This is a genomic window from Janthinobacterium salmonicoloratum, from assembly GCF_051380845.1.
In the GTDB taxonomy this organism is placed as follows: Bacteria; Pseudomonadota; Gammaproteobacteria; order Burkholderiales; family Burkholderiaceae_D; genus Janthinobacterium; species Janthinobacterium lividum_F.
In genome coordinates this window covers 57,672-115,342 of the sequence record NZ_JBNYXV010000003.1, presented here as the reverse complement: position 1 = coordinate 115,342, position 57,671 = coordinate 57,672, and the positions used below count along the sequence as shown (strand labels likewise).

Annotated in this window: 45 protein-coding genes and 4 tRNA genes (2 of these 49 cut by a window edge); 29 read left to right on the top strand and 20 right to left on the bottom strand. The window is 63.6% G+C overall.

Translation table 11 applies throughout. The features are described 5' to 3' along the window. The 6 genes from ACQ4WY_RS17205 to ACQ4WY_RS17180 form a co-directional block, all read left to right on the top strand. A protein-coding gene (locus ACQ4WY_RS17205) for a bifunctional acetate--CoA ligase family protein/GNAT family N-acetyltransferase (protein ID WP_436505069.1) crosses the window boundary here: on the top strand, window positions 1-1,494 show its 3' portion. Its footprint begins 1,173 nt before the window's first position; only the last 1,494 of its 2,667 coding nucleotides appear in the window; its start codon lies off the left edge, out of view; the stop codon is at window positions 1,492-1,494. A gap of 115 nt (window positions 1,495-1,609) precedes the next feature. After that, window positions 1,610-2,251, top strand: a complete 642-nt coding sequence (locus ACQ4WY_RS17200; protein ID WP_436505068.1) for a hypothetical protein — start codon at window positions 1,610-1,612, stop codon at window positions 2,249-2,251. A 147-nt stretch (window positions 2,252-2,398) separates the two neighbouring features. Beyond that, complete coding sequence (locus tag ACQ4WY_RS17195; protein WP_436505067.1) at window positions 2,399-5,011, top strand: DUF349 domain-containing protein; 2,613 nt, start codon at window positions 2,399-2,401, stop codon at window positions 5,009-5,011. Next, a complete protein-coding gene (moaE, locus tag ACQ4WY_RS17190; protein ID WP_436505066.1) occupies window positions 5,008-5,481 on the top strand; it encodes a molybdopterin synthase catalytic subunit MoaE in 474 nt (157 codons plus the stop codon). The genes ACQ4WY_RS17195 and moaE overlap by 4 nt, the downstream gene beginning before the upstream one ends. A gap of 121 nt (window positions 5,482-5,602) precedes the next feature. Next, on the top strand, window positions 5,603-8,209 hold the full coding sequence (clpB, locus tag ACQ4WY_RS17185; protein ID WP_436505065.1) for an ATP-dependent chaperone ClpB: 2,607 nt from the start codon (window positions 5,603-5,605) through the stop codon (window positions 8,207-8,209). Between the two features lie 314 nt (window positions 8,210-8,523). Next, window positions 8,524-9,639 carry a polyamine ABC transporter substrate-binding protein gene (locus ACQ4WY_RS17180; protein WP_436505064.1) on the top strand — a complete coding sequence of 372 codons (1,116 nt, stop codon included), beginning with the start codon at window positions 8,524-8,526 and terminating at the stop codon, window positions 9,637-9,639. Window positions 9,640-9,709: 70 nt separating this feature from the next. Here the strand turns inward: ACQ4WY_RS17180 and ACQ4WY_RS17175 are convergent, their stop codons facing one another. The 3 genes from ACQ4WY_RS17175 to ppk1 form a co-directional block, all read right to left on the bottom strand. Continuing rightward, window positions 9,710-9,841, bottom strand: coding sequence for a hypothetical protein (locus ACQ4WY_RS17175; RefSeq protein ID WP_322428137.1), 132 nt, complete (start codon window positions 9,839-9,841; stop codon window positions 9,710-9,712). 166 nt (window positions 9,842-10,007) lie between these two features. Then, on the bottom strand, window positions 10,008-10,466 hold the full coding sequence (sixA, locus tag ACQ4WY_RS17170; RefSeq protein ID WP_353657959.1) for a phosphohistidine phosphatase SixA: 459 nt from the start codon (window positions 10,464-10,466) through the stop codon (window positions 10,008-10,010). Between the two features lie 26 nt (window positions 10,467-10,492). Beyond that, window positions 10,493-12,586: a polyphosphate kinase 1 gene (gene ppk1, locus ACQ4WY_RS17165; RefSeq protein WP_353657958.1), complete on the bottom strand. Its 2,094-nt coding sequence runs from the start codon at window positions 12,584-12,586 to the stop codon at window positions 10,493-10,495. A 286-nt stretch (window positions 12,587-12,872) separates the two neighbouring features. Between ppk1 and pstS the strand changes: the two genes are divergently transcribed. The 14 genes from pstS to ACQ4WY_RS17095 all read left to right on the top strand — a co-directional run bounded on the left by pstS (window position 12,873) and on the right by ACQ4WY_RS17095 (window position 27,247). Next, window positions 12,873-13,907: a phosphate ABC transporter substrate-binding protein PstS gene (gene pstS / locus ACQ4WY_RS17160; RefSeq protein ID WP_436505063.1), complete on the top strand. Its 1,035-nt coding sequence runs from the start codon at window positions 12,873-12,875 to the stop codon at window positions 13,905-13,907. Between the two features lie 214 nt (window positions 13,908-14,121). Next, the gene (gene pstC, locus ACQ4WY_RS17155) at window positions 14,122-15,093 is read left to right on the top strand and encodes a phosphate ABC transporter permease subunit PstC (RefSeq protein ID WP_326459379.1); all 972 of its coding nucleotides are present in this window, start codon (window positions 14,122-14,124) and stop codon (window positions 15,091-15,093) included. After that, window positions 15,090-15,986 carry a phosphate ABC transporter permease PstA gene (pstA, locus tag ACQ4WY_RS17150; protein WP_436505062.1) on the top strand — a complete coding sequence of 299 codons (897 nt, stop codon included), beginning with the start codon at window positions 15,090-15,092 and terminating at the stop codon, window positions 15,984-15,986. Before pstC ends, pstA begins: the two co-directional genes overlap by 4 nt. 38 nt (window positions 15,987-16,024) lie before the next feature. After that, window positions 16,025-16,807 (top strand): phosphate ABC transporter ATP-binding protein PstB, encoded by a 783-nt coding sequence (gene pstB / locus ACQ4WY_RS17145; protein WP_010396817.1) that lies wholly within the window; start codon window positions 16,025-16,027, stop codon window positions 16,805-16,807. A 49-nt stretch (window positions 16,808-16,856) separates the two neighbouring features. After that, window positions 16,857-17,567, top strand: coding sequence for a phosphate signaling complex protein PhoU (gene phoU, locus ACQ4WY_RS17140; RefSeq protein ID WP_070218051.1), 711 nt, complete (start codon window positions 16,857-16,859; stop codon window positions 17,565-17,567). A gap of 5 nt (window positions 17,568-17,572) precedes the next feature. Beyond that, window positions 17,573-18,262, top strand: coding sequence for a response regulator (locus ACQ4WY_RS17135; protein WP_034755074.1), 690 nt, complete (start codon window positions 17,573-17,575; stop codon window positions 18,260-18,262). Between the two features lie 11 nt (window positions 18,263-18,273). Further along, complete coding sequence (gene phoR / locus ACQ4WY_RS17130) at window positions 18,274-19,590, top strand: phosphate regulon sensor histidine kinase PhoR (RefSeq protein WP_436505061.1); 1,317 nt, start codon at window positions 18,274-18,276, stop codon at window positions 19,588-19,590. Window positions 19,591-19,666: 76 nt separating this feature from the next. Next, complete coding sequence (senA, locus tag ACQ4WY_RS17125; RefSeq protein ID WP_436505060.1) at window positions 19,667-20,863, top strand: selenoneine synthase SenA; 1,197 nt, start codon at window positions 19,667-19,669, stop codon at window positions 20,861-20,863. 33 nt (window positions 20,864-20,896) lie between these two features. Then, window positions 20,897-22,843, top strand: coding sequence for a UvrD-helicase domain-containing protein (locus ACQ4WY_RS17120; RefSeq protein WP_436505059.1), 1,947 nt, complete (start codon window positions 20,897-20,899; stop codon window positions 22,841-22,843). Window positions 22,844-22,937: 94 nt separating this feature from the next. Continuing rightward, window positions 22,938-23,852, top strand: coding sequence for an NAD-dependent epimerase/dehydratase family protein (locus ACQ4WY_RS17115; protein WP_436505058.1), 915 nt, complete (start codon window positions 22,938-22,940; stop codon window positions 23,850-23,852). Window positions 23,853-24,235: 383 nt separating this feature from the next. Next, window positions 24,236-24,619: a LiaF transmembrane domain-containing protein gene (locus ACQ4WY_RS17110; RefSeq protein ID WP_436505057.1), complete on the top strand. Its 384-nt coding sequence runs from the start codon at window positions 24,236-24,238 to the stop codon at window positions 24,617-24,619. Then, on the top strand, window positions 24,609-25,424 hold the full coding sequence (locus ACQ4WY_RS17105) for a LiaI-LiaF-like domain-containing protein (RefSeq protein WP_436505056.1): 816 nt from the start codon (window positions 24,609-24,611) through the stop codon (window positions 25,422-25,424). Before ACQ4WY_RS17110 ends, ACQ4WY_RS17105 begins: the two co-directional genes overlap by 11 nt. A 6-nt stretch (window positions 25,425-25,430) precedes the next feature. Further along, window positions 25,431-26,507, top strand: coding sequence for a sensor histidine kinase (locus ACQ4WY_RS17100; protein WP_353657950.1), 1,077 nt, complete (start codon window positions 25,431-25,433; stop codon window positions 26,505-26,507). A gap of 11 nt (window positions 26,508-26,518) precedes the next feature. Beyond that, window positions 26,519-27,247 carry a LytR/AlgR family response regulator transcription factor gene (locus ACQ4WY_RS17095; RefSeq protein WP_353661067.1) on the top strand — a complete coding sequence of 243 codons (729 nt, stop codon included), beginning with the start codon at window positions 26,519-26,521 and terminating at the stop codon, window positions 27,245-27,247. Here the strand turns inward: ACQ4WY_RS17095 and ACQ4WY_RS17090 are convergent. From ACQ4WY_RS17090 to ACQ4WY_RS17080, 3 genes are all read right to left on the bottom strand, one after another. Beyond that, window positions 27,236-29,500: an ATP-dependent DNA helicase gene (locus ACQ4WY_RS17090; RefSeq protein WP_436505055.1), complete on the bottom strand. Its 2,265-nt coding sequence runs from the start codon at window positions 29,498-29,500 to the stop codon at window positions 27,236-27,238. The two genes, ACQ4WY_RS17095 and ACQ4WY_RS17090, sit on opposite strands and share 12 nt — an antisense overlap. Next, on the bottom strand, window positions 29,497-31,146 hold the full coding sequence (locus tag ACQ4WY_RS17085; RefSeq protein WP_436505054.1) for a VRR-NUC domain-containing protein: 1,650 nt from the start codon (window positions 31,144-31,146) through the stop codon (window positions 29,497-29,499). The genes ACQ4WY_RS17090 and ACQ4WY_RS17085 overlap by 4 nt, the downstream gene beginning before the upstream one ends. 92 nt (window positions 31,147-31,238) lie before the next feature. Continuing rightward, window positions 31,239-31,943, bottom strand: a complete 705-nt coding sequence (locus ACQ4WY_RS17080; protein WP_436505053.1) for an SMI1/KNR4 family protein — start codon at window positions 31,941-31,943, stop codon at window positions 31,239-31,241. A gap of 160 nt (window positions 31,944-32,103) precedes the next feature. Between ACQ4WY_RS17080 and ACQ4WY_RS17075 the strand changes: the two genes are divergently transcribed. Both ACQ4WY_RS17075 and ACQ4WY_RS17070 read left to right on the top strand, forming a co-directional pair. Next, on the top strand, window positions 32,104-33,321 hold the full coding sequence (locus ACQ4WY_RS17075; RefSeq protein ID WP_436505052.1) for an MFS transporter: 1,218 nt from the start codon (window positions 32,104-32,106) through the stop codon (window positions 33,319-33,321). An 8-nt stretch (window positions 33,322-33,329) separates the two neighbouring features. Then, a complete protein-coding gene (locus ACQ4WY_RS17070; protein ID WP_436505051.1) occupies window positions 33,330-33,956 on the top strand; it encodes a helix-turn-helix transcriptional regulator in 627 nt (208 codons plus the stop codon). Between the two features lie 40 nt (window positions 33,957-33,996). Here ACQ4WY_RS17070 and phaP read toward each other — a convergent pair whose 3' ends face one another. The 4 genes from phaP to ACQ4WY_RS17050 form a co-directional block, all read right to left on the bottom strand. Further along, entirely contained in the window at window positions 33,997-34,608 is a 612-nt protein-coding gene (gene phaP / locus ACQ4WY_RS17065; RefSeq protein ID WP_353657945.1) for a TIGR01841 family phasin, read from the bottom strand. Between the two features lie 107 nt (window positions 34,609-34,715). After that, the gene (locus ACQ4WY_RS17060) at window positions 34,716-34,910 is read right to left on the bottom strand and encodes a hypothetical protein (protein WP_353657944.1); all 195 of its coding nucleotides are present in this window, start codon (window positions 34,908-34,910) and stop codon (window positions 34,716-34,718) included. Window positions 34,911-34,957: 47 nt separating this feature from the next. Next, complete coding sequence (locus ACQ4WY_RS17055; RefSeq protein WP_436505050.1) at window positions 34,958-37,210, bottom strand: ATP-binding protein; 2,253 nt, start codon at window positions 37,208-37,210, stop codon at window positions 34,958-34,960. A gap of 102 nt (window positions 37,211-37,312) precedes the next feature. After that, window positions 37,313-37,741 (bottom strand): winged helix-turn-helix transcriptional regulator, encoded by a 429-nt coding sequence (locus ACQ4WY_RS17050; protein WP_353657942.1) that lies wholly within the window; start codon window positions 37,739-37,741, stop codon window positions 37,313-37,315. A 114-nt stretch (window positions 37,742-37,855) separates the two neighbouring features. Here ACQ4WY_RS17050 and ACQ4WY_RS17045 point away from each other — a divergent pair, with 114 nt between their 5' ends. Further along, on the top strand, window positions 37,856-38,707 hold the full coding sequence (locus ACQ4WY_RS17045; RefSeq protein ID WP_436505049.1) for an SDR family oxidoreductase: 852 nt from the start codon (window positions 37,856-37,858) through the stop codon (window positions 38,705-38,707). 99 nt (window positions 38,708-38,806) lie between these two features. Here the strand turns inward: ACQ4WY_RS17045 and ACQ4WY_RS17040 are convergent. From ACQ4WY_RS17040 to ACQ4WY_RS17025, 4 genes are all read right to left on the bottom strand, one after another. Beyond that, window positions 38,807-38,891: transfer RNA gene (locus ACQ4WY_RS17040), tRNA-Leu, on the bottom strand. A 78-nt stretch (window positions 38,892-38,969) separates the two neighbouring features. Further along, window positions 38,970-39,054 (bottom strand) — tRNA-Leu (locus tag ACQ4WY_RS17035). A gap of 68 nt (window positions 39,055-39,122) precedes the next feature. Next, window positions 39,123-39,207, bottom strand: a tRNA-Leu gene (locus ACQ4WY_RS17030). 320 nt (window positions 39,208-39,527) lie between these two features. Beyond that, a tRNA-Leu gene (locus ACQ4WY_RS17025) sits at window positions 39,528-39,612 on the bottom strand. 421 nt (window positions 39,613-40,033) lie between these two features. On the opposite strand from ACQ4WY_RS17025, the gene rnr reads away from it, so the two are divergent. The 4 genes from rnr (at window position 40,034) to ACQ4WY_RS17005 (ending at window position 44,954) form a co-directional block, all read left to right on the top strand. Next, the gene (gene rnr, locus ACQ4WY_RS17020) at window positions 40,034-42,598 is read left to right on the top strand and encodes a ribonuclease R (RefSeq protein ID WP_436505048.1); all 2,565 of its coding nucleotides are present in this window, start codon (window positions 40,034-40,036) and stop codon (window positions 42,596-42,598) included. A 15-nt stretch (window positions 42,599-42,613) separates the two neighbouring features. Continuing rightward, entirely contained in the window at window positions 42,614-43,357 is a 744-nt protein-coding gene (gene rlmB, locus ACQ4WY_RS17015; RefSeq protein ID WP_034756912.1) for a 23S rRNA (guanosine(2251)-2'-O)-methyltransferase RlmB, read from the top strand. 138 nt (window positions 43,358-43,495) lie between these two features. Next, window positions 43,496-44,245, top strand: a complete 750-nt coding sequence (cysE, locus tag ACQ4WY_RS17010; RefSeq protein ID WP_436505047.1) for a serine O-acetyltransferase — start codon at window positions 43,496-43,498, stop codon at window positions 44,243-44,245. A 10-nt stretch (window positions 44,246-44,255) separates the two neighbouring features. Next, window positions 44,256-44,954: a YceH family protein gene (locus ACQ4WY_RS17005; RefSeq protein WP_436505046.1), complete on the top strand. Its 699-nt coding sequence runs from the start codon at window positions 44,256-44,258 to the stop codon at window positions 44,952-44,954. Window positions 44,955-44,970: 16 nt separating this feature from the next. Here the strand turns inward: ACQ4WY_RS17005 and ACQ4WY_RS17000 are convergent, their stop codons facing one another. Next, window positions 44,971-45,339, bottom strand: coding sequence for a tetratricopeptide repeat protein (locus ACQ4WY_RS17000; RefSeq protein ID WP_436505045.1), 369 nt, complete (start codon window positions 45,337-45,339; stop codon window positions 44,971-44,973). A gap of 7 nt (window positions 45,340-45,346) precedes the next feature. Then, a complete protein-coding gene (locus ACQ4WY_RS16995) occupies window positions 45,347-45,796 on the bottom strand; it encodes a DUF4240 domain-containing protein (RefSeq protein WP_353657936.1) in 450 nt (149 codons plus the stop codon). A 171-nt stretch (window positions 45,797-45,967) separates the two neighbouring features. On the opposite strand from ACQ4WY_RS16995, the gene ACQ4WY_RS16990 reads away from it, so the two are divergent. Together ACQ4WY_RS16990 and udk are read left to right on the top strand one after the other, a co-directional pair. Further along, on the top strand, window positions 45,968-46,471 hold the full coding sequence (locus tag ACQ4WY_RS16990) for a DUF2199 domain-containing protein (protein WP_353657935.1): 504 nt from the start codon (window positions 45,968-45,970) through the stop codon (window positions 46,469-46,471). A 59-nt stretch (window positions 46,472-46,530) separates the two neighbouring features. After that, a complete protein-coding gene (gene udk, locus ACQ4WY_RS16985) occupies window positions 46,531-47,175 on the top strand; it encodes a uridine kinase (protein ID WP_436505044.1) in 645 nt (214 codons plus the stop codon). Between the two features lie 14 nt (window positions 47,176-47,189). On the opposite strand, the gene ACQ4WY_RS16980 is transcribed toward udk, so the two are convergent. From ACQ4WY_RS16980 to ACQ4WY_RS16965, 4 genes are all read right to left on the bottom strand, one after another. Next, window positions 47,190-48,359: an HlyD family type I secretion periplasmic adaptor subunit gene (locus tag ACQ4WY_RS16980; protein ID WP_436505042.1), complete on the bottom strand. Its 1,170-nt coding sequence runs from the start codon at window positions 48,357-48,359 to the stop codon at window positions 47,190-47,192. Continuing rightward, entirely contained in the window at window positions 48,356-50,488 is a 2,133-nt protein-coding gene (locus ACQ4WY_RS16975) for an ATP-binding cassette domain-containing protein (RefSeq protein WP_436505041.1), read from the bottom strand. The genes ACQ4WY_RS16980 and ACQ4WY_RS16975 overlap by 4 nt, the downstream gene beginning before the upstream one ends. A 28-nt stretch (window positions 50,489-50,516) precedes the next feature. Next, window positions 50,517-51,785: a TolC family protein gene (locus ACQ4WY_RS16970; protein ID WP_436505039.1), complete on the bottom strand. Its 1,269-nt coding sequence runs from the start codon at window positions 51,783-51,785 to the stop codon at window positions 50,517-50,519. A 134-nt stretch (window positions 51,786-51,919) separates the two neighbouring features. Continuing rightward, a protein-coding gene (locus tag ACQ4WY_RS16965) for a hypothetical protein (protein ID WP_436505038.1) crosses the window boundary here: on the bottom strand, window positions 51,920-57,671 show its 3' portion. The gene runs 1,253 nt beyond the window's last position; only the last 5,752 of its 7,005 coding nucleotides appear in the window; its start codon lies beyond the right edge, outside the window; it ends in the stop codon at window positions 51,920-51,922.

Here is a 57,671-nt window from a genome sequence, read left to right as displayed (position 1 = left end):
ATCGCCGAAGCCGTCACGCCGCTGATCAAGGCCACCTCACGCACGGTGCTGTCGTGCCTGCTGGGCGGCACCACGGTGGCGCCTGCGCGCCAGGTCTTCAACCGGGCCGGCATTCCCACCTACGACACGCCGGAAAAGGCCGTGCATGGCTTCATGCAGATCGTGCAGTACCGGCGCAACCAGGAAACCCTGATGCAGGTGCCGGCGCAGCTGCCCATGTCGGCCACGCCGCGCCGCGCCCGGGTGCGCGAAATCGTCGCCGCCGCGCTGGCGGCCGGCCAGACGGTGCTGGGCGAATGCCGCTCAAAGGAAATCCTGGCCGCCTACGGCATCCCCGTGGCCACCACGCGCATGGCGGCCGACGTGGAAGAGGCGCTGGCCGTGGCGGCGGACATCGGCTACCCGGTGGCGCTGAAAATACACTCGCCCGACATCGCCCACAAATCCGACGTGGGCGGCGTGGCGCTCGACCTGGACACGCCCGACATCCTGCGCACGGCGGCCGCCGCCATGCTCAAGCGCGTGCGCCGCATGCGCCCCGATGCGCTGATCGACGGCTTCACGGTGCAGCAGATGGCGCGCCGGCCGCAATCGCATGAACTGATCGTCGGCGTCACCACGGATGCCGCCTTCGGCCCCGTGATATTGGTGGGGCAGGGCGGCATCGCCGTGGAAGTGACGGCCGACCATTCTATCGGCCTGCCGCCGCTGAACATGGTGCTGGCGCGCGACATGCTGGCGCGCACGCGCGTGTCGAAATTGCTGGCTGGCTACCGCAACCAGCCGCCGGCCGACATCGACGCCATCTGCTACACCCTGATCCAGGTGGCCGAACTGGTGGCCGACATCGGCGAGCTGGCCGAGCTCGACATTAACCCGCTGGTGGCCGATGCGGATGGCGTGATCGCCCTCGACGCGCGCATCCGCTTGCAGCCGGGCCAGAAGCGCGACCGCCTGGCCATCCGCCCGTACCCGCAGGAGCTGGAAGAGCAGGTGACGTGGATGGACCAGTCGATCCTGCTGCGCCCCATCCGCCCCGAGGACGCGCCGCAGCACATGGACCTGTTCCATGCGCTGGACCCGGACGACGTGCGCCTGCGCTTTTTCACTTCCATGCGCGAGCTGCCCGTGTCGCAGCTGGCGCGCCTGACGCAGATCGATTACGACCGCGCCATGGCCTTCATCGCTACGCACACGGGCCCGGACGGCAAGCCGGAAACCCTGGGCGTGGTGCGCGCCGTGGCCGACCCGGACAATATCCACGCCGATTTCGCCATCGCCGTGCGCTCGGCCCTGAAGGGCAAGGGCCTGGGACACATCCTGTTTGAAAAGCTGGTCGACTACTTCCGCAGCCGCGGCACGGAAGCGCTGGTGGGCGAGGCGATGGCGCGCAACAAGGGCATGCAGCGGCTGGTGAAAAGCTTTGGCGGCGAGGTCACGCCGTCGGAAGAGCCTGGCGTCGTCAACCTGCATATCGGCCTGCGCGCATCCTGAAAAAAGCGCAGGGGGCTCGCTGCGCGTTTGTGCAGGATCAAACCCGCCCCTGTCGGTAGTCTTTACACTTTCACTTCCAGGATGAGACATCCAGCGCATTTTCGGGAGTGAGTGCATGCTTACGGCAACATATATATTGGTTTCCCTGTCGGTGGAACAGGCCAGCATCCGCATGAGCCTGCTGGCTTTTCAAAAATACATGCATGTGCAACTGCGCCAGCAGAGCAGGCTCAGCCTGGCCCAGCTGCAGTATGCGGGCGACTGGCTGAACCAGCTGTATCAGGGCGGCTACTGGCGCAAGGTGGAGATGTATCTGATCCCCGCCATCCGCCAGGCCGCGCCGCATGCGGACGGCCTGTTGGATGAAATCAATGGCTTGAACCACGCGGCACTGGAAAGCATCAATGTCGTGCAGCAGCGCGCGGGTGCCGCCATCGACCATTCCGAATTGCAGGCCGAGCAGCTGTGCGCCGCCATCGACGCCTTTTGCGCAACCTTGCTGCAGCGGCTGGAAAAAGAAGAGCGCGAGCTGTTCGCGCTGGCGCGCAAGGTGATCGTGGGCGAAGCGTGGTTTGCCATCGCCTACCAGTTCCTTGCCCACGATGCGCGGGCCCAGGAAGCGCGCCGTGGCAAGGCGCAGGTGCTGCCCTTTGTTTTGCCCGTGCCTTTGCCAGCGCCGGGTACGCCTGACGGCGCCGTCGACACCACCGCGGACGCCGTGCCTGCCATGCCACGGCCGCGGCGCGCGCAGGCTTGAAGCGGTAGCGAGCGCCCACCCTGTCGGGCAGCGTGTGCCAGCCCAGCTTTTGATCTCCTGAACCAGGCTCCGTCCGGGGAAAAAGAATCATTTTACTCATTTGATAACTTGTTCAGTCCTGTCCGATGCAATACCCCGGGCTTTGTTATGATGGTGGTTTTGATCCACGCGAAACCCGTCATGTTCGAATTTCTCTTCAAGCGTTCTGCCAGCAAGACTGCCGCCCCCGATCCTGTCGTGGCAGAACAGGCCGCCGCCTCGGCGCAGAGCGCATCGCGCCGCGCCGAACAGGTTGCGCGTGCCCATGCCGTGGTGGGCGACGAAGCCGCCGCCTTTGAATTCATCCTGTCCAGCGAATTTGCCGATGCCCGTTTGATCGCCGCCGAACACGTCCATACCTTGCCCCTGCTGGAAAAAGTCCACCACGCCATGCGCAACACGGACCGCCGCGTTGCCAAGCTGATGCAGGGGCGCATCGACCTGATCCGTCATCAGGCTGCCGAGACGCAGCGCGCCCAGGCCAGCATCGATACGGCCCAGCGTCTGTTGAACGATGAAAAGCTGAGCCCGAATCAGGTAGCCGAGCTGGACCGCCAATGGCAAGTCATCAAGGCCACGCCCGAGCTGGAGACCGCCTTCACCGCCGCGCGCGCCGCGCTGGCCGCCCGCCTGGAAGCGCAAGTGCTGCTGCAGCGCTCCGTGATCGACGCCGTCGCCGCCGCGCGCGCGCTGGCCAGCAATGGCCAGTCCGCCGGGGAGCTGGCGCAGGCGCTGGCCAGCCTGGACGCTGAACATGCGCAGCATGCCCAATCGCCCGAGCGCGCGTCCTTGCCGAAGCATCTGGAAAGCGATTTCATCCAGGCGCGCGAGCAGGCGCAGTCCGCCTTGCAGGCCCTGCAGCAACACCAGGCCGTGTTCGACGCGCGCCAGGCCGCGCTGGCCGAATGGCAGGCGCAGGATGCCGCCACCCTGGACCCAGACACCTTGAAGCGCGCGTGGCAAGCCCTGCCGCGCCTGCCCGAGTCCAGTTTGTCCGACAGCTTGCAGCAGCAATTTGCGGCTGTGCTGGCCAGCGCGCCGGCGCCCGTGCAGGCGGCAGCGCCAGAGGCTGCACCGGCCCATGCCGAACCGGCGCCGCGCAAGCCGCGCCAGGAACACGCGCCCGTATCGAAAGAAGCGACGGAGCAGTTCGTCAAGACGCTCGACGCCATGGAAGCGGCGCTGCAGGAAGGCCTGCTGCACGTGGCGTCCGAGCACGACAAGACCTTGCGCGATAGCAAGCACGGCCGCCTGACGTCAGCGCAAGCGGATCGCCTGGCCCACGTGCGCGGGCAATTCAAGCAACTGGCCGACTGGGCGCGCTGGGGCGGCAACGTGTCGCGAGAGGAACTGGTCAAGGCGGGCGAGGAATTGCCGGCGCAGGAACTGCCGATGGCCGAACTGGCCAAAAAAGTGGGCAGTTTGCGCGAGCGCTGGAAGTCGCTCGACACCTTGTCCGGCCCGGCGCCAAAATCCTTGTGGGAGCGTTTCGACGCGGCTTGCAGCGTGGCGTATGCGCCGGCGGCCCAGCATTTCAAGCAGCTGGCCGAAGAGCGCCACGGCAATGCGGCCAAGGCCCAGGAACTGATCGCGGAAACGGCGGCCCTGGCGGCCGAAGAGAGTACCGACTGGAAACACGTTGCTTCCGCCTCGCAGCGTTTGCGCCAGGCGTGGACGCGCCTGGGCACCATCGACCGCAAGGAAAAGAAGCGCCTGGATACGGAGTTCGGCGCCGCGCTGGACGCCCTGTCGAAGCCGCTGGACACGCAGCGCCAGATCGAGACGGCGCGTCGCGAACAATTGATCGTCGAAGTGGGCTTGCTCAAACCATCCGAGCGCAATACGGTCGACATGCTGAAAGCCTTGCAGGACAAATGGCAGGAACTGGCGAAAGCCCTGCCGCTGGAGCGCCGCGCGGAACAGGCGCTGTGGCAGCGCTTCCGCGCCGCCTGCGACGATATTTTTGCCAAGCGCAAGGAAACGGCCCACGCGGCCGACCACGAGCGCCGCGAACATCTGCATGCGCGTGTAGCGCTGTGCGCCGCGCTGGAAACGGCCGTCGTGCCCGAGGGCGATGACAAGAGCCGCAGCGCCTTCATCCACCATTTGCTGCGCGACACGCGCGCCGCCTGGAATGCCACGGGCCCCGTGCCGCGCGCCAACGAAGCGAAGATCGAACAGCGCTACCAGGCGGCTGTCGCCGGCGTGCAAGCGCAAGCGGACGCCATCGCCGAGCGCGCTGGCGCGGCCCAGGCCAACGCCCTGCGCGACAAGCTGCGCCTGGTGCAGGCGCTGGAAGCCGCACTGGCTGAGGGTGACGCTGGCGCCGACGCGCAAGCGTGGAGTGAGCGCTGGAGCGCCTTGCCAGCGCTGGACGCCCAGTATGAACGCAGCCTGCAGCAGCGCTTTGCCGCCGCCCAGGCCGCGCTGGGTGAGGGCAGCGCCGCCTACGTGCAGCAATTGCAGGCCAACCAGGAGCGTTTGCTCGATGAAGTCTTGCGCCTGGAAATCGTCGCCGGCGTCGACAGCGGCGCCGAGTTTGCCCGCGAGCGTCTGAAAATGCAGGTGGAAGTGCTGCAATCGTCACTCAAATCAGGCCAGAAGCCGCTTACGCAAGTGTCGCAGCTGATGCAGCTGTGCGCGATTGCCGCCGCCACCGATGCGCGCACGGCCAGCCGCATTGAAACCCTGCTGCGCCGCATCGGAGGCCAGGCCAAATGAGCACTTCCGTCCGCGTCCAGCACGCTGATTTTGACTTGAGTGAAGAAATCGCACAATTGCGTGCAGGCAACCCCAAGGTGGGCGCCGTCGTCGGCTTCGTCGGCACGGTGCGCGACATGAACGAAGGGCTGGACGTGGCCGCCATGGAGCTCGAGCACTATCCGGGCATGACGGAAAAGTCCATTGTGGCGATCGTCGAGCAAGCGCGGCAGCGCTGGCCCCTGTCCGGCGCGCTGGTGATCCACCGTGTGGGACCCCTGCTGCCGCAGGAGCAGATCGTGCTGGTGGCGGTCTCGTCCGCCCACCGGGGCGAGGCCTTCGCTGCCTGCGAGTTCATCATCGACTACCTGAAGACGGAAGCGCCTTTCTGGAAGAAGGAAGACACGCCGGAAGGCGCGCGCTGGGTCGATGCGCGCGACAGCGACGAGACGGCGCTGGACAAATGGACGGCAAAAGCAAGCTCCATTTGAATCGGACGCGCCCCACACGGTAGCATTTGCCCAAGTGCATCGGTTTTCTGCTTTGTGTATGCTTGAAAAGTACTGCCTCACCCCAATTTGGTTAACAACTAATTAACCGGGAGCGCTTTTCATGCGACAAGACAAACTCACCACCAAATTACAGGAAGCCCTGGCCGATGCGCAAAGCTTGGCCGTGGGCAACGACAACCCCTATATCGAACCAGTCCACCTGCTGACGGCCCTGTTGAGCCAGGACGACGGCGGCGCCCGCTCGCTCTTGCAGCGGGCCGGCGTCAACGTGGGCGGCTTGAGCAAGGCCCTGGGTGCGTCCCTCGAACGCTTGCCGAAAGTCTCCGGCACGGGCGGCGACGTGCAGGTCAGCCGCGAATTCGTGGCCCTGCTGAACCTGGCCGACAAGGAATCGCAAAAGGCGGGCGACCAGTTCGTGTCCAGTGAAATGGTCTTGCTGGCCATGACGGACGACAAGTCCGACTGCGGCAAGCTGGCGCGCGAAAACGGCCTGACCCGCAAGGCCTTGGAATCGGCCATCGACGCTGTGCGCGGCGGCAACAAGGTCGATTCACAAGAGGCCGAAGGCCAGCGCGAAGCACTGAAAAAATACACCTTGGACCTGACGGAACGGGCACGCAAGGGCAAGCTCGACCCTGTGATCGGGCGCGACGATGAGATCCGCCGCACCATCCAGATCCTGCAGCGCCGCAGCAAGAACAACCCCGTGCTGATCGGCGAACCGGGCGTGGGCAAGACGGCCATCGTCGAAGGCCTGGCGCAGCGCATCGTCAATGGCGAAGTGCCGGAATCGCTGAAAGGCAAGCGCGTACTGTCGCTGGACATGGCTGCCTTGCTGGCCGGCGCGAAGTTCCGCGGCGAATTCGAGGAGCGCCTGAAATCCGTGCTGAAGGAACTGGCCATGGATGAGGGGCAAACCATCGTCTTCATCGACGAGATGCACACCATGGTGGGCGCGGGCAAGGCCGAGGGCGCGATGGATGCCGGCAATATGCTGAAACCGGCGCTGGCGCGCGGCGAGCTGCACTGCGTGGGAGCGACCACCCTCGACGAGTACCGCAAGTACATCGAGAAGGATGCCGCGCTGGAACGCCGCTTCCAAAAAGTGCTGGTCGACGAGCCGACCGTGGAAGCGACGATCGCCATCCTGCGGGGCTTGCAGGACAAATACGCGCTGCACCACAAGGTGGAAATCACGGACGCGGCCATCATCGCTGCCGCCGAGCTGTCGCACCGCTACATCACGGACCGTTTCCTGCCCGACAAGGCGATCGACCTGATCGATGAAGCGGCGGCGAAGATCAAGATCGAGATCGACTCGAAGCCGGAAGTGATGGATAAGCTGGAACGCCGTCTGATCCAGCTGAAGATCGAGCGCGAAGCCGTCAAGAAGGAAAAGGACGAGGCATCGTTGCGCCGCCTGGGCCTGATCGAGGAAGAGATCGTCAAGCTGCAGCGCGAATACAATGACTTCGAGGAAATCCTGAAGGCGGAAAAAGCCGTGGTGCAGGGCAGCACGCACATCAAGGAAGAGATCGAGCAAGTCAAGTTGCAGATGGAGCAGGCTACGCGCGAGAGCAATTGGCAGAAAGTGTCGGAGCTGCAGTACGGCAAGCTGCCGCAACTGGAAGCCCAGCTCAAGCAGGCTGACAGCGGCATCCCGAAACGCGACCCCGACCAGCCGAAGCTGCTGCGCACGGAAGTGGGCGCCGAGGAAATCGCCGAAGTGGTGTCGCGCGCGACGGGAATTCCCGTGTCGCGCATGATGCAGGGCGAACGCGACAAGCTGCTGCACATCGAAGAGAAGCTGCATGAGCGCGTCGTGGGCCAGGATGAAGCGATCACGGCCGTGGCTGACGCCATCCGCCGCTCGCGCGCCGGCTTGAGCGACCCGAACCGTCCTTATGGTTCCTTCATGTTCCTGGGACCGACGGGTGTGGGCAAGACCGAGCTGAGCAAGGCGCTGGCGACCTTCCTGTTCGATACGGAAGAATCGATGATCCGCATCGACATGAGCGAGTTCATGGAGAAGCATTCCGTGGCCCGATTGATCGGCGCGCCGCCCGGCTATGTGGGCTACGACGAGGGCGGCTACCTGACGGAAGCCGTGCGCCGCAAGCCGTACAGCGTGATCCTGCTCGACGAAGTGGAAAAGGCGCATGCTGACGTCTTCAACGTGCTGTTGCAAGTGCTCGACGATGGACGCATGACGGACGGCCAGGGCCGCACGGTAGACTTCAAGAATACCGTCATCATCATGACCTCGAACCTGGGTTCGCATAAAATCCAGGCCATGGAAAGCGATGATCCCGGTGTCGTGAAGCTGGCCGTGATGGCCGAGGTACGTTCGCACTTCCGTCCCGAGTTCGTCAACCGTATCGACGAAATCGTCGTGTTCCATGGCCTCGACGAGAAAAACATCGGCGCGATCGCGAAGATCCAGCTGAAGATTCTCGAAGAACGCCTGGCGCGCATGGACATGCAGCTGAGCTTGACGGACGCGGCCTTGCAGCAAATCGCCGAAGCGGGCTACGACCCGGTGTATGGCGCCCGTCCTTTGAAACGGGCGATCCAGCAGCAGATCGAAAATCCGCTGTCGAAGCTGATCCTGGAAGGCAAGTTTGGCCCGAAAGACGAAATCCGCATCGACGCCCAGCACGGCAACCTGGTGTTTACGGGGGCGCAAGTGGGGCTGGACAAGGTGTAATGTTGGCAGGTCAGTTCCTGCGGGATTGGAAGCTCCCCCCATCTGGGGAGCTTCCCCCGTCGGGTCTGCCCCCAGTTTCACGGCATTTGCAGTGAGGAAGATTTGCGACGTCTAACAAAACCGTAGCGAGCGGCAGTGATTTGTGGCCGAGAAGCGCAACTGTACTCTAGTACGGTGAGCATCGCAGGCCGCAAAGCGCGACGCGCAGTAGGTTTTGATAGACGTCCTCAGGCAGGGCGGTATCAGGCTAGACCTGATGCCGCCCTTCTTGCTATCATCGTCACTATTTTCTGACTAATTCCGGAGGCGGTACGATGGCAAACACATGGCAAGCAGGGCGGCGCATTGGAGTGGGATTGACCTTGGCGGCGGCCATGTTGGCCTTGCCTGCTCATGCCCAGGAAGAAAAGGTCTTGAACATCTATAACTGGTCCGACTATATCGGCGATGATACGATCAAGAATTTTGAAAAGGAAACGGGCATCAAAGTACGCTACGACGTTTTCGACAATAACGAAATCCTCAATGCGAAACTGGTGGCGGGCAAGTCCGGCTACGACATCGTCGTGCCGACGGCCCAGTGGGCGCGCCTGCAGATCGATTCAGGCCTGCTGCGCAAGCTCGACAAGAGCAAGCTGACGAACCTGGGCAACCTGGACCCCAGCCTGCAGGCAAAACTGTCGAAGATCGACCCGAACAATGATTACCTGGTCGACTGGCTGTGGGGCTACACGACGGTGGGCATCAATGTCAACAAGGTCAAGGCTGCGCTGGGCGGCATGGCCATGCCTGACAACGCCTGGGACTTGATCTTCAACCCGAAATATGCGGCGAAGCTGAAATCGTGCGGCGTGTCCTTCCTCGACTCGCCGTCGGAAGTGCTGCCGGCCGCCCTGCAATACCTGGGCAAGCCTGCATACTCGAAAGCGGCCGCCGACTACCAGGAAGCGGGCAAGGTGCTGCAGGCGATCCGTCCTTACGTGACTCTGTTCAGCTCGTCCGGCTACATCAATGACATGGCCAATGGCTCCGTCTGCGTCGCGCTGGGCTGGTCGGGCGACATCAATATCGCGCGCCAGCGCGCCATCGATGCGAAAAACGGCAATGTGATCCAGGTGCTGGTGCCGAAGACGGCCGCCCTGATGTTCGACACCATGGCCATCCCGGCCGACGCGCCCCATCCGAACAATGCGCACCTGTTCATCAACTACATCCTGCGTCCGCAAGTGCATGCCAGCCTGAGCAACAAGGTCTTCTACGCGAATCCGAATCCGGCCAGCATCAAGTATGTACGCAAGGACATCGGCGAGAACAAGGCCATCTTCCTGTCGGACGCCGACAAGCAGCGCATGGCCGCACCGGAAGCGACCACGGCCGATATCCGCCGATTGATGACGCGCATCTATACGAAGTTCAAAACGGGAGTGTAAATACAAGGATGGCGCGAGGGACGGGCCTGTAGGCCGTCGCTGGCGCCATGCGATATTGCCGAAGTGAGCACTACTCGTGGTAGCGGTCCATCAGCTTGTGGTGACTGCCGCGCATTTCTTCGATCAGTTCAAAGGCGACGAAGCCGATGATAGCGGCGAAGATGGCGATGAAGAGAAAAACGAGGAAGGTTAACATGATCATTCAGCCGCCGTTGGACGGCTGTCCGCTGGGTTGCTCAATGTGTCAGAGCAGCGCTCCAACACGTAGTTGATGCAATTAAACTCTAGCAGATCGGCAGCGCTTTGCAAGGCTGCCGAGTTGTAATTCCTGCCAGTATTTGTCCCAGCGCACTTTTTGCGCATTTCCCTTATTTCACCACAAGGTCGTGCGCCATCACCGCCTTGAGATAAACGCTGATCGGGTCGCCTGGCTCGCGTTGCGAGAACCACCAGGCGCTGGCCTTGCGCATTTCCCATTCCTGCTCCTCTCCCGTCAGCAGCAGGGCGGCTGCCTGGCCCAGGGTGGGTTGGTGGCCGACGATGAGCACGGTTTCCTTGCCGCCGGGCCAGTTGGCCGCCTTCAGGATATCTTCCGCTTCGGCGCCGGGCGCCAGTTCCGGCATCAGCTTGAACTTGCGGCCCAGCGCTTCCGCCGTTTGCAGGGTGCGCAGGGCGGGACTGACGAGGATGCGGCAGTTTTCCGGTAGTTGCGACGCCAGCCATTCCCCCATGCGGCGCGCCTGTCTCTGACCTTTGACGGTCAGGGCGCGTTCGAGGTCGGGGACGCCCGGTTCGGCTTCTGCGTGTCGCCACAAGATGAGATCCATGCTGTGCTCCTGTGTGAAGAAATTGCCTATTCGCCGACCTCCGCGCCCGGCGTACCCAGTGTGTGCATCAAATACTGCTGGGCGCTGAATGGCGTTTGCTTGCCGCGTGGCTTGCGGCGCGCGTAGTGGCCCGTCGGCTCCAGTTCCCATGCATTTGTATTATCCTTCAAATACGGATTCAGGCCCTCGGCGATCACGCGCCGCTTCAGCGCCCGGTCCAGTACGGGGAAGGCCACTTCCACGCGGCGGAACAGGTTGCGGCTCATCCAGTCGGCGCTGGCCAGGTAGACGTCGTGCGCCAGGTCGTTGCGGAAGTAGTAGATGCGGCTGTGTTCGAGGAAGCGGCCGATCACGGAGCGCACCTTGATGTTTTCCGACAAGCCAGGCACGCCCGGTTTCAAGGTGCAGGCACCGCGCACGATCAGGTCGATCTTCACGCCATCGGTGGAGGCCGCATACAGGGCGCGGATCACGGATTCGTCCACCAGCGCGTTGACTTTCACGATGATGCGCCCGCGCCGGCCCGAGCGGGCGATCTTCGCCTCGTTGCGGATTGCCTTGATGATTTCGCTTTGCAGGCCGAACGGCGCCAGCCACAAATGGTTCAGGTTGTGCGGCTTGGTCAGGCTGGTCAGGTGGATGAAGACTTCATTGACTTCCACGGCCAAGTCCTGGTTGGCCGTCAGCAAGCCGAAGTCCGTGTACAGCTTGGTGGTGGTGGGATGATAGTTGCCAGTGCCCAGGTGGGCATAGAAGCGCAGGGCGCCTTCTTCACGGCGGATGACGAGCGCCACCTTGGCATGGGTTTTCAGTCCCACGACGCCATACACGACTTGCGCGCCCGCCTGTTCCAGCTTGTCGGCCCAGTTGATATTGGCTTCTTCGTCGAAGCGCGCCATCAATTCCACGATGACGGTTACTTCCTTGCCCATCTTCGCCGCCGTAATGAGCGACTCCATCAGGTCCGAGTTCATGCCCGTGCGGTAAATCGTCTGCTTGATCGCCACGACGGCGGGATCGTAGGCGGCGCTGCGGATGAAGTCGATCACCGTCTGGAACGACTGATAGGGATGGTGCAGCAGGATGTCGTGCTTGTTCAGCGCGGTAAAGATGTCGTTGCCGATGGCTTTATGGGCCAGACCGGGGAAAAACGGCGGGAAGCGTAGTTCAGGCTGCTTGACGTGGTCGATCATTTCCGACAAGCGCACCAGGTTCACGGGGCCGTTGACGCGGTAGAGGCGGCTTTGATCCAGGCTGAACTGGTCGAGCAGGAATTGCGACAATTCTGGCGGGCAATTGCGCGCCACTTCCAGGCGCACCGAGGTACCGAACTGGCGCCCCACCAGTTCGCCCTTCAAGGCCTGGCGCAGATTCTTGACTTCATCTTCGTCCACCCACAGGTCGCTGTCGCGCGTGACGCGGAATTGCGAATAGGCGATCACCTCGCGCCCGGCGAACAGGTCCGAAATGTGCGCATGGATGACGGAGGACAATAAACAGAAGGACACGCCATCACCGGAAATCTCGTCCGGCAGCTTGATGACGCGCGGCAAAACGCGGGGCGCCTTGACGATGGCGATCGCCGTGCCGCGGCCGAACGCATCCTTGCCGCTCAGCGAGACGATGAAATTGAGGCTTTTATTCACCACTTGCGGGAAGGGGTGGGCCGGGTCGAGGCCGATCGGCGTGAGCAGGGGACGCACTTCGCGGTCGAAGTATTGCTTGACCCACGCGCGCTGCGCCTCGTTGCGGTCGCTGTCGCGCAGCAAATGCACGCCCGCTTCGCGCAGGGCCGGCAAGACGTCGTTATTTAATATCTCGTACTGGCGTTCCACCAGCGCATGGCATTCCTTGCCGATGCGCTCCAGGTTGGCCGCCAGGGCAGGGTGGCCGGCCAGCGTCCCGCCGATGCTGCCGGCCGCCAGCAGGCTGGCCACGCGCACCTCGAAGAACTCATCCATGTTACTGCTGACGATGCACAGGTAGCGCAGGCGCTCGAGCAGCGGAATGTTCGGGTCTTCCGCCTGCGCCATCACGCGCCGGTTGAAAGTCAGTTGCGACAGCTCGCGGTCAAGCAGGATGCCCGATTTGGTCACTTCCGTGTGCAGTTCAGGTTTCATATTCTTTTGTCTTTGCAGATAGTTAATTCTAGCCGTATTTCATCATGTATGACGCGTTGTGAGTGTAATCATGAAATATGACGTAAGCGTGACATAAGCTGTCATAAAGCGTCGTCCGCCCTGTCATTTTTCACGCCGAAAAGAGCAATCCTCGGGGCGTAGCCAATTATTTCAGGAATTTTTACCCATGTCATAAAGCTGTCATATTCACTTGCTAGACTGCGCAGCATTCAACCGGGACTTTGAGCCCTAACAACCCTGAGGACTTGATATGCAAATGAAGCAAATGTTCAAATTTATCGTCGTGGGTGCTTCGGCAGCGATGGCATTTTCTTCCGCTTCCGTCATGGCGGCAGATATGACAGGTGCTGGTGCAACCTTCCCGTACCCGATCTACGCCAAATGGGCTGAAACTTACAAAGCCAACACCGGCAACGGCCTGAACTACCAGTCCGTCGGTTCCGGCGCAGGCATCAAGCAAATCAAGGCCAAGACTGTTGAATTCGGCGCCTCTGACATGCCTTTGAAGGCAGAAGAGCTGGAAGAAGCGGGCCTGATGCAGTTTCCGGCCATCATGGGCGGCGTGGTCACCATCGTCAATCTGGACGGCGTGAAACCAGGCCAGCTGAAGATGACGGGCAAGGTCGTTGCCGACATCTACCTGGGCAAGATCACCAAGTGGAGCGCTCCTGAGATCGCCGCACTGAACAGTGGCGTCAAGCTGCCGGACACGGAAATCACCGTGGTGCATCGCGCCGACGGTTCGGGCACGTCCTTCCTGTTCACCGACTTCCTGTCGAAAACCAACCCGGAATTCAAATCGAAAATCGGTGCTGGCTCGGCTGTGAAATGGGCCGTGGGCGTGGGTGGCAAGGGTAACGAAGGCGTCGCCGCCAACGTACAGCGTATCAAAGGTTCGATCGGCTACGTCGAGTGGGCTTATGCCAAGAAAAACAATATGTCGCACACCCAGCTGCAAAACAAGGACGGCAACTTCCTGCAGCCTGATGATGAAAACTTCAAGGCAGCAGCCGCTTCGGCACCGTGGACGCAAACCCCAGGCTTCGGCGTGGTCCTGACCGACCAGGCTGGCAAGAACAGCTGGCCTATCACCGGCGTGTCGTTCATCCTGATGCACAAAGTCCAGGCTGACGCAGGCAAGGCAAAAGAAGTCCTGAAATTCTTCGACTGGGCCTACAAAAACGGCGGCGCCGCTGCCGTTGAACTGGACTACGTGCCGATGCCGGCATCGGTCATCAAACTGGTGCAAGAGTCGTGGAAAGCCAACCTGAAAGATGCTTCCGGCAAATCGATCTACTAATCGCATAGCCTGAGTCACTCATCCTTGTCCCCGCCAGCAGCACGGCGGGGCAGGGAGTTAGCCAGGACCGTCCGCAAGCCCTTGCAGACGGTCCTGGCTAAAAAAGCAAGATAAAACAAGAGTTCAAAACAGCAATACCGGCAGTACCACCCACATCTGGCACAATATGAGCGCACAATCTACCTCCTCCACGATCCCCATGCCAGGCGGCACCATGACCGATTCCATCAGTCACGCGCAAATGCTTTCCACCATGCGCAAGCAGCGCTTCCAGGATTTTCTGTTCCACAAGGTGACGATGCTGTTCGCCCTGTCGGTGCTGATCGTCCTGGTCGGCATCATCATTTCGCTGATCATGGAATCGATACCGGCCTTCAAGACCTTTGGCCTGCATTTCATCGTGTCGGCGGAATGGGACCCCGTCAATGACCAGTACGGCGCCCTGATTCCCATCATCGGCACCCTGGTGACATCCGTTATCGCCTTGCTGATCGCCTTTCCCGTCAGCTTCGGCATCGCGCTGTTCCTCACGGAAATCTGCCCGGCCTGGCTGCGCCGCCCGCTGGGCACGGCTGTCGAGCTGCTGGCCGGTGTGCCATCGATCATCTACGGCATCTGGGGCCTGTTCGTGTTTGCCCCTCTGTTTGCCGACCATGTCCAGCCCCTGCTGAAAGCCACCCTGGGCAACGTGCCCGTCATCGGCCAGCTGTTCAGCGGCCCCATGATGGGCATCGGCTTGCTGACGGCCGGCCTGGTGCTGGCCATCATGATCATCCCCTTCATCGCTTCCGTCATGCGCGACGTGTTCGAGATCGTCCCCGCCGTGCTGAAGGAATCCGCATACGGCCTGGGCTGCACGCGCTGGGAAGTCGTGCGCAAGATTGTCTTGCCATACACCAAGACCGGCGTCGTCGGCGGCGTCATGCTGGGCCTGGGCCGCGCGCTGGGCGAGACCATGGCCGTGACCTTCGTCATCGGTAACGCGAATAAACTGTCGTGGTCGCTGTTTGCCGCCGGCAACAGCATCACTTCCTTGCTGGCCAATGAATTCGGTGAGGCGCAATCGGCGCTGCACGTGTCCTCGCTGTTCTCGCTGGCCCTGATCCTGTTTGTCATCACCTTTATCGTCTTATCCGCCGCCAAGCTGATGCTGGCTGGCATGTCCCGCAAGGAAGGCACGAAATGAGCCAGCTCAGCCAAGTTAGCACCCAAGAAGCTCCGGCCAAGCCGGCCATGAACCCCGTCTACCGCAAGCGCTTGTTGATGCACCGCATCGGCATCGCCCTGTCGGTGGCCGCCATGGCCCTGGGCCTGGCCGTGCTCGTGTGGATCCTGTTCACCCTGGTGATCAAGGGTTTCGGCGCCCTGTCCGTGGACCTGTTCACGCAAACGACGCCGGCTCCCGGCAGCGAAGGTGGCGGCCTGATCAATGCCATCGTCGGTAGTGCCCTGATGGTGGGCCTGGCGACTGTCGTCAGCACCCCGATCGGTATTCTGGCCGGCATCTACCTGGCCGAATACGGCGAAGAAAACAAGCTGGCGCAAGTGACGCGCTTCGTCACGGACATCATGCTGTCGGCGCCATCGATTGTCATCGGCCTGTTCGTGTATGCGCTGTACGTGGCGCACGTCAAACACTTCTCCGGTTACGCGGGCGCCATCGCGCTGTCTCTGATCGCCGTGCCGGTGGTAGTGCGCACGACGGACAATATGCTGCGCCTGGTGCCGAACAGCCTGCTGGAAGCCGCGTTTGCCCTCGGTGCGCCGCGCTGGAAAGTTGCTACCCTGGTGCGTTTGCGCGCCGTCAAGGCCGGCGTCATCACCGGTGTGCTGCTGGCCTTGGCCCGTATCGCCGGCGAAACGGCGCCGCTGCTGTTCACGGCCCTGAATAACCAGTTCCAAAGCTTCAACATGAATGCGCCGATGGCCAACTTGCCGTCCGTCATCGCATCGTTTGCGATGAGCCCGTACGACAACTGGCGCTCGCTGGCCTGGGGCGGCGCACTGCTGATCACCTTCAGCGTGCTGGCCCTGAATATCCTGTCGCGCACCGTGTTCAGCCAAAAAGTCCCTAATTAAACAGATACCGAGCGAAGCGAACCCATATGAATACGCAAATGAATCCAGCACAAGACCTGGCACCAAAGAAAAAAACCATCGAGATTTCTGGCCTGAACTTTTTTTACGGCAAAACGCAAAGTTTGCATAACGTCAACCTGGACATCCACGAGAAAAAGGTTACGGCCTTCATCGGCCCGTCCGGTTGCGGCAAGTCAACCTTGCTGCGCACCCTGAACCGCATGTACGACCTGTATCCGGGCCAGCGCGCGGAAGGTTCGATTCTGTACCGCGGCCGCAACGTGCTCGACGCGGACCAGGACGTCAACATGCTGCGCGCCAAGGTTGGCATGGTGTTCCAGAAGCCGACGCCGTTCCCCATGTCCGTCTACGACAACATCGCCTTCGGCGTTCGCCTGTATGAAGACCTGTCGAAAGGCGAAATGGACGAGCGCGTCGAGTGGGCCCTGAAAAAGGCCGCACTGTGGGGCGAGGTCAAGGACAAGCTGTCGAAGAGCGGCCTGTCGCTGTCGGGCGGCCAGCAGCAGCGTCTGTGCATCGCGCGCGGCGTGGCCGTGAAGCCGGACGTCTTGCTGCTCGATGAGCCGACCTCGGCGCTGGACCCGATCTCGACGTCGAAAGTGGAAGAGCTGATCAGCGAACTGAAACAGGATTACACGATCGCCATCGTGACGCACAATATGCAACAGGCGGCGCGTTGCTCCGACTACACGGCCTATATGTACCTGGGCGAGCTGGTGGAATTCGGCGAAACGGACCAGATCTTCATGAATCCGGCACGCAAGGAAACGCAGGATTACATCACGGGCCGCTTCGGCTGATCCACCCGCATAGCTATATATACAAGACAACTGAATACGGAGAGACGGCATGATAGGCGAACATTCATCCAAGCAATACGACAACGAACTCGAAGCGATCCGCTCGAAAGTGCTCCTGATGGGCGGCATCGTTGAAACCCAGTTCCTCGACGCGATGACGTGCTTTCGCATCGGCAATCCGGAACGCGCCGACCGCGTGATGCGCGAAGATGACGTCGTCAACCAGCTGGAAGTGTCGCTGGACGACGCCTGCAGCCATTTGATCGTGCGCCGCCAGCCGGCCGCCAACGACTTGCGCACCATCATGGCCACCATCAAGGTAATTACCGACCTCGAGCGCGTCGGCGACGAAGCGACCAAAATCGCCCGCGTGGCGAAGAATCTGCACAAGCGCGGCAATGCCGTCGTCAACCATTACGAGATGGTGCGCGGCATTGCCAACACGGCCACCGACATGCTGCACGACGCCCTGGACGCATTCGCGCGCAACGATGGCAAGCAGGCCTTACAATTAATTGCACAAGATGCCATCATCGACCATGAGTTTCGGTCTATCATGCGCAACTTGATAACCTTTATGATGGAAGACCCGCGCACGATTTCGGCGGCGCTCGATACCCTGTGGGTGGCCAAGGCCATCGAACGGATCGGCGACCATGCGAAAAACATCGCCGAATACGTGATTTACGTGGTTGAAGGCAAGGACATCCGCCACACCAAGGTGGCTGCTCCCGCCATTTCCGAGGAGCTCCCTGAGTAAGCTTTATGGCATCTGATAAAACCACGGTATTGATTGTTGAAGATGAGCCGGCCATCGTTGAACTGGTCACCTATTCGCTGCGCGAATCCGGCTGGAATTGCTGTTCCGTACAAAACGTTGCCGATGCCTGGGAATTCATCCAGCACCGCACGCCGCATCTGATTCTGCTGGACTGGATGTTGCCGGACCAGACGGGCTTGCGCCTGCTGTCGCGCATCCGCGCCGACCGCAATTTCGCCGCCATCCCCGTCATCATGCTCACCGCCAAGAGCATGGAAGAAGACAAGCTGGCCGGCCTGAACAGCGGGGCCGACGATTACGTCACCAAGCCGTTCTCGCCGCGCGAGCTGCTGGCGCGCGCCAAAGCTCTCCTGCGACGCAAGAGTCCGGAACACGCGCAGGCGCCCATGCGCGCCGGCAACGTGGCCTTGGACCCCGTCAGCTGCACCGTGATGATGGATGAACAGAAGATCGATATCGGCCATGCCGAATACAAGCTGCTGAAATTCCTGCTGGCCCATCCGGAGCGCGTTTTTTCGCGCAGCCAGCTGCTCGACAAGGTGTGGGGCGACCATGTGGTGATCGAGGAACGCACGGTCGATGTCCACGTATTGCGCTTGCGCAAAGCCTTGAAAGAGGCGGAAAGCCTGATCAAGACGGTGCGCAGCGTCGGCTACATGTTGTCTGAAAAGTAAAGCTTGCCTCTATGAATCCGAAATTGCTGTTCTGGGTACCGGCCGCCTTGCGCATGGTGCTGGCGCTGCTGGGCGTGGCTGTCGTCTGGTATCTGTTTGGCGCCACGTATGCGCTGGGCATCGCCTTCGTGCTGATGGCCATGATGGTGTTCGTGCAGCTGTCGTATCTGTTCCAGCTGAGTAATTGGCTGGACAATCCGCAAAGCGCCAAGCTGCCCGACGGCTGGGGCGCCTGGACCAGCATCTTCGCGCGCCTGTACCGCATGCGCCGCGACGACGAGAAAAACCAGGCCGAGCTGACGGAATGGCTGGCGCGTTTCCGCCAGGCCATGCATCTGCTGCCCGACGGCGTCGTCATCATGGACGACGTGCTGTTCCTCGAATGGTGCAACCCGGCCGCCGAGAAACACCTGGGCCTGACGCACGAGCGCGACAAGGGCATGCGCGTGACTAACCTGATCCGCAGCCCCGAGTTCATGGATTACATCATCCTGGGTCGCTACGACCAGCCGCTGACGATCACCTTCCGCAACCGCAAGCTGATCGTGCAGATCATTCCATTTGAAAACCGCCGCCAGATCCTCGTCACGCACGATGTGACGGAGACGGAACGCATCGAAATGATGCGCCGCGACTTCATCGCCAACGCCTCGCACGAACTGCGCACGCCGCTGACCGTCATCGTGGGCTTCCTGGAAATCGCTTCCGCCGAGCTGGACCTGGACGCCGCCACGCGCGCCGCCCACCTCAAGCTGATGACGGAGCAGGGCCACCGCATGCAGCATCTGATCGAGGACATGCTGACCCTGTCGCGCCTGGAATCGGTCGACTACCCGTTGCGCCCCGAGCCCGTGGACATCAAAAAGCTCATGCAGCAAGTCTTGCGCGACGCCAAGGGTTTGTCGGCCGGCAAGCATGAAGTGATCATGGAATGCAACGGTCCCGACGTGTTGGGCAGCTATGACGAGTTGTATAGCGCGTTTGGCAACCTGGCGTCGAACGCTGTACGCTACACGCCGGCCGGCGGCACCATCACCTTGCGCTGGCAGGATGGTCCGGCCGGACCGCAATTCATCGCGCAAGATACGGGCATCGGCATCAGCCAGGAACATATCTCGCGCCTGACGGAACGTTTCTACCGCGTCGACAAGAGCCGTTCGCGCGAAACCCAGGGCACGGGCCTGGGCCTGGCCATCGTCAAGCACGTGTTGCTGCGCCACGGCGGAACTTTGGCCATCCAGTCCGTGGCCGACAAGGGCAGCAGCTTCATCGTCAGCATGCCCAAATCCGTCGTCACGCCGTTGCAGGGCGAACTGCTGGTCAAGTAGGCCGGGAAGGGGGAGCGTGTCTCCCTGTTTCCCGTGCGACTAGTGCAATGTTGGCATAAGTCGTTACAATCAGGCCATGACTTTAATCAACGCCTCTTTTCGCCACGCCGGCGCGCAGCAACTGGCCCAGTCGCTGCAGGCCGCGCGCCAGGATACTCTTTCCCTGTTCGACTGTTACATCACTGCCGGCCTGGACGTGGTGGCTGGCTTGCCCCGTCATCCGCGCCTGAATCCGCCCTTATGGCAACTCGCGCATATCGCCTGGTTTGCCGAGTGGTTCATCCTGCGCGAAGCCGCTTCCAGCCATCCGGCCGACGCCATTTATAACTCCCTGCTGACGCGCGGCGACGATCTGTTCGACGCCAACATGGTGGAGCATCGCGCGCGCTGGAAGCTGGAACTGCCAAGTCCGGGCGCCGTGAAAACGTATTGCCACGAAGTACTCGACAGGGTGTTGGATAAACTGTCGCGCGAAGCCAATGTCGACAGCGCCCTGGCGCCATACCGGCTGGCGCTGGCGCATGAAGACTTGTGTGGCGAAGAAATGCTGGCCGGCTTGCAATGGCTGGGCCTGGAAGCACCGGAGTCCCTGGCTGCCAGCCCGGCCTTGCCGCCAGGCGCGGGGGAGATCGCTTTTCCAGGCGGCTCCATCGAACTAGGCTCGCCGCGCGGGGCCGGTTTTGCCTTCGACAATGAATCGCCGCCCCATGCCTGCTACGTGCCGCCGTTCCGCATGGACGCCGTACCCGTCTCGAACGCCCAGTTTGCCGATTTTGTCGCCGACGGCGGCTACCAGAACCGCCAGTTCTGGAGCGCGGCCGGCAGCGCCTGGCTGATGCAGCAGGAGCGCTCGTCGCCCCTGTACTGGCTGCGTGAAGCAACGCAGTGGCGCACCATGCGTTTCGGCCAGCGCACGACCTTGCCGCCGAATGAAGCCGTGCGGCACATCAATCTGTATGAAGCGCAAGCGTACTGCGCCTGGGCGGGGCGCCGCCTGGCGACTGAGGCGGAATGGGAGTATGCTGCGCTGTCCGGCCACCCGCGCTTTCACTGGGGCCAGGTATGGGAGTGGACGGCGACGCCGTTCGAGCCGCATCCGGGCTTTGCGGTGGACGCCTGGCGCGAATATTCGGCGCCGTATTTCATGCAGCACCAGGTGCTGCGCGGCGCCGCCTTCGCAACGCCGCCGCGCCTGCATTCGGCGCGCATGCGCGCTTTCCACGCGCCCGAACGCGGCGACATCTTTGCCGGCTTGCGCACCTGCGCCTGGTAGCGCGCCGAGAACAGACATTATTTCAGGATACCCTTGAGTACAGATAACGCCCCGCAGTTCATTCCCAAACGCATCACACCCACGCCGGAGCAGGTGGCCATCCAGACGGCGCAAAAGAAAGTGGTGCTGATCGACGCCAATGCCGGCGCGGCCAAGACGACGACCCTGGCCCTGCGCCTGGCCGAGGCGCTGCACCGTGGGCGCGCGCCCGAGCGCATGCTGGCCCTCGTGTTCACCGAGGCGGCGCGCGTGGCCCTGCGCCAGCGCCTGCTGGAAGTGGGCGTGCCGCTCGGTGTCGTCAAGCGCCTGAGCATCGACACCTTCGACGCTTTCGCCGCCAAGGTGCTGCTGCAGCTGGAAAACATGCAGGTGGCGTTCATGCGCAGCGATGAAGAGCTGCGTCCCGTGGCCTGGGAAGCACTGGAAGTCGTGTCGGAAAAATACGCCCACCGTTACCCGCTGGAAATCAACACGACCAACGGGGCGATTGCCGAGTTTTTGAAACTGCAATTGCGCACCAAGGCGCGCCTGGATTTCCAAAATCCTGACTTCGAGAGCAATTCCCTGGATGACAACCTTGAGCTGCTGGGCATGTCGCGCACGCATTATCTGTGGCTGCGCGAATATGAAGGCTTGCGCGGCGCCGACACGGGCGATATCCAGTTCCGCGCACCCTTCGACGCCACCTACGACCTGGTGCGCATGCTCGATGGCGACGAGCCGCTGCGCCAGCAGTTGCCCGCCTTCCAGATCATCGTCGCCGATGAATTGCACGATTTGAACGAGGCGTCGTTCCGCCTGCTGACCATGCTGATACGCCGCGGCAACGCGTTCTTTTGCGGCGCCGGCGACAAGGATCAAGTCATCTATACGTGGTCGGGCGCCGACCACCGCTTCCTGCGCCAGCGCTTCGAGCAGGAGTTTCCCGCCTTGCAGCGATTGCCGCTGACGGCGTCCTACCGCTACGGCCCGCAGCTGGCGCAGGCCGTGGGCGTGCTGAAAAACAAGGCCAGCGTCTCGGCCCTGTCGCGCGCCACCCATATCGACGTGCTCGAGTACGACCATGCGCAGCCGCAGGCGTGCAGCGCCCAGCTGATCGCCGCCCTCGAACACGCGCATGCGGGCACGACGGCCATCCTGTTGCGCGACCGCGACCAGGCCATCCGCGTGGAAACGGCGCTGTTCCAGAGCGGTATCGCGTATGGCCTGGTGGACATGAACAGCTATCTGCTGAGCCTGGAAGTGTTGATGCTGCGCGGCATGGTCGCCATCGCCCGCAAGGATTTGCATGCGATCAAGAGCGGCCCGCGCCGTGGCGAGATCCTCGAAGCCCTGGTGGCCTTCGCGGAAATCCCGTTTACGCGCGCTGAGCTCCAGCAAGCCAAGGCCGACGTGGCCAACTACCCGGACTTGTTGGAAGGCTTTTTGACGAACCAGCTGGCCAAGTCGCACAACCAGGACAAGGCGGCGCTGACCCTTGCCGCCGTCGACTACCTGCGCGCGCTGCCCGCCGACGCCCTGGCGGGAGATGCCCTGCAGCACGTCTTCGGCCTGATGCAGCTGGAACAGACGGCGCGCCGCATCTATGTCGACCCGGCGCAGGCGCGGGTCGTGGCCCGTTCCCTGCACGGCTTTATCGCCGTGTGCCGCGAAGCGGGCGTGGCGCTCGGTGGTTTTGCCGGCTGGCTGGGCGAGATGGAAGAGGCCGTGACGGTCTCGACCGGCAAGGCCAGGCTGGTGATCGCCTGCATCGACCAGATCAAGGGTCTCGAGTACAACCACGTGATTTTGCCCTACCTGGCTGTCGATGAATTCCCGCGCAGCAAGACCGACCCGCTGGAAGAAGAAAACCGTTTCTATGTGGCCGCCACCCGCGCGCGCGACAGGCTCACCTTGCTCACGCCGCAAGATGCCGCCTACCGGAGCCGTTACATTGCCGCCCTGCAGCTTAAACAGAAGATTGTTGCGCCAAAGTCATAGATCTTTTGCTGTGTGGCCACTTTTTGCGAAAGACGAAAGCGGGCATACTGGGCTGGTGTGATTGACAGCAATCTAACCAGACGGGAGTAACGGCATGAAGGTTTTCTTGACAGGCGCAGCAGGTTTCATCGGTAGTTCCATCGCGGCGGGCCTCGTGCGCGCCGGCCATCAGGTGACGGGCCTGGTGCGCAAACCGGAGCAGGTGGCCGAGCTGGCCACGATTGGCGTGCAAGGTGTCGTCGGCACCTTGAACGACCGCGAATTGCTCGTCGAGCAGGCGAAGGCGGCCGATGCCGTCATCAATGCGGCCAGCAGCGACCACCGCGGCGCCGTCGAAGCGATCCTCGAAGCGCTGGCCGGCACGCACAAAGTGTTCCTGCACACGAGCGGCTCGTCCATCGTGGGCGACGCCTCGGGCGGCGAGGGCACGGAACAGATTTACTACGAAGACAAGTTGCCGGCGCCCACGGCCGACAAGGCGGCCCGGGTCGCCATCGATGACCTGGTCCTGGCCGGCGCAAGCCAGGGCATACGCGCCAGCGTGTTGTGCAACACCCTGATCTATGGCCACGGCGCCTTGCCGCGCGACAGCGTGCAATTGCCCCGTTTGCTGAAACAGGCACGCAAGAGCGGCATCGTGCGCCACGTGGGGCCGGGCCGCAACATCTGGTCCAATGTGCATATCGACGACGTCGTCAGCCTGTATTTGCTGGCGCTGGAAAAATCGCCGGCCGGCACGTTTTACTTTGTCGAGTCGGGCGAAGCGGCCTTCCGCGACATGACGGCCGCCATCGCCAAGGCACTGGACCTGGGGCCCGCGCAGGATTGGCCGCTGCCCGAGGCGATCGCCGAATGGGGCTACGAGATGGCTTCCTACGGTCTCGGTTCCAACAGCCGCGTGCGCGGCGAACGGGCGCGCAAGTTGCTGGGCTGGCAGCCGCAGGGCCCATCCGTGCTGGCATGGATCAAGAACGACATGCTCAATGCGCCGCACGCCATCGCCGTTTGATGTAGCTCAGCAAAACCTCATCAGTGTGCGCTAGCGAACGGTGCTGTATGGCGATCGGGAGTATGATGGCTTCGCTTGGTTGAGACGCACTGCCGTGAAGTTGGCGGCATGTTCGATCTTCCAGCAGGTCAGCCGGTCGCCTCAAGGATCGGCACCAGATTTCCGCTGCCGACGCGTTTGCGCCATGCGGCAGCGCACTGCAACTCCAGGTCGCGGTGTGTACTGCGAACCCCTTCAAGGCCGGCCCTAGCCGGTCTTTTTTTTTGCCTGTCATTCCCGCCGCTGCGCCATTCACCGCCACCTGTCCGCCATTCGCCGAAGCGGTGTTTTCGTGCGCCCGAATTGCGCGTATCTTTACGATCAACCAACTTCAAGGGGTGACCGTGAAACCTGAACCAGCTTATTGCCGCCGTACCCAGCTGCTGTGGGGCGTGCTGCTGATCGCCATCGGCGCCGTCATCCTGCTGGACCGGCTCGATGTGATCTATCTCCACGATTACTATTCACTATGGCATTATTGGCCGCTGATACTGGTCGTCTTCGGCCTGAACAAGCTGCTCACGCCCGTGTCCGCCAAGCAGATACTGAGCGGCCTGTGGCTGATCTTTTTTGCCGCCTGGTGGTATGTGTCGTACGAAGAGCTGTGGAACTTGAATTTTTACAATAGCTGGCCCGCCTTGCTGATCGCCTGGGGCATGGGCCTCGTGCTGCAACCATTGTTGAACAAACATTTTATTGCCTACCGGGAGTCCGAGCATGAAAAATAGACCGCCGCTGCACTCGCCATCGCAGATCGTGCTGGGCGTTATCGTCATCGGCCTGGGGCTGCTGTTCCTGCTCGATAACCTCGGTTTCATCAATGTGCGCTACACCTTCCGTTTCTGGCCCACGGCGCTGATCGTGTTTGGCCTGCTGAAACTGTCGCAAAGCCGCAGCGCGAACGGCTATTTACTGGGTGGCATGCTGGTGCTGCTGGGCGTGGCCTGGACCCTCAAGCACATGGGCATCTTCTACCTGAACTGGGACTTGCTGTGGCCCTTGCTGATCATCGGCCTGGGCGTGGCTGTGGTGTCGAAGTCCCTGCCCGGCGCACAGCAGCGCCAGCAGCGCCGGCGCTTTGCGGCGCAGCAGGATGGCACGGCAGCGTCTGATTCGTTCGGCCAGGCCAGGAATGGCGCCGTGTCGCTGGACAAGGACGCCGCCGATGCCACTGCAGCGCCCGGCGCCGGCGGGCAGGCGGACGATGACAGCATCATCGAAGTGACGGCCATCCTCGGCGGCTATGTGCGGCGCGTGTCGTCGCAGCGCTTCAAGGGCGGCGATATCAATGTCATCATGGCTGGCTGCGAAATCGACTTGCGCCAGGCGTCGATCGAAGGCGAAGCCGTGCTCAACGTATTTGCCCTGTGCGGCGGTGTCACCATCAAGATTCCGCCCGACTGGAGCGTCGTGCTGCAGGGCACGCCCATCCTCGGCGGCTTCGAAGAAAAGACCATCGTGCCGCCGAACCAGGCCAAGCGCCTGTACGTGACGGGCTACGCCATCATGGGCGGCCTGGAAATCCGCAACTAGGCGCGCATGTCCGGGTCCTTGTCGAAGCGGCGCGGCGCCGTGGTGGTGTTCCTGGTCTGCATCGCGCTGGGCCTGGCCCTGGCCTTCATCCTGGCCAGGGTGGCCCACGCGTCCTGGCTCAATGCGATCCTGCTGGTGGTGCCGGCCACGCTCGTGTATGCGATCGGTTCGGGCTTCTCCGCGTTCTACCTGTGCCGCGCCTATCCCTTGCACGCCCGCCATCCGCTCGCCATCGCCGGGGTGATGGGTGTGGCGGCCCTGTTCGCGGGCTTGCTGTGGGCCACCCTGTTGCAATTTTTGAACAGCGTCAGCCTGTTGACGGAGCTGCGCTGGCTGGGCGTGAACCTGACGCAATCGTTGCTGGCCCTGTTCTTCGGCCTGGGCGTACTGCTGTATTGCCTGGCTGCCGCCGTGCATTATCTGTTGCTGGAATTCGTGCGCGCCAGGATGGCCGAACAGCGGGGACTGGAAGCGCAACTGACGGCGCAGGAAGCGCAATTGCGCATGCTGCGCACGCAGATCGATCCGCATTTCCTGTTCAACAGCCTGAACTCCATCAGTGCCTTGACGTCTATCAATGCGGCGGGTGCGCGCCAGATGACGGTGCAGCTGGCCAGTTTCTTTCGCCAGAGCCTGAGCCTGGAAGCGCACAAGCACATCACCGTGCAAGAGGAGCTGGTGCTGATCCGCCATTTTCTCGCCATCGAGCAAGTGCGTTTTGGCGAACGCCTGCAAGTGGTGGAGAGCATCGACGTTGCCGCGCTGGCGTGTTTGCTGCCGCCCATGCTGATACAGCCGCTGGTGGAAAATGCCGTCAAGCATGGTATCTGCGGCTTGACGGAGGGCGGCCTGATCGCCATCGAGGCCCGGCGCGCAGGCAGCCTGTTGCAGATTGCCGTGCGCAATCCGGTGGATGCGGATCAAAGGCCAGAGCGCGGCAATGGCGTGGGCCTGGAGAATGTGCGCCAGCGCCTGGCCGGCGCCTATGGTCACGAGGCCAGCGTGCACTGGGGCCGGCGCGGCGGCCATTTCGAGGTGATGATTTCCATGCCGGCGCAGACCGGCGACACGGAGGAAGCATGAGGCAGGCAAGAATGCGGGTCGTCATCGTCGATGATGAATTGCTGGCACGCAGCGTGTTGCGCGAATACCTGGCGCGGCATGACGATATCGAGATCGTGGCCGAGTGCGCCAATGGCTTCGAAGCCGTCAAGGCCATCGCGGATCTGGAGCCGGAACTGGTGTTCCTCGACATCCAGATGCCGCGCCTGGACGGTTTTGAAGTGGCGGAACTGATCGGCGCGAAGACAAAGCTGATCTTTGTCACGGCCTACGACCAGTACGCCTTGAAAGCGTTCGAATGCCATGCCCTGGACTATCTGCTGAAGCCGTTCAGCGAACAGCGCTTCGAGCAGGCGCTGGCCCATGCGCGCGCCAACCGCAGCGCGCCCGAGACTGTGCTGACGGTGGCACGCGAGGCGGCCACGCGCACCGCGCACCTGGACCGTGTGCTGATACGCGACGGCGCCAAGGTCCACGTGATTGCCAGCGCGCGCATCGACTACATCGAGGCGCAGGACGATTACATCAGCATCCGTTCCGAGGGCAAGTCCTACCTGAAAAGCCAGACCTTGGCGGAGCTGGAAACCCAGCTCGATCCCGCCAAGTTCCTGCGCGTGCACAGGTCGTATCTGCTCAATATCGACGGCATCCGCCGCATCGAGGCGGCCACGAAAGACAGCCACGTGGCCATCCTGCGCGACGATACGAGGATTCCCGTCAGCAAGGCGGGCTACCAGAAGCTCAAGATATTAGTTGGCTAGCTGCACATCCCACCAGGTGGGCAAGAGCTGGCGGATTTCCGGCCGGGAAAAACGGTCGTCGATCAGGTACACGACGCCCTTGTCCGACTGGGTGCGGATGACCCTGCCGGCCGCCTGCACCACCTTTTGCATGCCCGGATACAGATACGTGTAGTCGTAGCCGGCGCCGAAGATGTCGCCCATGCGCTGGCGGATCTGCTCGTTGACGGGATTGATCTGCGGCAAACCGAGGGTGGCGATGAAGGCGCCGATCAGGCGCGCGCCGGGCAAGTCGATGCCTTCGCCGAAGGCGCCGCCCAGCACGGCAAAGCCGATGCCGCGCGTGTCCAGGCCGAAACGGCCCAAAAATTGCGCGCGGGCAGTATCGTCCATGCGGCGCGGCTGCTGCCAGAGGGGCACATCGGGATAGTGCTGGGCAAACAGGGTGGCCGTCTTTTCCATGTAATCAAAACTGCTGAAGAAGGCCAGGTAGTTGCCTGGCGTTTCCGCATACTGGCGCGCCATCAGCTGGGCGATGGGCAGCAGCGAAGCGGCGCGGTGCTGGTAGCGCGTGGAAATGCTGTCGGCCACGCGCACGGATAGCTGTTCCGCCTGGAACGGCGATTCCACGTCGACCCAGGCTGTATTGGCCGGCATGCCCAGGGTGTCGCTGTAGTAATTCCACGGACTCAGGGTGGCGGAAAACAGGGCCGTGCTGTGGCTGGCCGCGAAACGTTCCTTGAGAAACGGTGCGGGCACGATGTTGCGGATGCACACGGTGGAGCCAGCAGTGGATCCCGTATTTGTCTTGCTGACGTCGAATAGCGAATGCTCGCCAAAACTCTCTGCCAGGCGGTTGATCAGCAGCACGTCGAAATAAAAGCGCTGCAAGTCCTCATCCAGCGCCCCTGCGTGCTCGGCCAGGTAATCGCCGATGGCCGTGGCCACGCCTTGCAGGGCGCCAAAGAATTTGTCCGGCAAGGCGGGATGCACGTGGTATTCGCCGTCCTGTTCCTTCAACAGGGCCGTCCACTGGCGCGAGAGGCGATCCAGCGGCTTCTTCAGTCCCTCGGGCGCGAACTTGCGCAGCATTTTCAAGTTGATCTGCTCCAGCTGGGCCGAATACATGCTGCGCGCGCGTGACACCATATTGTGCGCCTCGTCGACCAGCACGTTGACTTTCCAGTCGTGGGCCAATGTCATGCCGTACAGCATGGCGCTGAGGTCGAAGTAGTAATTGTAGTCGCCGATGACGACATCGCTCCAGCGCGCCAGCTCCATGCCCAGGTAGTACGGGCAAATACCCTGCTGTAAGGCGATGGCGCGCACGGCTTCCTTGTCGAGGATCAAGCCGCTGGCCAGCGCCACCTCGCGCGCCAGCGGCAAGCGGTCGTAAAAACCCTTGGCCAACGGGCACGATTCGCCGTGACAGGCTTTGTCAGGATGCTCGCAGGCGCTGCTCTTGGCGCTCAGTTCCAGCACGCGCAGGGGCAGCAGGGGCGCGCTGTCCTTCAGGATGGCGCAGGCGTCGAGCGCCATTTGCCGGCCCGGCACCTTGGCGGCGAGAAAAAACAGTTTATCCAGGCCATGCGCGGCCGTGGCTTTCAACATGGGAAACAGGCTGCCCACCGTCTTGCCGATGCCCGTGGGCGCCTGCGCCAGCAAGCCGCAGCCACGGCTGCTGGCCTTGTACATGGCCTCGGCCAGCTGGCGTTGGCCCGGGCGAAAATCCGCATGGGGAAAGGCCATGCTGGTGAGCTGCGCGTCGCGGCTGGCCCGGTGCGCCATTTCCTGCTCGGCCCAGTCGAGGAACAGCGCGCAATGCTGTTCGAAGAAAATGCGCAGCGCCTCGGCCGTGCATTCCTCATGCATGAGCGTTTCCTTCTGGCTGGCAATATCGAAATACACGAGCGCCACGCGCAGCATGGGCAAGTTCAGCTGCTGGCACAGCAGATGGCCGTAAATGCGCGCCTGCGTCCAGTGCAGCTGGCGGTGGTTGGCGGGCATGGCGTCCAGGTCGCCCCGGTACGTCTTGATTTCTTCCAGCTGGCGCCGCGCGGGGTCGTAACCATCGGCGCGGCCCCGCACGTGCAGGGGGCCGAAGTCGCCGGACAGGCTGATTTCGCGCTGGTAATCGTCATCGCGCCGGCCCGTGACGGTGGCGTGGCCGGCCATGCCTTCCTGTGCCGTGGGCGAGGGCGTAAAACGCAAGTCCAGGTCGCCTACCTTGGCCGTGAATTCGCACAGGGCGCGCACGGCGATCGTGTACTTCATGCTGCCTCCCATTGCAGGTAGCACACGCTGACGGGCATGGCGTGCTCGGCGCAATAGGCGATCCAGCGCAGCTGGTTGTCTTGCAGGCGGTCGCCCGGACCCTTGACTTCGATCATGCGGTAGCGCTGTTCGGCCGGCCAGAACTGGATCAGGTCGGGCAAGCCGCTGCGGTTGCTTTTGATATCGAGCAAGATGCGTTCAAACGCCTTCTTCAGGTGCGCGGCCGGGATGCAGGCCAGTGCCAAGTCCAGCAAGCCATCGTCCAGCACGTCCCAGCTGACGAAGGGCGAGACGATGCCGTGCTTGGCGGCATGCGTGGCGCGGATGGCTGCGTGGTAGCCGCCGTCGTCCAGTTGCGCCAGGCAAGTGGCGAAATCGCTGCTGCGGCGCTGGTAAAAATCGGCGCTGTGCAAGTCGGCCGGGCCACGGTGGAACGGGTGGAAGAAGGCGCCTGGCATGGCTTTGAAGATGGCGGGCCAGCACAGCAGGCCGAACAGCGAGTTGATCAGGGTGTTTTCCACGTAATACACGGGCGCGTCATCCTGCATCAGATGTTGCTGCACCACCCCTTCCACGTAGCACGCTTGTTCAGGATACGGCAGCAGCAGGTCGATGCGCTCCACGGCCGAGGCTGCATTGGCCGCCTGCTTCGCATGGCCCAGCTTGCGCCGCAAACGGGGCGCCATGCGCAGCAGCAATTGCTGTTCCGCTTCGCTTTCCGGCGCGGCCAGGGCGATCGCCAGCCTGTCATAGGCCGCTTGCGGCTGTTCATCTTTTTCCAGTACGCGGATGGCGCGGCCCCGGGCACCCGGATAGCGGCAATCGGCGTAGGCGCGGTAGGCGGCCGGCCAGTCCTGGCATTTCTCCAGGTGCTGGGCGATCTGGAAGCGCAGCTTGTCGCGCCGGCTGGCCAGCCAGGTATTGTCCTCGGGCAAGGGCAGCGCCGCCAGTTCCTGCAGCACTTCGTCCGCCGGTGCGCTGTCGTTGTAGCGTTCGCGGCACTGGTGCAGCACTTCATAGTGCTCGATATCCTGGCGCGTGCGAAAACCGCGCGATTGCGGCGAGAATTCCACTTTTTCGTATTGGTACACACCGAGGTCGGACAGCACGAATTCCGACCAGTCCTGGTGATAATTGCCAAAGTAAATCAGGCGCAGGCGGTCGCACAGGGGCTGCAAGCCGATGCGGTACAGCACGTCGGTGCAGGCCGGATGCCATGCAGAGAACGGTTTCGCTTCCGCATGCAGTTCGCGCAAGGCATCGAGCTGCTCGGCCTTGCGCGCCGCTTTCAGGGGCGCGGCGAGGTGGAAAGCCTGGGCGATTTCTGCTTTCAGCAGCAAGTCGAACAGCTCATCAAGCGCAATGACGGGATCGGCTACCACCCAGCCCGTGGCCAGCAAGGGCAGGGCGGTCGCGCGCGTGTCGCCGATTTCCGGGTAATTGAGCTTGCTGGCGCGAAACAGGCAGCCCTTGCGCATGACGAGGCGCACGAACAGGGCGCGCGAAGGCTGCGGCAGTACGCCGAAGTCGGCGATGAACCGCGTTTCTTCAGCACTCAGCAGATCGGCGTAACGCGTGCCGATCCAGGTCAGCACATCCTGGAAATTATCCAGATAGTACAGGGGATTTTCCAGGACTCTCAACATGGGGGGCAATAGGGCAAGATACAAGGCGATCGGTTTTACTGTGTTTATATACAGTTTAAACCTTCAGCCGCCGCTTGCCCAGCGAATTATGTTCAGCCAGCCGTGCTGTAGGCAAAACAGCTGTCGAACTTTTCGTAGGGAATCATTCCTTCGCGCAGGCTGGCCAGCTCGATATCGGTCAGCAAGCCCCGGTGCGCTTCTTTTCTGCCCTTCGGCAGCAGCACGTCGTAATCGATGATGTCCCTGGACAGCAGCGTTTGCAGGATCTGCGCCTGTTCCGACGAGAGGTAGCGCGCATGCGTGCCCAGGGTTTTTGCCAGTTGATCCCTGAACTCCTCGTCGCTGACCTCGTTGTACGTATCCTGGTCGGCCATGCTGTTCAACAACATGTGGAACAGGAAGTCGTGCAGGTTTTTCGCCAGATACTGGGCTTCATTCTGGTCATGCCACAGCAGCACGATGGGCATCTCGCCATCGTGCTGGCCGGATACGAAAAAGCAGTAGTGATCGCCGGCGCCCGTTTGCGCGAACGGGATGAACCGGAAGGCGGGATCGATTTTCCGATAGTCGTCCGCGTCCAGCAGCGTATCCACGGCGTCGGCAACGGCCTCGATATTGAGCAATTCGAAATCGTCCGCGTGCAGCAGCAGGGTGGGCCGGTCTGTCAAGGTGGGATAGACCAGCTTGTACCAGTCGGGGCCATATTCACCCACGTCGAGCATGCCGTCGCGCTCCAGCTGGCGGTACAGTGCGGGATAGGTGAAGTCGTATTGGTGTTCAATTTCTGACAGTGTCATGTTTGCCCTGTTAAAGGTGATTCATGGGGCCATGATAGCCGAGGCGGTGGCGTGCACGGTTCGCGTCACGGTGGCAACGCCTGGCATAGTTAATAAACATTTTTGTTTACTTATGTAGCATGGTCACGTAGTCTTGCCAGACAATACCCATCGAGCCCGCATGAAAAATATCATCCTGATTTCCGCCGCCTGTTTGCTGGCGTTGCTGTCGACCATAGGCGCCTCCCTGCCATACCCGATCCTGCCGCCCCTGTTCGCGGCCGAAGCGCCGAATGCCTTCAACAATTTCCTCGGCTTGCCATCCAAACTGTTGTTCGGCCTGGCGCTGACCATCAACCCGCTGGGTTTGCTGATCGGCTCGGCCGTGCTGGGTCCCCTGTCCGATCGCTATGGCCGTCGCCCCTTGCTGATGCGCACGGCCGTGGGCGCCGCCATCGGCCACGCCATCACGGCATGGGCCCTGGTGATCCAGTCCTATCCGCTGTTCATCGTCGCCCGTTTCATCACGGGTTTGCTGGAAGGTAACGGCGCCGTAGCGCGCGCCATGCTGGCCGACCAGCTGACGGGGCCGCTGCGCCTGCGCGCCATGTCCTGGCTGAACGGTGCGTTTTATCTGGGCTGGCTGGTGGGCCCGATCCTGGCAGGCGCGACCCTGCATTGGGGCGTGACGGTGCCGTTCTGGATCGCCGCCGCCGCCCTGATGCTCGTCGCCGTGCTGGTGGCCGTCGGTTTGCCGCGCGAAACGCCCTCGCTATTGACGACGTCGTGGTGGCAAGTGGCGCGCGACCGCCATTCGCTCAATTTGCTGCGCCATGAGGAGCTGCGTACCCTGTTCATCGTGCAGCTGGCGCTGACCTGCGGCGTGGCCAGCTTTTACGAGTTTTATCCGCTGTGGCTGGTCGAAACGGCCGCTTACCATGCGCAGGAAATTGCCTGGGTAAATGTGGGCCTGTGCGGCACGATGACGGTCACGTCCTTGCTGGCGGGCGGTCCCAGCCGACACGCGCCGCTGCTGCGCGCCAGCTGGTATGCGTGCGGCGTGGCGTTGGCCGTAGGGATCTTGGCGCTGGGCAATATCTGGGTGGGCATCGCCGCCATCGTGCTGTTCGGCATTCCGAATGCAATGTACAACACGGTGATCCAGGGCTGGTGCGCCGAACGCTTCAGCGCGCACGGGCAGGGCGCCGTGATGGGCTTGCTGGCCACCACCTTTTGCATTGCCAACATCGTCGTCGCCCTCAGCGGCTCCGTGCTGACCCTGATCGACACGCGGCTGATTCTCGTGGCGGGGGCCTTGTCCGCCGCCTGGGCCGCGTGGCGCATGGCCGCCTGGCGCCGCCAGCTGGACGGAGCCGTTGACGCGAAAGCCGTGGCATGAGCGCAAGCATGAATACGTCGGAGCAGACCCTGTTCCTGCTGAAGATGCGCGGGCCGCAGACGGCGCAGCAACTGGCGGCCTTGCTCGCTATCACATCCATGGGTGCGCGGCGGCAGCTCGAAGCGGCGCTGGAGCGTGGCCTGGTGGCTTTCGAGGACGTGGCCGACAAGGTGGGACGTCCGTCGCGGCGCTGGGCGCTGACGCAGCAGGGTCACGCGCGCTTTCCCGACCGCCATGCGGACCTGACCCTGGAATTGATAGCGCAAGTCAAAACCCTGTTCGGCGACGAAGGGCTCGATAAACTGATCGGCGCGCGCGAACGCAGCAGCGAAGCAGCGTACCGCCGGCTGGTCGACTTGCGGCTTGCGCTGGCGCAACGAGTGGACAGCCTGGCGCGGGTGCGCGATGGCGAGGGCTATATGGCCCATGCCGAGCCGCAGGACGATGGCAGTGTCTTGCTGGTGGAAAACCATTGTCCGATTTGCGCTGCCGCCACGGCGTGCCAGAATTTTTGCCGCTCGGAGCTGGCCATCTTTCAACGGGTATTGGGGGACGATTGCACGGTGGAACGCAGTGAATATCTGCTGGAGGGGGGGAGGCGCTGCGTGTACCGGATCGTGCCTATCGGAACCTGAGGAATCAGGCCCCGATAGTTGTCACTTACTTCCTGCCAATTTACTTCTTGGCAGCCTTCGGCTTGGCAGCAGGCGCCGCCTTTTCAGCTGCAGCTTGTGCGCCGGCCGTAGCCTTTTCCGTGGCCTGCGCCACTTGCGCGCTGGCCTTGGCGATCTGCTCTTCCACCGTTTTGACGGCCTGTTTCGTGGCCTTGGTGACTTCTTCGTAGCCGAGGAAGGCGTTGTCGATGGCGGCCTTGACGATGGCCACGGCGTTTTCCGAACCCGGTGGCACGTTTTTCGTGACGTCGTAGATCAGGGCGCTCAGATTGCTTTTCGCTTCGGCCACGTGGGCTTCGGCGGCCGTGGTGAATTCCGTGTGGATTTCCTTGATGATGTCGTCGAGTTGTTGTTTATACGCTTTTGCGCCTGCCACGCCCGGCTGCAGCTGGGCGGCGGCTGCGGCCATGGCGGCCTTCGGATCTTTGGCCTGGCTGATTTCCTTGCTGGCGGCAAGGCCATCTTCGATGCCGGACCTGGCGGTGGCCATATTCAGCGCCAGCACCTGTTCCACGCCTTGCACGGCCTTGGAGGTGAGGGTGTTGAAGGTCATCAGCTGGAATTCAAACAGGGCCTTGGTGGCCGATGCGAATTGTTCGGGATTCGTAAACATGTGGTCTCCTCGGTTTGAATAGATACGTTCTTATCGTTCCATACTCTTTCGACGCCGCATTGCCATCGCTTGCTTTCAAGCCGGTGCCCCGTGTGGTCATAGCCTCATTATTTAACAAGCGCCGGTTTTTCGCAACGGCTATCTTTGTAGGGCCCCGAGGCCAGTTCCCAACCAAATCCCAGGGTCGATTGGGCGCACGACAGGGTGCCGTCGATTTTGCTGCGCCACTGGTACCAGGGGGCAGGTCCAGCCATTGCGCAGGCGCAAACTGCCAGCAGGGCCGTGGCGATCAGGTATTTCATAGGTGCTCCGAAAGAAAAGCCTGCCGGCATTGTAGCGCGCCTGCCATTCAGGGGGCGGGCGATTGCGGCGCCGTAGCGGGCAGTTGCAGGGTGAAGGTGGTGCCGCTGGTGGCGCCCGTGCTGCTGGTGGCGTCGATATGGCCGCCCAGCACGCCCGTGACGATGTTGTGCGCCACATGCAGGCCCAGGCCCGAACCGCCCGAACCGAGCTTGGTCGTGAAGAAGGGGTCGTAGACGTGCGCCAGGTCGTCGGCGGCGATGCCCACGCCCGTATCGCTGATGGACACGGTGATCGTTTTCCCATCGTCGCTGCCGCGCGCCGTGATGGCGATATTGCCGCCGCTGCGGCCCTCGAAGGCATGGCGCAGGCAATTTTCCAGCAGGTTGCTCAGCACCTGGCCCAGCGGACCCGGATAGCTGTCCATGGCCAGGTCATCCGGCACGTCCTGCGTCAGGCTCAGGCCGGCGGCCTTGAGCGGCGTGGACAGGGGCAGCATCAGCTCGGCGACAAACTGGCGCAGCAGGAAGTGGCGGCGCTGCGAGCTGGCGCGGTCGACGGCGATCTGCTTGAAGCTCGAAACCAGGTCGGCGGCGCGCTGCAGGTTGCGCAGCATGATGGCGTCGGCCTCGCTGGCCTGGGTCAGGTAGGCGCCCAGCTCCGAGCGGCGCAAGCCATCGAGGAAGCTGGCCTGGATTTCGCGCGTGCGCTCGGCCATGGTGGTGGCCACCACCAGGCCGTTGCCGATCGGCGTATTGAGTTCGTGCGCGATGCCGGCCACCAGCGCGCCCAGCGCGGCCAGCTTGTCGCGGCGCACCAGTTCTTCCTGCGTGATGGACAGGTTCTCCAGCGCGGCGGCCAGTTCGAGGTTTGTTTGTTCCGAATGTTCCTTGGCCTGCGTCAGGGCCGCCGTGCGTTCGGCCACCAGCTCTTCCAGGTGGGCGCGGTGGCGCTGCAGTTCGCGTTCGTGGCGCATGCGGCCGATGGCGATGCCGGCCAGGTCGGTCGCCGTGTCGATCAGTTCCAGGTCGCGCGCATCGGGCTTGCGTACTTCGCGGTAGTACATGGCGAAGGAGCCGAGCACGGCGCCATCCTGGCCGAAGATGGGGCGCGACCAGCAGGCGCGCAAGCCGAACGGCGCCGCCAGCTCGCGGTAGGGCGCCCACAGCGGGTCGTGCATGATGTCGCTGACCTCCACCGGTTCGCGCAGGAACATGGCCGTGCCGCAAGACCCCACGCCGGGACCGATGGCCACGCCTTCGAGCAGGGCCATGTATTCGGGCGGCAGGCTGGGACCGGCCGCGCTGTGCATGTGGATGCCGTCATCGTCGAGCAGCATGATGGAGCAGAGCACGCCGCGCGACTGGCCTTCGATCAGCAGCAGCAGCTGGTTCAGGGTGGGGATCAGGGGCGCGCCCTTGGCGACCATTTCCAGCAGGGCGCTCTGGCCCGCGCGCATCGCTTCGGCGAGGTTGCGTTCGGTCAAGTCGATGATGCGCGCATGCACGAGCTGGCGGCCCGGCACGGACAGGCGCATCAGCCGGATTTCGCAGGCGATCGGGTGGCTGTCGCGGTGGCAGCAGCTGGCGCGGAAGACGACGATCTTGCCTTGCAAGGTATCGCGGATCATTTCTTCCAGCAGTTGCGGCGAGGCGCGGCCATCGCTCTGATGCTGGGGAAACAGCGGCTCCATGCCACCTTGCAGCAGTTCGGCCAGCGGCATGTCGAACAATTCTTCGGCCAGGTGGTTGGCATCGATCAGCAGGCGGTTATCGATATCGAACAGCAGCACGGCGTCGGGCGAACCGGCCAGGATGGAATGGTAATTGACTTCCAGCGTTTGCGGGTGCAAGGGGCGCGGCGGCGCGGCGGGAGTGGCGAAGGGGCGGGCGGCGGGCGTCTCGGCCTTGTGCAGCGCCAGTTCCATGAGGATTTTTTCCGCCACGTCGCGCGCATTGAAGGGCATCTTGATGTAGTCGCTGGCACCGGCGCCCACGCTGCGGCCCTGTTCCTCGGCGCTGGGGGTGGCCGACATCAGCAGCAGCGGCACGCCGTGGCGTCCGCCCGCATTGCGCAGGCGCATGCAGGTGGCGCCAATATTCGTGCCCGCCAGCGCCGCATCGAGCAGGATCAGGTCCGTGCCGCCGGCCGCCAGTTCCACGCCTTCGTCGATATCGCCCGCCAGTCCCGTGCCCAGGTTATGCCGGTCCAGCACATACAGCAGCTCGCGCACATCGTTAGGCGAATTGCTGACCAGTAGCACCTTGGCCCGGTCGGCGATGGAAGAAATCAACTGATTCATGGTATCGCGCCCTCAAGCGTTTCATGGGCCTAGTATTACATCAAGGCAAGTAGGAGTAAACGATAATTCTTGATAACCAAAAGCAAGGATCGCAGCACTCATTCACGCGGCGTTTTGCGCTGCGGGTGCCATTGCCAGTTCGGCGCGCGCCTGTTCGATGCGCGGGTAATTATCCTCGATCCAGTCGACCAGCACGGCCAGGCGTTCGGCCGCCTCGCGTCCCAGTGGCGTGAGGCTGTATTCCACCTTGGGCGGTATCACCAGATACGCCTGGCGCAGCACGAAACCGTCGCCCGCCAGTGCTTCCAGGGTTTGCGCCAGCATTTTTTCGCTGACGCCGCCCACTTCCCGGCGCAGTTCGCTGAAGCGCCGCGTGCCGCTCAGCAGCAATACCAGCACCAGCACGGCCCAGCGGCTGGTCAGGTGGCTGAGCACGGCGCGCGACGGGCAGGCGGCTGCCAGCAGGTGCGCTCCCTGGTTTTGCCGGGCGAGGGCGGCGCGCAGGCTGGTGCCGGGAGTGTCTGTGGACATGATAGTTGGCCTTCAATTTTAGTGTAATTCATACTTACCAAAAGGTACGTACTTACAATAAGTAAGTAATAGTCCTATTATAGGGTCTTACCACCCACCCTCCAAGGAGAAATCATGATCGTCATCACCGGCGCCACAGGCAATCTGGGCCAGCACGTCATCGCCAACCTGCTCAAATCCGTCCCCGTAGCGAACATCATCGCCGCCGTGCGCAACCCGGCCAAGGCCGCCGACCTGGCTGCCCAGGGCGTGCAAGTGCGCCAGGCCGATTACAACGACGGCGCCAGCCTCGATGCGGCTTTCAAAGGCGCAACGAAGATCTTGCTGATTTCGTCGAGCGAAGTGGGTCAGCGCGCGCAGCAGCACCAGAACGTCATCGACGCCGCCAAGCGTGCCGGCGTATCCCTGCTGGCCTACACCAGCGTCTTGCACGCCGACACGTCGCCGCTGGGCCTGGCCGCCGAGCACGTGATCACGGAAGCGGCCATTCGCGCAGCCAAAGTGCCATACACTTTTCTGCGCAACGGCTGGTACCAGGAAAACCATACGGAACACCTGGCGCCCGTACTCGAGCACGGCGTTGTGCTGGGTGCGGCGCAAAACGGGCGCTTCTCGTCGGCCGCGCGCGCCGATTACGCTGCCGCTGCTGCTGCCGTGCTGACGGCGGCCCAGCCGCAAGCCATCTATGAACTCGCTGGCGACCAGGGCTTTACCCTGGCCGAGTACGCGGCCGAAGTGGCGCGCCAGTCGGGCAAGGCGATTGCGTATAAAGACTTGCCGCAAGCGGACTTCAAGGCGGCGCTGGTGAGCGTGGGCGTGCCGGAAGGCTTTGCCGATCTGCTGGCCGATTCCGATGCGGGCGCGGCCAAGGGCGGACTGGAAGACAATGGCAAGCAATTGAGCGCGCTGATTGGCCGTCCGACGACGACCCTGGCCAATGCCGTCAAGGCGGCGCTGGGCAAATAAGGGAGGGGGGGGGCCGTAAGCGGGGAGGCCGCGCGGCATCCGGAAATGAAAAAAGCCGCAAACTCGTGAAAGTTTGCGGCTTTTTTGCGAATTAGGTAATGGTGCCCACGAAGGGACTCGAACCCCTACACCCGAAGGCACATGGACCTGAACCATGCGCGTCTACCAATTCCGCCACGTGGGCACTGATGCTGCTTGCTGCTTATGACTGCTGTATCTCACTACCGTACTGCGGACTACAACGAAAACAACTCGTTGCTGGTGGTGCCCACGAAGGGACTCGAACCCCTACACCCGAAGGCACATGGACCTGAACCATGCGCGTCTACCAATTCCGCCACGTGGGCATTGTGCTGCTTGTTACTGCTATCTGCTACTTTACTGCGGATCACAACAATCGACAACTTGTTGCTGGTGGTGCCCACGAAGGGACTCGAACCCCTACACCCGAAGGCACATGGACCTGAACCATGCGCGTCTACCAATTCCGCCACGTGGGCATTGTTACTGCTTGCTGCTTGTCGCTGCGTGTTCTGCAGCGAGGACAAAATCATAAGGGCTGGCGCGCATTCGGTCAATCAACATTTTGCACTTTTCTTCAAGAAACATGTTTTTTCGCCGGAAAAGGGCTGTTCCCTATGAGAAAAGCTTAAATCTGCCTGTTTTTTCAGCGTTTTCCGCAGGTTGCTGTCCGTGGGTGTGCCGTGCTGTCTGCTTGCCGCAGTCCGGCCGACTGGCCGAAGGGAGGGGGATTTTCGTCGCGGAAATGAAAAAAGCCGCAAACTCGTGAAAGTTTGCGGCCTTTTTGCGAATTAGGTAATGGTGCCCACGAAGGGACTCGAACCCCTACACCCGAAGGCACATGGACCTGAACCATGCGCGTCTACCAATTCCGCCACGTGGGCACTGATGCTGCTATTACTTACTTTTAATGCTTACTACTTTGCTGCTCGAGTACTTGTTGAAAAATAACTTCACAACAATTCTGCTATTATAGCGACTTGAAGAGTTTTGCGCCAGATGAGCTTTCGCTCCATACTGCACATCAACCCTGTACCGCTTTCCTGCAACTGCATTCCTTTGAGGGTTTGTCGCTGCAAGAGACCAGGATTATAGAGCAATATTTGCCGAAGTCAAATGCATTGCGCAGCTTTTCTCCTTTTTTTCATCGGCGGGGTACTTGTTCGGTTTCCGCTACGCTGTCCGTTAGGCAAATCAAGGCGTCCTCCGGTACACTACTGGACATCACCGTGTCAATATTGACGGTGATGTCATCGGTCTTTGTCTTCCGTTTGATCACTGTCAATAACAACTATAGAAATACTTTTGAGCCAAAATACCCACACCATCCCCAGCCGGGAGGACATTCTCGGCATATTCCGCAGCGTCAACGCGCCTCTCGACCCGCAGTCTCTCGGGAAAACGCTGCAAGTGCATGCCGATTCCATGGATGTCCTGGTCCGTCGCCTGAAGGCGATGGAGCGCGACGGCCAGCTGAAGTCTGACGCCAGCGGTATTTTCAGCCTGGCCGACCAGAGCGCGCTTGTCGCCGGTCGCGTCACCAGCCACCGCGATGGCTTCGGCTTTGTCATTCCCGACGACGCCAGCGCCGACCTGTTTCTGCCTGAGAAAGAAATGCAGAAAGTACTGCATGGCGACAAGGTCATGGCCCGCATTGTCGGCACGGACCGCCGCGGCCGCCCTGAAGGCACGATCGTGGAAGTCACTTACCGCGCCAATAGCCACGTCATCGGCCGCCTGATCCAGGAAAACGGCACCTGGGTCGTGGCGCCGGAAGACCAGCGCATCGGCCAGGACATCCTGGTGACCGGTTCGGTGGGCAAGGCGAAGGCTGGCCAGATCGTCAGCGTCGAGCTGACCGAGCAACCGATGCGCTTCAAGCAGCCTGTCGGCAAGATCGTCGAAGTGCTCGGTGCGCTCGATGATCCCGGCATGGAAATTGAAATTGCTGTGCGCAAATTCAACGTGCCGCACATCTTTTCCGCCGCCGCCCTGAAACAGGCAGAAAAACTGCCGTTCGAAGTGCGCGACGCCGACCTGAAAGACCGTGTCGACCTGCGCGATGTGCCGCTCGTTACCATCGACGGCGAAGACGCGCGCGATTTCGACGATGCCGTGTATTGCGAACCCGTCAAGATCGGCCGCGCCAACTGCTTCCGCCTGATCGTGGCGATCGCCGACGTCAGCCATTACGTGAAACCGAACGACGCGCTCGATATCGACGCGTTGGAGCGCAGCACGTCTGTGTATTTCCCGCGCCGCGTGATCCCGATGCTGCCGGAAAAACTGTCGAATGGCCTGTGCTCGCTGAACCCGGCCGTCGACCGTTTGACCCTCGTCTGCGACGCCGTCGTCAGCGACAAGGGCGAACTCAAGGCTTACCAGTTCTACCCGGCCGTAATCCATTCGGCCGCGCGTCTCACGTATGACGAAGTCGCTGCCGTGCTGGGCAACACCAAAGGACCCGAGGCGGCACGCCGCGCGGACATCCTGCCGCACCTGCAGAATCTGGAAGCCGTCTACCGCGCCTTGCTGAAAGCACGCACGGAGCGGGGCGCCATCGATTTCGAGACGACGGAAACTTATATCGTCTGCAATACGGCTGGCAAGATCGAAAAGATCATTCCCCGCACGCGCAATGAAGCGCACAAGATCATCGAAGAGTGCATGCTGGCGGCCAACGTCTGCGCGGCCGATTTGTTGCTGCGTAACAAGCATCCAGGCACCTACCGCATTCACGCCAGCCCGACCAAGGAAAAGCTCACGCAAGTGCGCACCTTCCTCAAGCAAGTCGGCCTGAACCTGACGGGCGGCGACACGCCGTCGGCATCCGATTATCAGACTCTGATGCAGCAGATCAAGGCGCGTCCTGATGCGGCCCTGCTGCAAACGATGCTGCTGCGTTCGATGCAGCAAGCCGTCTACAGCCCGGACAATATCGGCCACTTCGGCCTGGCCTACGAGGCGTATGCCCACTTCACCAGCCCGATCCGCCGCTATCCCGACTTGCTGACGCACCGCGCCATCAAGGCCATCTTGCAAGGCAAGAAATACGAGCCGAAGCTGTCCGATAAGGTCGTGTTGAACACGAACGTGTCGAACGCTACGCGCAAGCAGCAGGCGAGGGACAAGGCCGACGGCAAGCCGAAGAAGACGGACCTGACGATCTGGGACGCGCTGGGCGTGCATTGCTCGGCCAACGAGCGCCGCGCCGACGAAGCGTCGCGCGACGTGGAAGCCTGGCTGAAGTGCTACTTCATGCAAGATAAACTGGGCGAGGAATTCACCGGCACCATCACGGGCGTGACTACGTTCGGCGTGTTCGTGCAGCTCGACACCCTGTTTGTCGAAGGCCTGGTGCACGTCACCGAGCTGGGCACCGATTACTTCCAGTACGACGATGCGCGCCATGAATTGCGCGGCGAACGCACGGGAAAACGTTATCAATTGACCGACCGTCTGACGGTGCAAGTGGCGCGTGTCGACCTGGAAACGCGCAAGATCGACCTGCGTCTGGTCACCGATGCGGAACTGGCGGGCGAAGAAGCGCCAGCCAAGACGAACGGCGGCGGCAAGCGCAAGGGCGAAAAGAAATCCATGGTCAAGCCCGGTCCTGCGACCGAGCAGCGCCATGAGATCAAAGCCAGCGTTAACACCGGCGGCAAGGCTGGCGGCAAGTCTGGCAATGGTTCTGGCGGCCGCTCCAACGGCGCCAAGCCTGCAGCCAAGGCTGCCCTGAAGGAAGCCCCCAAGGCGGCAGCTCCCAAGGCCGCCGCGCCGAAGCGCAGCAAGAAACCAGCCACGGCACCCGCCACGGCGGCACCACGTGCAGCAAAAACTGTATCAAAAACAAGCAAAAGCAAGCGTTAAAAGAAGCGATAACACATGAAGAATAAAATGATTTTCGGCTTCCACGCCGTCACCTCGCGTTTGCGTCATGAAGCGTCGTCCGTGGAAGAAATTTTCGTCGATGCCAGCCGCGTCGACGGCCGCATGAAGGACATGATCGCCGCCGCCAAGGCGGCCAACGTGCGCGTCATGCCCGTCGACTCGTCGCGCCTGGATAAGATCGTCGGCACGCGCCGCCACCAGGGCGTGATCGCCTTCGCCTCGCAATTGTCGCTGGCGCGCAATCTCGATGAGCTGCTGGACGCCATCGACGGCCCGCCGCTGCTGTTGATTCTTGACGGCATCACGGATCCGCACAACCTGGGCGCATGCCTGCGCGTGGCCGACGGCGTCGGCGCACATGCCGTCATCGTGCCGAAGGACCGCGCCGTGGGCTTGAACGCCACGGCCGCCAAGGTTGCCAGCGGTGCCGCCGAAACCGTCCCGTACATCACCGTGACGAATCTGGCGCGCACCATGCGTGAACTCAAGGAACGCGGCATCTGGCTGATCGGCACCTCGGACGACGGCGAAAAAGGCTTGTACGAAGCTGATTTCACGGGCCCGACGGCCCTCGTCATGGGTTCCGAAGGCGAAGGCATGCGCCGTTTGACGCGCGACACCTGCGACATCCTCGTCAGCATCCCGATGTTCGGCTCCGTCGAGAGTCTGAACGTGTCGGTCGCTTCCGGCGTGTGTCTGTACGAAGCCCGCCGCCAGCGGATTGCTTTAGAAGCTTAAGAACGTCCTGAACGTTTTGTAGCGCTTCTTTGAGCCGCCGCCCTTGAGGCGGCGGTTGTTTATCTGCCTCTCCGGCAGCACGCCGCCGAATACGCTACCATTTGCGTCTTGTCTCTTACCTATTCAGAAATCCGTCTTATGTTCCATCACCTGCGCGAAGATATCAACAGCATCATTGAACGTGACCCCGCCGCCCGCAATGGCTGGGAGGTGCTGACCTGTTATCCTGGCCTGCACGCCATCGTCATGCATGGCTGGGCGCACTGGTGCTGGAGGCGGCACATGAAGTGGGTAGGGCGCTTCATTTCATATATCGCCCGCATCATCACGGGCATCGAGATCCATCCGGGCGCGGTCATCGGCCGGCGTGTCTTCATCGACCACGGCTTCGGCGTGGTGATCGGCGAGACGGCCGTCGTTGGCGACGACTGCACCATTTACCAGGGCGTGACCCTGGGCGGCACCTCGCTGCACAGCGGCAGCAAGCGCCATCCGACCCTGGAACGCGGCGTCATTGTCGGCGCCGGCGCCCAGGTGCTGGGTAGTTTCACGGTGGGCGAGTATGCCAAGGTGGGCTCGAACGCCGTGCTGCTCAAACCCGTGCCATCGGGCGCCACGGCGGTCGGCAACCCCGCGCACATCGTGCAAAAGGATGTCAGCGCCCTGCGCGAGGGCAGCACGGCCCACCTGTTCGCCGCGTATGGCGTGACGCCGAACGGCGACGACCCGCTGTCGAAAGCCCTGCAAGGCCTGATCACGCATGCCGTGGCACAGGAACAGCGCATCGAAACCATCCTCGCCACCCTGAAAGCGGCGGGCATCTGCTGCCAGGGCGTGCCCGAGTGTGATAAATTCGATTCCGAGAAAATGAACAAGCTGGTTGATTAAGGATATAGGCATGAACACTGATGTGACGGCAGGCGAAAAAAGCACTGACAATCCGAATCTGCTCGACCCCTTCGAGATCCGCGTGCTGGCCGTGCTGGCCGAAAAGGAAGCGCTGACGCCGGACAGCTACCCGCTGTCGCTCAACGCGCTGACCAACGGCTGTAACCAGTTGTCCAGCCGCGACCCCGTCATGGCCCTGTCGGAAGAAACCGTCTACGACGTGCTGCAGCGCCTGATGCAGCGCAAGTTCGTCAACGGCATCACGCAGGCCGGCGCCCGCGTCGCCAAGTACGAACACCGCATGCGCATCAAGTGGTCGCTGGAACAGGACAAGCTGGCCATCCTGACGATATTGATGCTGCGCGGCTTGCAGACGGCCGGCGAAATCCGCAGCCGCAGCGGGCGTGTGCATGAATTCAAGTCGGTGGCGGAAGTGGAATCCGGCCTGCAGTTCCTGATCGACAAATATCCGCCGCTGGTGGCCAAGCTGGCTGTCGCCCCCGGCGCCAAGGAGCCGCGCTACGGTCACTTGCTGGGCGGTGAGGAAGCGCTGGCGCAGATCGAGACGGCAGCCGGTTTTGCGGGCGCCGTCAGCGCGCCGCAGCAGGGCAGCCGCGTGGCCCAGCTGGAACAGGAAGTGCTGCAATTGCGCAGCGACTTCGATGGCCTGGCGGCGCAGTTCGAGGCATTCCGCAAGCAGTTCGAATAGTTTTCCGGGCAAGCGCCTATAGGGCCTGCGGGTCGAAATAGGCGGTCCAGGTCAGTCTGGAAGCGGCAAGGCCCTGCGCCTTGCCAAATTGCGCCATGGCCTTGCGGGGTTTTGCCAGTCCCGCCAGGGCCACCCCAAGGTTGTAATGGGTATGGCAGTCCGGCGAGCCCAGCTTGAGCGCCGTTTCCAGTACGTTGACGGCTTCCCTGTACTTACCCTGGTCACACAGCACGGCGCCCAGGCAAGTGAGCAGGGCGGTGTCTTGCTGGGCCGCTTGCAAGGCGCTGCACAACACGGCTTCAGCTGCCGCCATGTGCACATCCCATTGCCCGGCATCACCTTCGGCCAGCTTGATATGCGCCTTGCTTGCGGCGATGGCGTCCATTGCCGCCTTAGCCAGGCCAGGCAGCGGAATTGCTTCCGGTTTCATAATCGACGCTGGCGGTAAAATCCCAGTCATCGGTGTCACGCCCTGTCTTCTCGGACCAGGCCTCGGGAGCGACGCTCAACAGTTCTTCCAGGCAGTCGTCCGTTTGATCGGGCATCAGTGTGGGGTTGGCCAGAACGCTGTCATAGGTGACCTTGCCCGAGCCGACAACGAAACAGCGCGCATACAGGAAACCGTCGTCCGACTTTCCTGATGCACCGGCATGGTCCGCGAACACCTTGCCATCGAGCTTGTACAGTGCCTGAGCCAGGCACTCCTCGAAGCCCTTGATGTCCTTGACCGGCAATTCGGCGAGCGCTTCGGTCAATGGTTCCACTGCGGCATCGGCGTCACCGTCTTCCAAGGCCTCACGGTCGATCTGCTCTATCAGCTGCCAAAATTTTTCTTCGTTCATTGTTAATTCCTGGTAAGAGGTTAAGCATGCAATGCCGGTGGCGCGATTCACCCCGTCTGCGCATCTTGAGATTGTTTAGAATATCATCTTGCTCGAATACCAAGCGCACCGTTTCCTAAGTAACTCTTTGCATTCAACACCACAAACAATTCGAATAGGCGGCCTTCACGCATGAGTTTTTCCTTCCTGTGCCGCTCCTGCGGCGAGACCCACACGGGCATGCCCAGCTTCGGCGCCGATGCGCCGTGGCTGTATGAGCAGATGGCGCCCGCCGAGCGCGAAGCGCGCTGCCAGCTCGACAGCGACGCCTGCATCGTCGACGAAGCACACTGCTTCGTGCGCGCCACCATCGACATCCCCGTGCATGGCTCGGATGAGCCGTTCAGCTGGGGCGTGTGGGTGTCACTGAGCGGCGAGAGCTTCGACTCCTGGGATGCCTGCTTCAATGACGCGCAGCGGGCGCACATCGGTCCCTTCTTCGGCTGGCTCAGCACGCAACTGCCCGTGTACCCGGATACCCTGAACCTGAAAACCCGCGTCCATCTGCGCGACGATGGCGTGCGCCCGTCCATCGAGCTGGAGCCGACGGAGCATCCGCTGGCCATCGAACAGCGCGACGGCATCACGGCAGAGCGGGTGGCCGAGCTGTATGCGCGGCTGATGCATGGCGCGTGACAGGCCCGGCTTTTCAGCCGCTCCCTGTCAGTCCGGTCGCGTTTCCGGTATCATTCGGCATGAATAATATTTCCTTCCAACCGTTTGTTATTGGTGTCGCTGGCGGAAGCGGCAGTGGCAAGTCAACCGTATCACAGCAGGTGCTGGCGTCCTTTGGCGCCGACATGGTCTCGGTCGTGATGCAGGACGACTACTACTGCGACCAAACCCATCTCTCCCCTGAAGTTCGCCGCCAGCAGAATTACGACCATCCGCAGGCGTTCGAGTGGCCATTGCTGGTGCAGCATATCCAGGCCTTGAGCAATGGCGAGGCGATCGAGATGCCGGAGTACGATTTCACGCTGCACAATCGCTCCAACAGGACCATTCCGGTCAAGCCGGCCCCGGTGATCGTGATCGAAGGCCTGTTTGCCTTGTATGACGAAGACTTGCGCAACATGATGTCGCTGAAGATCTTTGTCGATACGGCCTCCGACGTGCGCTTCATCCGCCGCATGCAACGCGATATCACCGAACGCGGTCGCTCGGTCGAAAGCGTCATCGAGCAGTATCTGGAAACAGTACGCCCGATGCACAAGCAATTCATCGAGCCCACCAAGCGCAATGCCGATGTCATTTTGCCGCATGGCGCCAATGGGCCCGCGGTCGACATGATTACCGCCAAGGTGGCGAGCGTCATTGGTCAATTGAAGCCGGCCGGCTGACGTAGCCCGCTGCGTCAGCGCTCCCCCATCGACTCTGAAAACGTCTTGGTGATCGGTTTCGTCAGGTAGCGCAAGACCGTCTTGCGTCCCGTGTTGATTTCCACGGTGGCCGTCATGCCCGGCTGGATCAAGATCGGCTCGCCATTCTTGCCCATCAGATTGCGCCCGCTGGTCTTGATCTGCACGCGGTAGTACGGCTGCTCGTTGCCCTTGTTGTCTTCATTTAAAGTGTCCGCGCTGATGTAGCTGACGGTGCCGCGCAAACGCCCGTAGATGCCGTAGTCATAGGCGTCGAGTTTCACGGCCGTGGGCAGGCCGGGCTTGATGAAGGCGATGTCGGCCGGTTTGACTTTTGCCTCGATGATCAGGTCATCGTCCGTGGGCACGATTTGCAGGATTTCCTCGCCCGGCTTGGCCACGCCGCCCAGAGTGGTGAGGCGCACATTGCGCACGATGCCGTCGGTTGGCGCGTAAATGTCCGTCGAGCCCAGCTGTTCCTTGCGCTGCGTCACCGTCTGCAGCACGCCGGCCAGGTCTTCCTGGGCTTTCACCAGGTCCGTCTGGCTGTCTTGCAGGTATTTGTTGCGCCGGTTGGTGATCTGTGCCTGGATGTCGACCACCTGGCGCCGCAGTTTCAGCACCTCGGCGCGGCTGACATCCCCCGTTTCCAGCAGCGGCAAATTCATTTCCAGCTCTTCCTTGATCAGCTTCATGGCGCTTTCCAGCGAGCTCACTTCCGCTTGCACGGCGCCCTGGCGCTTGCTGAACAGGGCTAGCTGGTTGGCGCGAAATTCCGGGAACGCCTGCAGTTCGGACGGGAACTTCGGCGCGCCGCCAAACACTTCCGCCTGCAGGCGCGCCACGGCCGCCTTCAGCCCGGCCGCCTTGGCCGTGCTTTCCAGGTAGCTCGTCTCGGCCCGCGTGCGGTCGAAGCGCGCCAGCAGTTCGCCCTTTTTCACCACGCTGCCTTCATGCACGCGCAGCTCGGCCAGCACGCCGCCATCGGCCACCTGGATGATCTGGTTGCGCGAACTGGCGATCACCTGGCCGTTGGCGCGCGTGACCTGGTCCAGCTCGGCCCACGAAGCCCAGGCGATGACACAAGCCAGCGCCAGCGTGCAGCTCCAGATCAGCCGCCGGCCCCGTTTGGCCTCTTCCCGCGTCTCGACCTTGGCCAGCTTCATGCGACGGCTCCTTGCGCCACCGGCGCAGTTGCGGGACTGGGTACGGCCTGCGGCTTGCCCGACAGCTTGGCCAGGACAAAGTCGCGCGGGCCGTCGAGCAGCACTCGTCCCGCCTGCAGCACCACCAGGCGGTCGAGCAGGGGCAAGAGGGCGTTCTTGTGCGTGGTGGCGACCATGGTCACGCCTTCGGCCGCCAGTTCGCCCAATAGCCCGACGATGCGCGCTTCCGTTTTCGCATCCATGGCGCCCGTCGGTTCATCGAGCAGCCAGATGCGCGGCTTGGCCAGCAGCAGGCGCGTGACGGCGATCAATTGCCGCTGGCCGCCCGACACGCCGCGTCCGCCTTCGGTGATGCCCAGCGCCAGTCCGCGTGGCTGGCCCAGTATCAGCTCGATCAGGCCCGTGCGCCTGGCCGCCGCCAGGATCGCTTCCTCGCCCGGGTCGGCCAGTCCCAATAACAGGTTGTCGCGCAGGGTGCCGCTGAAGAGGCGCGTTTCCTGAGGCAGGTAGCCGACCATTTCGCGCACCACGGCCGGCGCCAGCAGGGCCATGTCGACGTCGCCCAGGTAGGCTTTCCCCTCGGCCGGCTGGTACAGGCCCGAGGCCAGTTTCAGCAGAGTGCTCTTGCCCGAACCGATGGCGCCCACCAGGCCGACTCTTTCACCGGGGCGGATGGCCAGGCTTTCCGCTTCCAGCGCCACCTTTTGCGCGCCGCCATACGTAAAGCGGATGCGTTCGAAGCGCAGTCCCGTATCGAGGCTGCGCGGCGTCAGCGCGAACTGCGCGTTGTCCGCTTCGTTGGGCAGGCTGATGACCTGTTCCAGGCCGTCGATCGAGGCGCGCGCATGCGCCCACTGCACCATCACGGCGGGCAGCTGCACGATGGGCATCAGGGCGCGGTTGCTGATGATGGTGCAAGCCATCAGGGCGCCCATGGTCATCTGGTTTTCCGCCACGAACCACGCACCCATGGAGATCAGCGCCACGTTGGTCAGTTGCTGGAAGGCGGCCGTGATGTTTTGCGACAGGGCCGCATAGTCGCGGATATTCTGCTCCGCGTGGCTGCTCTCGGCCACCAGTTCGGCCCAGCGCGCCTGCATCATCCATTCGGCGCTGCTGCCCTTGAGCGTTTCGACGCCATCGACGGCTTCCACCAGCAAGCCGGCCTTGCGGTTGCTGGCGTTGAGATTCTTGCGCGTGTGATTCTCGATGGCGCGCTGGAACATCAGGCCGCACACGAGGGCCAGCGGCAGGGCCACCAGCGGCACGACCACCAGCCAACCGCCGATGATGGTGATCATGGCGAGAAAAATCAGGGCGAAGGGCACGTCCGTCAGCACGAACAGCGACGTCGACGTGAGCACGCCGCGCACCATTTCAAAACCCTTCACTTGCGCCGCCAGGGTGCCGACGGAAGCGGGGCGGACCTCCATGCGGATGCCGAGCATGCGCTGGAAAAACCATTCGGACAATTCATGGTCGACGTCATTGCACGAGTGGTCGACGATGCGGCTGCGCACCTGCTTGAGGATGAATTCCAGGCCGATCGACAGCGCCACGCCCACCACCAGCACCCACAGGGTGCTGAAGCTCTGGTTCGGGATCACGCGGTCGTACACCTGCATGGAGAACAGCGAGGTGGCCATGGTCAGCAGGGTCACCAGCGCGGTGGCCAGCACGGCGTCGACAAACACGCTTTTCTTCAGCCACAGGGCGTTGCGCACCAGGCCCAGGGCGCCGGGGCGGGCGCTGCTTTTTTCGCTGCGGCGCGGCAGGCCCACGCAAGCCAGGCCGGCCAGCGAGGCCAGTTGCAAGGCGCGCCCATCGACGCCTTCGCCACGCCAGGCGCCGTCGGCGCCGCGCGATTGCAGCAAGCCCCAGCCCGTGCTGGCGCTGTAGACGGCGAACGGCAGCTCGCCCGGCGTCGGCTCGTGCAGCGGGCGTGCCGCGCCTTCCAGCCCGGCCGCCTGCCAGATGGTGGTCAGGACCATGGCGGGGGCACCGCTGTCGTCGACGTCGTCGAGCTGGCGTTGCAAGTCGGCCAGGCGCGCGGCGGGTACGTGCTGGCCTGCCAGGCGGGCGGCGCGTTCGATGAGTGTCAGCAAGCCATGTTTGAGGGAGGTATCCACGCTGTCTCCTGTGTGCATCATGTCGGTGTCAATGCGGGCGCGCCATGCCTGCCGGCGCCGTGCGCCCGGCCAGGGTGCCCGTTTGCGCTGCCAGGCGCAGGCTGGCGGCAATCGCTTGCGCGCGCGTGTCTTCCAGCGAAAACTGCGCCTGGGTCGCTTCGCGCACGGCGTTGAGCACGTCGTTCCAGCTCTTGCGGCCGATCACGTACTGGCGCGCGTAGGATTCGAATACCTGCGTCGAGGTGGTGCTGGCCTCGCCCGCATTGCCCAGGCGCTGGCGGCTCGCTTCGGCCTCGTTCCAGTCCAGCGTGAAACGTTCGCGCACCTCGCGTTCGGCCACGTCGTGCGCGGCGCGCGCGCCTTCGCGCCGGGCCACGGCGGCATCCACGCCAGCCTTGGCCGACAGGCCGGCGCCCGGCTGCGCCTGCAGCACCAGCATGGCGCGCGTACGGTTGTCGGCATTGATGCCGCCCGTCGGTTTTTCCATGCGCAGCACGACTTTCGGCATGTAGGCCGAGCGCTGCAGGGTGATCTCGGAATCGGCTGCCTGCGCCTCGAAATCGAGGCGGTGCAGGGTGGGGGAGTAATCGATGGCCTGGCGCATGACCCGTTCCAGGCTGGCGTCGGGCAGCGGTTCGCCCACGCCGATGCCCGTGGCGCTGACGAGGCGCACGGGTTTGCCGGCCAGTTGCGACAGCTGTGCCAGCGCGTTTTCCAGCGCCTGGCGCGCATTCGACACGTCGTTGGCAGTCTGGTAGGCGCGCGACTCGGCCAGGCGCTGGTCCGTCTGCGAACTGACCGACTGCACCACGCGGCGCTTGATCATGTCCAGCAGGCGCTGGTGCTCGGCCAGGCCTGCCTCCGCCGAGCGCACGCGCGCCGTCTGGCGCAGCGCTTCCGTGTAGGCGGCGATCACGCGCAGGGAGAGGGTCAGGCGTTCTTCCTCGATGGCGGCGCCGGCCGCGTCGACCCGGCTGCCGGCGGCATCGATGCCGGCGTCGATGCGTCCGCCGCTCCACAGCGGCTGCTCGATGCGCACCACGCCGCCCGTTTCCTGCGAACCGGTGGGTACTTCGGCCGACAGGCTGGGAAAGCGCTGCCATTGCGCGCCATCGAGTTCGGCGCGCGCGGCTGCCTGCGCCGAACGCTTGCCCTGGACGGCGGGATGGCTTTGCAGCGCCTGCTGCAAGACCTGGTCGAAGCTCCAGGCGGTGGCGCCCTGGGCGCCGGCGTAAGAGGATGCCGATGCCATGGCCACGGCCGCCAGCAAGGCCGCGATGCGTGGCAGTGAAGACAATGCTGGGAAACCGCGTAATCTCATCCCGTATTTTTCCGGCCCGAGGCCTGACGCATTTCAAGGTGTGGCGGGAGCGCGCTGCTTTGCGCTCCCGCTGCCGTGCCAGGCGCGGCGCCTGGCGTGGGTGCCCTGCCTCAGACGACGAAGTTGGCCGCCGTCAGTTGCGTGATGTTCACCCCGCTCAGCAGCACCAGCGCCGTGTCGATGGCGTTGGCGTTGCTCAGGTCACTCGAGTGATACACCGTCACGGCGCCGCTGTTTTGCGCATCGGCGATGACGATGTAGCCCTGGCCCGACAAGACGCTGTTGTCGGCCGCGATGGCGCTGGCCGCCGCGCCTATCGACACGGACGTGCCGTCGAAGATGAACAGGTTGTTGTTGCTGAAGTCCGTGCTCAGATTGACGCCCACCGCCACGGACGCCGTCAGGTGGGCGATGGCCGACATGTCGATCACGTCGCCGCCGGCGGCCGGCAGGCCGGTGCTGAAGTCGGCCACCGTCAGCGGGTTGTGCAGGGCATTCTGGCTCAGCACGAAGAGTTGGCTCGCGTCCGTCAGGTCGGCCAGCGCCTGGGCCGCCGCCGCTGCCGCGGCATCGGCATTCGCCGCCACCGTCAGCGAGCCTGCGTCCGTCAGGTCTGCCTGCGCCTGCGCTTGCAGGGCGGCCGCCGCCGCCGCATCGGCTGCCAGGTGCAGGGCGCTGGCGTCCGTCAGGGCGGCCGTTTGCGCCGCCGCCAGCGCCGCCGCCGCCGCCGCATCGGCGGCCTGCGTGAGCGCTACGGCATCGGTCTGGTCGGCGATGGCTTGCACGGCGGCGGCGTGGGCCGCATCCGCATTCGCCACGACGGCCAGGGCGCTGGCGTCGGTCTGCGCGGCGATGGCGTTCGCTTGCGCCAGGGCTGCGTCGGCAGCCTGCGCGTCGGCATGGGCCTGGGCTGCCGCCGCGTCGTCCGCATACGCGGCATTCGCATTGGCATGCGCTTGCGCCGCAGCCGCTGCGGCGCTGGCGGCGGCGGCATCGTCGGCTTGCGCCGCTTGCAGGGCCAGCAGGGAAGCGGCTGCCTGTGCCTGTGCCAGTGGTGCCGCCGCATCGGCGGCATGGGCGGCCAGCGCGGCGGCCGCCGCGTTGTTGGCGTTGAGGGTGGCAGCTGCAGCCGCCGCATCGTCGGCCTGGGCCGCTTGGGTCAGGGCCAGCGAGGCGGCGGCCTGGGCGGCAGCTGCCGCTGCGGCGTCATCGTCGTTCTGTGCTGCCGTAGCGGCCGCCAAGGCAGTGGCCGCCGTTGCCGCCGTGCTGACCGCGAGGGCATCAGCGGCGATGGCTGCCGTGTGCGCTGCGGTGGCGGCAGCGGCATTCGCCGCTGCCTGATTGGCGGCCGTGTCGTCGGCTTGTGCTGCCTGTGCGGCGAGCAGTGCGGATGCCGCTGCTGCGGCGCTGGCGGTGGCTGCGGCATCGGCTGCCGCAGCGGCCGTGGCAGCCGCTTGCGCCAGCGCTGCGGTTGCGGCAGCGTCTGCGGCGGCCTGGTCGTCGGCGACGGCGGCGTTGTGGGCAGCCTGGGCGTTGGCGGCGTTGGCCGCTGCCAGTGCGGCTGCCGCGTCATCGGCCTGCGCCGCCTGCGTGGCTGCCAGGGTAATGGCTGCCGCGACGGCCGCTGCCGCTGCCGCTGCATCGGCGTCATGCGCGTTTTGCGCCGCCAGCTGGGCGGCTGCTGCCGCAGCGGCGGTGGCAGCGACGTCGGCGTCGGCGGCCAGGGCTGCATTCAGCGCCAGTTGCGCATTGGCGGCGGCAGTGGCGGCCGCTGCCGCGGTGGCGTCGTCCGCCTGGGCATTGAGGGTGGCGGCCAGCGAGATTGCCGCTTGCGCTGCCGTCGCTGCCGCGGCGGCATCGGCATTTTGCGCCGCGACCGCCGCCGCATGCGCCGCAATCGCATTCGCGGCAGCGGTGGCCGCCGCCGCATCGTCGGCCTGGGCCGCCGCCAGTGCCGCATGGGCCGCCGCCGCATTGGCATTGGCCTGGGCCGCATCATCGGCCGCACCCTGGGCGGTGAGGAGGAGGTTCAGTTTCAGCGTCCTGTCATTGTCGGCATCCGAGGCGTTGACATCAGCCGTCACGGCGGCGTTCAGGTTGGCGATGGCCGCGTTGAGCGCGGCATGGGCGTTGAGGGCCGCCGTGTCGGCCAGTTGCGCCGCCAGGGTGGCGGCCGCCGAGAGGGCTGCTGTATGCGCGGCATTGGCGGCGGCATCGTCGGCGGCCAGCGCCGCACTGGCGGCGTTCAGTGCGTTGTTGGCCGCCGTTGCGAGCGCGGCCAGGGCTACATCGGCCGCCAGCGCGGCATCGGCAAGTACCTGGGCCGCTGCTGCAGCGGCCGCCGTGCTGGCCGCGGTGGCGTCGGCGCCCAAGGCGGCATTGGTGGCGGCGAGCGAAGCGCTGGCCGTCAATATCGCCGCGTTGAGTGTTGCCGTGGCCGCGTTCAGGGCCGCTTGCGCATTGCTGGCCGCCGTGCTGGCTGCCGCGGCAGCACCGTCGTCGGCCAGGGCCTGGTTCAGTGCGGCCAGCGCGTTCGCTGCCGCCGTCGCGGTCGTGCCGACGGCGAGATCGGCAGCTTGCGCGGCCTGCGTGGCTGCCAGCGAGATGGATGCCGTCAGGGCGGCAGCGGCGGCGGCGATATCGTCCGCTTGCGCGTGCTGCGTGGCGGCGGCCGAGATGGCTGCCACGGCGGCGGCTGCCGCGGCAGCCGTGTCGGCGGCGGTAGCGGCGACGGCGGCGGCCGTGGCGTTGGTGGAGTTCAGTACAGCCGCGGCCGCTGCCGCATCGTCGGCCAGGGCCGCGTTCAGGGCGGCCAGCGCGTTGGCGGCGATGGTGGCAGCGCTGGCGGCTGCATTGTCTGCCAGTTGCGCCGCTTGCGCGGCCGCTTGCGAGACGTTGGCGACAGTGGCGGCTGTCGCAGCCGCCAGATCGTCGGCGATGGCGGTAGCGGTGGCCGCGCTCGCCGTCACGGCGGCGGCGGCCGTGGCGGCCGCATTCGCGTCCGCTTGCAGGGCGGCATTCAGGGCGGCCAGGGCGTTGGCCGCCGTCGCGGCCGTCGCGGCGGCTGCGGTGTCGGCCGCCTGCGCCGCCTGGGCCGCTGCCAGCGAGGTGGCAGCCACGCCGGCGGCGGTGGCCGCGAGCGTGTCGTCCAGTTGCGCCGCCGTGGCTGCTGCTTGGGAAGTCAGGGCCAGGGTGGCGGCGGCAGTGGCGGCATTGTCGGCCGCGAGCGCATTGTTCAGGGCTGTCAGGGACGCTGCGGCCGTCGCTGCTGTCGAGGCGGCCGTCGCGTCATCGGCTTGCGCCGCCAGCGCTGCGGTGCGAGACAAGCCCGCCGTGGTGGCGGCAACGGTGGCTGCCAGCGCTGCCACCAGGTCCAATGGGTGCGCGGTCGAATAGGCGGCCAGGGCGGTGGCATTCGCGGCGTCGTTGTTGGCGATGGTGGTCAGGGCGGCGGCATCCGTCAAGGCTGCCTTGGTGGCCGCCACGGTGGCGGCCGTGACGTCGAGCGTATGGGCTGTGCCCAGCAGGACGGCATCGGTGAGGCCAGCGACGGTGGCGGCGGCCGTAGCGGCGGTGGCATTCACGGTCGCTACCAGGCCCAGGGCGACGGCGTCCGTCAGGTTGGCCGTGGTTTGTGCGGCGGTGGCGGCCGCCGCATCGACGGTGGCCGTCAAGCCCAGCGCGACAGCGTCGGTCAGCGCGGCGGTGGCCGCTGCCGTGTTGGCGGCAGCTGTGGCGGCCGTTGAAACGGTGCCCAGGGCCACGGCATCGGTCAGGTTGGCGACGGCGGCAGCGGCGCTGGCGGCCGTGTTGGCGGCCGTCGAGACGAGGCCCAGCGCCACCGCATCGGTCAGGTTGGCCGTCGTTTGCAGGGCCGCAGCGGCAGCCGCATCGGCCGTGGCGACCAGGCCCAAGGCCGTGGCGTCCGTCAGCGCGGCGGTGGCGGCTGCCGTATTGGCGGCCGTGGTGGCGGCCGCCGAGACGGTGCCCAGAGCCACGGCGTCGGTCAGGTTGGCAACATTCGTCGCCGTATTGGCAGCCGCGGCGGCGACCGTGGCGAGCAGGCCCAGGGCAGCGGCATCCGTCAGGTTGGCCGTTGCCTGCAAGGCGCTGGCGGCGGTCGCGTCGGCCGTGGAAATGAGTCCCAGTGCAGTGGCATCCGTCAGCGCCGCCAGGCTGGCGGCAGAGGTAGCGACCAGCGCATCGGCGTTCGAGATGAGGCTCAGCGCGATGGCATCGGTCTGGCCAGCGGTCGTGACGGCCGCGGCCGCAGCGGCATCGGCGACCGACGAGGCCAGGCCCAGGGCTACGGCATCGGTCTGGTTGGCAACAAATTGTGCCGTGGTCAGGGCGTTTTGCGCCAGCGTATTGGCGGTGGTCAAGGTGGTGACAGCAGTCTGGGCGGCAAGTTCAGCGGCGGCGTCAGTGGTGGAGACGATGCCCAGCACACCGGCATCGGTCAGTGCGGCCGTGGCGGCGGCAGACGCTGCTGCGGCCTGTGCTGCGGCAGCTGCGCTGACGGCCGAGATATCGATCCCGCCCAGCAGGGCGGCCGATTCCGCCGCCGAGACGGCCGCGGCGGCCGCGGTGATGAGCGCTCCGGCGTTGGTCAGGTTGGCGGTGACTTGCAAGCCGGCCGCCAGCACGGCATCGGCAGTAGAGGTGACGGCAAGGGCGACGGCATCCGTCAGGCCGGCATCGGCATCGGCGCCATCGGCACCGAGCTGCAAGGCATTGACGGTGGCCGTCAGGTCGATGACGCTGGTCTGGCCCGCCGTGACGTTGGCGGCCAGGGCGGCGAGGTTGGCGAGATTGAACGCATTCAGGGCAACATTGACGTCCAGCAGGGACGCTTGCGCATTGGCGGCGGCCGCATCGGCATCGGCCTGGTCGGCGGCTTGCTGCAAGGCCACGACATCGGTCTGGTCGGCAACTGTTTGTGCATTGGCCGCATCGCTGGCGGCGGCTGCATCGGCAGCGGCGAGGGCGGCCGCGTCCGTCTGGTTGGCCGTCGTTTGCGCCGCCAGCGCGGCGGCGGCATCGGCGTCGGAAATCACTTGCAGGGCGGCGGCGTCCGTCAATGCCGCTTGCGTGGCGGCGCTGGCGGCTGTACTGGCCGCTGCATCGGCCGTGATTTGCAGGGCGGCAGCGTCGCTCAGGTTGGCGGTGATGACGGCATTCGCTGCCACGGTGGCGGCAAGGGCTGCTGCTGCGTCGAGTGCGGCGGCATCGGTATTGGCGGCCAAGGCGGCAGCCGCCGCTGCCGCGGCGTCGGCATCGGAAATCAGGGCCAGCGCAGCCGCGTCGGTCAGGCCGGCCTGGAGTTGTGCGGCGTCCGACGCCAGGGTGGCGGCGTCGGCGATCAGACCCAGGGTGGGCGCATCCGTCATGTTCGCTTGCGTCTGGGCATTGGCGGCGTTTGTCGCGGCCGCGTCGGCGGCCGCTTGCAGGGCGACGGCGTCAGTGGCGTTGGCGATCGAGGCGTCCCAGGCGGCGACGCCGGCAGCGGCGTCCGCTGCCATGGTCAGCGTCACGGCGTCGGTGAGTCCTGCTTGCGTGGCGGCTGCCACGGCGGCATTCGCTGCTGCCGTGGCGGCAATGCCCAGCGCTGCGGCGTCGCTGGCATTGGCGTTGCTTGCCGCATTCGCTGCCGCGGTGGCGGCCGCATTCGAGGCGGCGGTCAGGGCGGCGGCATCGGTGGCGGCGGCCACGGTGGCGGCCGCGGCGGCGGCGGACGCATCGGCATTGGAGACGAGCGCGAGGGCGGCGGCGTCCGTCAGGCTGGCCTGGATGCCTGCCGCGACGGCGGCATTGGCGGCAGCCGTTGCCGCCAGATCCAGCGCGGCGGCGTCCGTGGCATTG

What these genes read in the sequence shown, in the direction of transcription:
- ACQ4WY_RS17200 (WP_436505068.1), top strand. Translation starts at nt 1,610, where the DNA reads ATGCTTACGGCAACATATATATTGGTTTCCCTGTCGGTGGAACAGGCC.
- ACQ4WY_RS17195 (WP_436505067.1), top strand. Translation starts at nt 2,399, where the DNA reads ATGATGGTGGTTTTGATCCACGCGAAACCCGTCATGTTCGAATTTCTC.
- moaE (WP_436505066.1), top strand. Translation starts at nt 5,008, where the DNA reads ATGAGCACTTCCGTCCGCGTCCAGCACGCTGATTTTGACTTGAGTGAA.
- clpB (WP_436505065.1), top strand. Translation starts at nt 5,603, where the DNA reads ATGCGACAAGACAAACTCACCACCAAATTACAGGAAGCCCTGGCCGAT.
- ACQ4WY_RS17180 (WP_436505064.1), top strand. Translation starts at nt 8,524, where the DNA reads ATGGCAAACACATGGCAAGCAGGGCGGCGCATTGGAGTGGGATTGACC.
- ACQ4WY_RS17175 (WP_322428137.1), bottom strand. Translation starts at nt 9,841, where the DNA reads ATGATCATGTTAACCTTCCTCGTTTTTCTCTTCATCGCCATCTTCGCC.
- sixA (WP_353657959.1), bottom strand. Translation starts at nt 10,466, where the DNA reads ATGGATCTCATCTTGTGGCGACACGCAGAAGCCGAACCGGGCGTCCCC.
- ppk1 (WP_353657958.1), bottom strand. Translation starts at nt 12,586, where the DNA reads ATGAAACCTGAACTGCACACGGAAGTGACCAAATCGGGCATCCTGCTT.
- pstS (WP_436505063.1), top strand. Translation starts at nt 12,873, where the DNA reads ATGTTCAAATTTATCGTCGTGGGTGCTTCGGCAGCGATGGCATTTTCT.
- pstC (WP_326459379.1), top strand. Translation starts at nt 14,122, where the DNA reads ATGACCGATTCCATCAGTCACGCGCAAATGCTTTCCACCATGCGCAAG.
- pstA (WP_436505062.1), top strand. Translation starts at nt 15,090, where the DNA reads ATGAGCCAGCTCAGCCAAGTTAGCACCCAAGAAGCTCCGGCCAAGCCG.
- pstB (WP_010396817.1), top strand. Translation starts at nt 16,025, where the DNA reads ATGAATCCAGCACAAGACCTGGCACCAAAGAAAAAAACCATCGAGATT.
- phoU (WP_070218051.1), top strand. Translation starts at nt 16,857, where the DNA reads ATGATAGGCGAACATTCATCCAAGCAATACGACAACGAACTCGAAGCG.
- ACQ4WY_RS17135 (WP_034755074.1), top strand. Translation starts at nt 17,573, where the DNA reads ATGGCATCTGATAAAACCACGGTATTGATTGTTGAAGATGAGCCGGCC.
- phoR (WP_436505061.1), top strand. Translation starts at nt 18,274, where the DNA reads ATGAATCCGAAATTGCTGTTCTGGGTACCGGCCGCCTTGCGCATGGTG.
- senA (WP_436505060.1), top strand. Translation starts at nt 19,667, where the DNA reads ATGACTTTAATCAACGCCTCTTTTCGCCACGCCGGCGCGCAGCAACTG.
- ACQ4WY_RS17115 (WP_436505058.1), top strand. Translation starts at nt 22,938, where the DNA reads ATGAAGGTTTTCTTGACAGGCGCAGCAGGTTTCATCGGTAGTTCCATC.
- ACQ4WY_RS17105 (WP_436505056.1), top strand. Translation starts at nt 24,609, where the DNA reads ATGAAAAATAGACCGCCGCTGCACTCGCCATCGCAGATCGTGCTGGGC.
- ACQ4WY_RS17100 (WP_353657950.1), top strand. Translation starts at nt 25,431, where the DNA reads ATGTCCGGGTCCTTGTCGAAGCGGCGCGGCGCCGTGGTGGTGTTCCTG.
- ACQ4WY_RS17095 (WP_353661067.1), top strand. Translation starts at nt 26,519, where the DNA reads ATGCGGGTCGTCATCGTCGATGATGAATTGCTGGCACGCAGCGTGTTG.
- ACQ4WY_RS17090 (WP_436505055.1), bottom strand. Translation starts at nt 29,500, where the DNA reads ATGAAGTACACGATCGCCGTGCGCGCCCTGTGCGAATTCACGGCCAAG.
- ACQ4WY_RS17085 (WP_436505054.1), bottom strand. Translation starts at nt 31,146, where the DNA reads ATGTTGAGAGTCCTGGAAAATCCCCTGTACTATCTGGATAATTTCCAG.
- ACQ4WY_RS17080 (WP_436505053.1), bottom strand. Translation starts at nt 31,943, where the DNA reads ATGACACTGTCAGAAATTGAACACCAATACGACTTCACCTATCCCGCA.
- ACQ4WY_RS17075 (WP_436505052.1), top strand. Translation starts at nt 32,104, where the DNA reads ATGAAAAATATCATCCTGATTTCCGCCGCCTGTTTGCTGGCGTTGCTG.
- ACQ4WY_RS17070 (WP_436505051.1), top strand. Translation starts at nt 33,330, where the DNA reads ATGAATACGTCGGAGCAGACCCTGTTCCTGCTGAAGATGCGCGGGCCG.
- phaP (WP_353657945.1), bottom strand. Translation starts at nt 34,608, where the DNA reads ATGTTTACGAATCCCGAACAATTCGCATCGGCCACCAAGGCCCTGTTT.
- ACQ4WY_RS17060 (WP_353657944.1), bottom strand. Translation starts at nt 34,910, where the DNA reads ATGAAATACCTGATCGCCACGGCCCTGCTGGCAGTTTGCGCCTGCGCA.
- ACQ4WY_RS17055 (WP_436505050.1), bottom strand. Translation starts at nt 37,210, where the DNA reads ATGAATCAGTTGATTTCTTCCATCGCCGACCGGGCCAAGGTGCTACTG.
- ACQ4WY_RS17050 (WP_353657942.1), bottom strand. Translation starts at nt 37,741, where the DNA reads ATGTCCACAGACACTCCCGGCACCAGCCTGCGCGCCGCCCTCGCCCGG.
- ACQ4WY_RS17045 (WP_436505049.1), top strand. Translation starts at nt 37,856, where the DNA reads ATGATCGTCATCACCGGCGCCACAGGCAATCTGGGCCAGCACGTCATC.
- rlmB (WP_034756912.1), top strand. Translation starts at nt 42,614, where the DNA reads ATGAAGAATAAAATGATTTTCGGCTTCCACGCCGTCACCTCGCGTTTG.
- cysE (WP_436505047.1), top strand. Translation starts at nt 43,496, where the DNA reads ATGTTCCATCACCTGCGCGAAGATATCAACAGCATCATTGAACGTGAC.
- ACQ4WY_RS17005 (WP_436505046.1), top strand. Translation starts at nt 44,256, where the DNA reads ATGAACACTGATGTGACGGCAGGCGAAAAAAGCACTGACAATCCGAAT.
- ACQ4WY_RS17000 (WP_436505045.1), bottom strand. Translation starts at nt 45,339, where the DNA reads ATGGACGCCATCGCCGCAAGCAAGGCGCATATCAAGCTGGCCGAAGGT.
- ACQ4WY_RS16995 (WP_353657936.1), bottom strand. Translation starts at nt 45,796, where the DNA reads ATGAACGAAGAAAAATTTTGGCAGCTGATAGAGCAGATCGACCGTGAG.
- ACQ4WY_RS16990 (WP_353657935.1), top strand. Translation starts at nt 45,968, where the DNA reads ATGAGTTTTTCCTTCCTGTGCCGCTCCTGCGGCGAGACCCACACGGGC.
- udk (WP_436505044.1), top strand. Translation starts at nt 46,531, where the DNA reads ATGAATAATATTTCCTTCCAACCGTTTGTTATTGGTGTCGCTGGCGGA.
- ACQ4WY_RS16980 (WP_436505042.1), bottom strand. Translation starts at nt 48,359, where the DNA reads ATGAAGCTGGCCAAGGTCGAGACGCGGGAAGAGGCCAAACGGGGCCGG.